Origin of the sequence: Ruthenibacterium intestinale (genome assembly GCF_040096265.1) — a bacterium.
In the GTDB taxonomy this organism is placed as follows: Bacteria; Bacillota; Clostridia; order Oscillospirales; family Ruminococcaceae; genus Ruthenibacterium; species Ruthenibacterium komagatae.
Genome location: NZ_JBBMFA010000104.1, coordinates 1 through 57671 on the forward strand (window position 1 = coordinate 1; position 57671 = coordinate 57671).

The following is a 57671-nucleotide window of genomic DNA, read 5'->3' on the forward strand; positions in this document are numbered from 1 at the left end:
GCGGCCTTTTTAAGGCCGCGCGCTTTTCTTTTTCTGGTCTCACGGACGATGCCAGCAGTCCGCGTTTTCCACGCCGATATCCTCGGCATAAAACACCGGGTCTTCCCCGCTTGCACGCTGCTTTTCATAATTCTGCAGCGCACGAAATGCGATGGGCCCCAGAAGAAGGATTGCCACAATGTTGATAATGGCCATGCAGCCCATCAGGATATCCGCCAGGTTCCAAACCGTGGAAAAATCCGCCTGAGCCCCCAGGAAGATGGCCACAAGGCAGGTGCACCGAAATACGTTCAGCAAGACTTTGGAGTCACGGATAAAGCGAATGTTCGATTCCGCATAATAATAATTTCCCACCAGGCTGGAAAAAGCGAAAAAGAAAATGGCCACTGTGATGAAATGAATGCCCCATTCTCCCATTCCCGTTTTGACAGCCGCCTGCACAAAGGGAATTCCGTCCATGACACCGGCCTGCCCCTCCACACCGGAAACAAGCAGTGTGATGGCCGTGGTGGAACAAATGACCAGCGTGTCGATAAAGACGCTCAAAACCTGCACCAGCCCCTGCTTGACCGGGTGCGACACATGCGCCGATGCAGATGCATTGGGCGCAGAACCCATGCCGGCTTCGTTGGAAAACAACCCGCGCTTGATACCCAGTACCACGGCGCTGCCCGCAAAGCCGCCCGCAATAGCCTGTACGTCAAATGCACGCTGAAAAATCAGCGCAAACACGGCGGGCAGCTGGCTGTAATTGCGCACTGCCATGTACAGTCCCATGCCAATGTATCCAAAAGCCATCACCGGCACGATGACGGAGGTGATGAAGCCAATGCGGTGAACGCCGCCGAAAATCACCAGCGCCGTTAAAACCGCCAGCACTGCGCCCACGACCACCGGCCAGATGGTTTGAGAATAATCCGGAATATAATAGGGTAGCGCAGATGAAATGTTGTAGGACTGCAGCCCGTTGAAGCCATAGGCAAAGCAGGCGATCAACGCCAGCGAAAACACAATGCCCCACTTGCGGCTGTGCAGGGCCTGTTCAATGTAGTAAGAGGGGCCGCCCCGGTAAGACGCACCGTCGCGCACCTTATAAATCTGCGCCAGAGTGGACTCCACAAACGCAGAAGCTCCGCCGATCACTGCCATCAGCCACATCCAAAATACGGCGCCCGGACCGCCCGCAGCGAGCGCCGTGGCAATGCCCGCAATGTTGCCCGTGCCCACGCGGGAAGCGGTGGAGATCATCAGGGCCTGAAAAGAAGAAACCCGTTTTTGCCCGTTTTCCCCCTGCGCCTTTTCTTTTAGAATGGCCGGCACATCGGCAATGCGGCGCAGCTGCACAAATCCGGTGCGCACCGTAAAATAAACGCCTGCCCCCACCAGCAGAAAAATCAGCACATAGGTGTACATAAAGTCATTGACTTTTCCCAGTATCTCGTTGAACATTCGCACTCTCCTTTGTTTTGTTCTTCTATCATACAGGATGTGCCGTGGTTGTGTAAATACACTTTTGATTTTTTGTATTCACGCAAGACCGGCCCTTTGCCTGCATACAATAACACAAAAGGAGCTGAATCACGCATGGATATCATTGTTGTAGGCGGTGGATGGGCCGGATGTGCGGCCGCGTATCAGGCGGCCAAAGCCGGCGCACACGTCAGTCTGTTCGAGCGCACCGATATGCTGCTGGGCACCGGACTGGCCGGCGGCATTTTCCGCAACAACGGCCGCTATACCGCCGCTGAAGAGATGCTTGCCATGGGCGGCGGCGAGCTGTTTCGCCTGATGGACGAAAACGCCCGGCACCGCAATGTCTGTTTTCCGGGACAAATGCACGCCAGCCTCTACGATATTGCCAAAGTGCCTGCGGCGGTTTATTCTCTGCTGAAAAACGCCGGTGTGGAACTGCATTTTCAGGCCAGAATCGTCAGTGCGATTTTGTCCGGAGCGCGGATCCTGGCTGTAAAAACCCCTGCCGGACAGCGCTACGCCGCAGATGCTTTCATCGATGCCACGGGCACGGCAGGGCCCACGGTCAATTGCACCAAATACGGAAACGGCTGTGCCATGTGCGTTCTGCGCTGCCCGGCCTTCGGCGGGCGCCTCAGTTTATCGGCTCTGGCCGGCGTAGCGGAATACCGCGCTCACCGCGGCGACAGCGCCGGGGCGTTCAGCGGGTCCTGCAAACTGATGAAAGGATCTCTTTCCGAGTCGCTGCAAAAGCAGTTGGAACAAGACGGCGTGGCCCTTGTTCCCATCCCGCCGGAGCTGCGCGAAGATCATTTGAACCAGAAAGCGTGCCAGCAGTATGCACATGCCGCATACATGGAAAACATTGTTTTGCTGGATACCGGCCACGCCAAGATGATGACACCGTTCTTTCCGCTGGAAAAACTTCACCAGATTCCCGGCTTTGCCTTTGCGCGATACGAAGATCCCTATGCGGGCGGCAAAGGGAATTCGGTGCGTTTTACCGCCATGGCCCCGCGCGACGATGCACTGCGCGTGCGCGGAACCGAAAATCTGCTTTGTGCCGGTGAAAAAGCCGGACCGCTGGTGGGACATACGGAAGCAGTGGTGACCGGTGTTCTTGCCGGGTTCAACGCCGTCCGCATGTGCAGAGGAGAAAATCTGCTCACGCTGCCCCGCTCGCTGGCCACCGGAGAAGCCATCACCTGGGTCAACCAGCAGACGTTCCGGCCGGGCGGAGCAGATAAGAAGTACACCTTCTCCGGTTCCGTCCTGCTGGAACATCTGGAACAGCGAAAACTGATTTCGCTGGACACCGATGTGATCACCACGCGCACCGAGCGGGCCGGAATGCGAAACATTTTTGCCTGAGCGGACTTGCCAAGGCATAGGCTTCATTGTATAATCCCGGATGGAACATTTGTTGAGCGCCCCGTGCACCTGTCACGGGGCGTTTTCCGGGAAGGAGCAGAAGTTATCTTGAAAATGGAAAACGATCTGGGGCGGGACGATATCGGCCGTCTTGTCTGGCGCATCGCAATTCCCAGTATGCTGGCTCAGTTTGTAAGCGTGCTGTACAGCATTGTAGACCGCATTTACATCGGCAATATTCCGAAGGTGGGAGACATTGCGCTGGCAGGCGTCGGGGTGTGCGGTCCTGTTGTAACGCTGGTGGGCAGCGTGGCCTTTCTGGTCGGCATCGGCGGCTCTCCCCTCATGAGCATCAGCATGGGGGAAAAGAACATGCGCTACGCGGAAAGAATTCTTGCCAACTGCTTTCTCATGCTTTGTGTACTGTCCGCTGTGCTTGTGGCGGTAATTTTTCCCTTTCGAGGGCAGATGCTGATGATGTTCGGCGCAAGTCAAACGACCTATCCCTATGCCATCGCCTATTTTACAACATATCTTCTGGGAACGCCGTTCGCGCTTCTCTCCACCGGCATGAACCAGTTCATTATCTGTCAGGGCTTTGCCAAAATCGGAATGATCAGCGTCATGCTGGGCGCTGTTCTGAACATTGCGCTGGACCCCCTGTTTATCTTTGGTTTGAACATGGGCGTGCAGGGCGGCGCCCTGGCCACCGTGCTGTCGCAGCTGGGCAGCTGCATTTTTGTGCTGGCCTTTCTTTTTTCCAAAAGAGTTCCCGTGCGCATCCGGTTCGGCGGATATCGCTTTTCCATTATGCGCCAGGTTTTAAAAGTTGGCTTTACGCCGTTTATCATCATCGCCATCGACAACGTAATGATCATTGCCATGAACGCGGTGCTGCAGCATTACGGCGGAGCGGAACAGGGCGACATGCTGGTGACCACCGCAACCATTGTGCAAAGCTTCATGCTGGTGGTAACCATGCCGCTGGGCGGAATCAGCGGCGGAACACAAACCATTCTTGGGTTCAACTACGGCGCCTGCAATACCCAGCGCGTTCGTCAGGCGGTGCGGCGCATCGCCTGGATGTGCGTGGGCTATACCGGCGTTCTGTTTGTGCTTGCGCGCCTTGCGGGTCCCTTGTTCGTACGTCTGTTCACCCAGGATCCGTCCCTGGCAGAGCTGTCTTACCGTTCCATCAAAATCTGCACGCTGGCCATTCTTCCTCTGGGTTTGCAGTACGAACTTGTTGACTCGTTGACCGCCATCGGTCAGGTGCGTCTTTCCCTTCCCCTCTCCTTTTTCCGAAAGCTGGTCTATTTTGCAGCTTTGTTCATTTTGCCGCTGTTTTTGGCACCGCAGTACATCTTCTTCGCAGAGCCGATTTCCGACCTGATCAGCCCCGCTGTTTCTCTATTTGTATTTCGCCGCAACATCGGCCTGATTTTGCGCCGACGGGAAGAAATGGTACGTTCCGGCCCCTGAATCAATAAACAGGACCCGCGTCTTTCAGGCGCGGGTCCTGTTGTATAATTCCACCGTGAGCATGCTGGCTGCGGCGCTGCAGACAGCCAAAATGGTCAGCGCCTGTTTGGCCAGAACATCCTTTCGGCAAGGAAAAACGGCAAACCACTCGTTCAGGCACGCAAGCAGCGTCTCCCCCAGCTGCGGCCAGAAAGAAAAATCACTCCACTGCGCCGGAATCATCCATCCCGGCAACTGTTCCAGCAGAAAAGGCAGGCACAACGCCAGACCTGTTCCAATCCCGAACAAAAGCACCTGCCTGTGTACAGGCGGCAAATTCCGCATCCGGCGCACGCATTCCGATATCAAAAGCACTCCGGCAAGCAGCAGCGGAAGAAAGCACAAACCGGTTGCTGCTGTTCCCATGCTTTGCCCGTACACCATACTGTCCGGCAAAGGGAGGCCGGCCTGTCGGATCAGCTCCTGTGCCTGTGCTTTCCGGTCGTCCTCAAAAGAACCGCTTAGCTCTACAGCGGAAAACGTATCCGCCAGCGAACAACCTCGCAAAAGCACCCGCTCATTTTCTTCAAAAACGCCCCGCACCGTCAGACTGATGCCCTCCCACTCCAGAGACTGTCCCACAACATCGTTGGAACCGAACAGCTGCCAGGCCAGCGCTGTGGAGATCGCACATCCCGACGTATCTTCGCTGCCGGGGTAACCACCGGATATAAAACGGGCCGGATAACACAGTGACCCTTCTCCGTTAAAGCGGATCGCTGTCACCTCATCCGCTTGGTGCAGTTCCGTGTGTGCCTGCCCCTGTTCTTCACGCCAGAAAGTGGGATACAACGGGGCATCCTCCTGCTCTCCGGCCGCAGTGCGCAAAGCCTCTGCCTGCGTCTGGCTCAAGGGCTCTTTCCATCGCAGGCCCAGAGCCGGATAGCAACTTTTTATTTGTTCCGCCGCAGAGAAGCTCACAGCCAGAAGCAGCGCGCAAAGCACAGCGGCGAAAAACTTTTTCTTTTTCATGAGGCATCCACCCGCACTCTTGCACCCTCGGACAATGGTTTTGTGCTGGATGCCACCACCTGATCAAACGCGGTCAGAATCGCGCTGGAAATCGCCGTCTGTGTACGACCGTTCTCCAGCACTTCCACCGGGACGCGCAGAAGTACGTTCTGCGTTCCAAGCACCGTTTCTCTCTCCTCCAGCACATAGACAAAGGTGCCCCGGTTGTCCGAATGGACCGCGCCTGCCGGGACGCACAAATCGTAATCCGTCCGCGAAAGCGTCATCGTTCCCGTGGCGGCCCCCTGTTTCCAATCGCCGCCTTCCAACCGGGCCGTCAAGGTCAGTGAGCCGTCTTCCCGAGGTGCACCCACGGCGGTGACGGCTGCGGTCTGCGTCTGATTTTTCTGCACAACTTGCACCTGTGCGCCAAGCTGCGCATGTTCGGCATCTGTTTCACTGAGGGTAAATTCCAGTTCATACCCCTGTGCTGCGTCCGCCAGCGTGCAGGCCTGTGTTCCCGACGTGGTTCCTTCTGTCAGTTTCCAGGCTGTCAGCGTGCCTGCAAGCGGTGCCGTGATTTGGCCGTTCGTTTCAGCCAGCTGTTTCAGCGCGTAAATCTCGGTTTGCTTTTCCTCGATATCCACTCTCAGCACCGCCGCGTCCGCCTGATTGGTGAGGGCGTTTTTTTCGTTTTGCTGTTTCTGTTTTTCATAGTCTTCCAGCGCGCTGTTTCGGGCATTTTCCGCGGTCTGTGAAGCACGCACGGCGCTTTCGTAGGCTTGCCGCGCCTGCTCGATGGCTTGTTCGTCCGGCTCTTGCGCCGCCTGCAGCGCTTCCAGTGTCTGCCTCGCCTTTTCCTGATCCTCATAGGCCCAGTTCAGCTGCTGCTGTGCATTGGCCACAGCAGAATCATCCAATTCTTCTCCTTGCTCCAACTGTGAAACCTGCGTCTGCAGTTTCTGCAATTCGGCTTTTGCACGATCCAGCGCCAAGGTAACCTCATCCAAATCAAGCTGCACCAAAGCCTGTCCTTCCTCTACTGCCTGCCCTTCCTTGCAAAGCAGGGTTTGAACGGTCAGTCCCTGCGGGCATTCCACAACGCAGGAACCTGCCGCTGAGATCATTCCCTGTACGGTGACTTCCTGTGTGATCGTCCCCTTTCCGGGTGCTGACGTCTGTACCTGCGGGACCGCGGCATTGGCCGTTCCGCGAGCCACCAGCGTCAGTACCAACATCAGTGCAAAAAAGCGAAGCAAATTTCCGAACGCCTTTTTTTGCCCCTGATCATAAATGCGAACCGGCCAGTATTTTTCACGCAGTTGCTTCCATCTTTTTTTCATCTTTTTCACTCCTTGAGGCCGCTCGCCTGAATTCCAAGTTCCAGGTATTTCTGGCCGAACAGAAAAATCAGCACCGCCGGCGTCAGCGCAATCAGACCGGAAACCATGGCCAGACTCAGCTCGCTTTCCGCCACTTGCGGAAGATACAGGGACAGCGGCCAGTTGGAAGGATTTTTCAAAAAAGTCATCGGCTGCTCCACAGCGTTCCAACCTTCCAGAAACCCCAAAACCAGCGCGGACAGGATACCAGGCATTCCAAGCGGAAGTCCTATGTAAAAAAATGTCCGCCCATACCCGGCGCCGTCCAGCGATGCAGCTTCCAGCATGCTGCGCGGAACTGCGTCAAATCCTTTGGCCATAATAAACACCGGGAAAGTAGAAAACACGCCTGGCCAGATAATCGACCATGGTGTATCGATCAGTCCCAGCCAATCCAGCACCAGATAGTGCGGCACCATCGTCACCTGAAACGGAAGCAGCATCAAAACGATATACACACCAAACAAAAAACGACGGCCAGGAAAGCGCAGCCTTGAAAATGCCCAGGCGGCCGGTGCGCCAACCAGCAGCTGGCCTGCCAGCTGCGCAAACACCTGGAAACAGGTGTTCCAAAACAGCACAAAAAACTCGGGTGAGTCCAGCAAGAGCCGCACCAGCGGTTCCAGGGTAGGCGCGTCCGGAAGAAGCGGCCACTGTGCAAACGACTGGGCGCCACTGTTGAAGGCCGGCCCAAGGCAATCGGCCACTTCTCTGTGTCCCATCAGGGCACCTGTCCCCATAAACCACAAAACGCCCCAAACTGCCAGCGCAGGCAGGCACAGCAGCACGGCAAGATAAACACGGTTTCGTTTCATGCGCCATCCTCTCCCCGCAAAACGGATTGCAACGGCAATACAATGACCAGCAGCGCCAGCGCCACCAAAATCGCCGCAGCGGACAAACGTCCCAGGTCCATGGCAAGGAACCAGTTATTGAACAAATGCTGCAAAAGATAAATGCTTTCATGCGGATAACTGCCTGCTACCAGGTACGCTTCCCGGAACACCTTGAACATGTTCAAAAGGCTCAAAACAGCCACCAACCCCAGTGTGGGAAGAAGCTGGGGCAATGTGATGCGGACAAACATCTGCCCCTTTCCCGCGCCATCCACCTGAGCGGCTTCATACAAGCTGTCCGGGATCCCGTCCAGTCCCGCCAGCCAAAGGATCATGTCATAACCACTGTTTTTCCAAAGATAAGTCAGAATCAGGACCCAAAACGCCGCATCGGTGCCCATAAAATCTACCGGCTCTGCGCCTGCTGCCGCTAAAAGGCCATTCAGAATTCCGTTTTGCGAAAACAGCGCTTTCCATAAAACCACAATGCTGGCCACGGGAAGCGCCATTGGCAGCAAAAACGTTGTTTTAAGATATTTTCCGCCCGGGCGCAGCGCGCGCACACACAGCGCCAAAAACAGGCTGACTGCCAAAAGGCAGGGCACACAGACAGCTAAAAATTTTGCAGTGTTGGAAGCCGCCAGCAAAAAAGCGCTGTTTTTCAGCACGGAACGGTAGTTGGACCATCCCACACTGTGTTGGCCCAGCGCATCGGTAAAGCTGCGGTAAACAGTCTGCGCGAAAGGCACAAACAGAAAAACCGTCAGACCCGCCAGGCTCGGTGCAAGAAAAAGGGCGGCGGCAGCGGCCTCGCCCTTTTTGCCTTTTTCTTTTTTCCAGCGCACCGTACCGCCCCCTCTCTGCAACGATCATTGTACCGGCTCTTTCTTAAAAAAGTCTTGAATCAGCTTCGCTCCTCCAGCATCAGCTGCAGGCCCTGTGTGACGCGCTGGACCGTTTGTTCCAAGCTCTGTTTTCCCTGTGCGTATTCCAATGCGGCATCGCGCACCAGCATCCGTTCGTTCTCCCCGGTCATCACCGGCGTTTTCAACTGCCCGATCAAATCGTCAATCGGATACATTTCTCCGGACAGGCCGTTCTGTTCATACTGAGTCCGCGCGGCACTCTGCTGTGCTGCAATTCCGGCCTTTGTTGTGGGCATTCCGCCGGGAACCTCCTGCCCCTGTACCTGTTCACTGAACAGCAGTGCAACAAATGCCTGCGCCAGTTCCGGCTCTTGGGCGCCCGCACTGATGCCGGTCAGGAGCTGCGGTGTCCAGGCGCCCTCGCAAAATCCGGGCAGCAGCTTGGACGCGCGGTCCGACGAGAGATCCCCTGTGCTGCTGTCGCGCGCCAGAAGTTCCAGAAGTGACAGATTTTCAAATTCATCTGCCGCCATCCTGGTCCGATCCACTTTATAGTTGGAGACCGAGCTGGGCAGAACAAACATCATCTGATTGTTTCCGAAACCGATCGCGTATTCTGATTTTTCCCAGCCGTCCGCGCTCTCCAGCCCGTAGTGATTGGCGATCGTTCGAATCTGTTCCAAAAAGTCTTTCAGTGCGCCCTGCTCCACGCCATCCTCTGTAATCAGCGCAGGAGCACACACATTCCAATAGACGTTGAACAAGTTGTCAAAGTCTGTATAATAGAGCACCGGCCGCTGCTCCGGCGGAATTGTTTCCTCTGCGTTGCTGTCGCTGAGCGTCATGCCGGGCCCCTGCGCCACCAGGTCGGACAGACTCTGAAGCGAATCAACCGCCGATACCTCTTCGGCACTGCCTGCCAGCAGTTCCACACGGAACTGTGCCGGCAGCAAAAAGATTCCTTTTTCCGTCTGGAACGGCTGAAGAAATGCAGGATAAAGCGCATCTGCATCCACAACCTCGGTCAAATCCGCCAACAGTCCGTTTTCCGCAAAGCTCTGAGCCGAAAGCTTGTCCAGAATCAGCACATCCGGGCCGCTTCCTGCCGCGATTTGTGTATTCAATGTACGCACAATGTCTTCCAGCGTTCCGGATGTCTGGTCTGCACGGGCGATTTCCAGCTGGACATCCACATCCGGATAAGCGATGCGCATCCGGTTTACGGCAACGCGCAGCAGGTCCGAATCGTCCAACGACCAAACGCGCAGCGTTTTTCCGCTCACAGTCGGCGCCTGCGCATCCCAGTCATACCGATACACACTCAAATGCTCGCTGTTTTCCTGCACAGCGAACACCAGGCAATTTTCATCCATCAGAATACCGCCGGCAAAATAGCTGGTGGGCATCCCGTAGGAGTACTTTTCACCGTTCATCACCAATTCCTGCAAACTTCCGCCCGGGTTCAGCCGCTTCACGCCCTGACCGGAACACAGATACAATGTGTCGTTCTCATCTGCCAGAAATGCGCCGATTTCTGTCTCCAGCAGGTTTTCATAGGTGCCGCCCAGCGAGGAGACAATGTTGCCATCCTCATCGTAAACCGTGCAAACACCGTTGTCGTCCATGCAGAACAAATGGGTTTTGTTGGATGTCATCATCGCGGACTGACAAGTGATTTCACGAATCAGAGTTCCTTTTGCGTCATATAGAAAAAGGCCGGTATTTCGGTCGGAACTGTAAACGCCGTTCTGCATGGTGAACCGGCTTCCAAAAACCGCGAAACGGTCTGTTCCGATGGGCTGTATGCTTGACGTTGAAACGCTTTTGCCATCCACCGTTTCCGCTTTCAGTGCTTCCAGTGCCAGCGGCGTAACCGTACCGTCTGTCTGGATGCGCCAGGCAAACGCATCATCCGATGCGGTGATCGTGCTTTTCACAGCCAGCAGGCTTCCATCCCACAGCGCAGCGATTTTCAATGTATCCATGCTTTGCGCGTCATACCAGGACAGTTCACTCTTGCGCCAGGTCTCTCCCAAGTCGCTGGAGTCCCAGCGCACGGGAGTCGGCTGCAGCCAATCGATGATCACGATGCCGTCCGGCGTTTTCAATAGTTCCGCGTACGCAGAAAGCGGTTCGTCCGGCGGCGTGATCTGTGTTTCCACAAAACGTCCTTGGGCCTGCGTTTGAGTCTCCTGCTGCGCGCCGCAGGCCGTAAACAGCATTGTAACCGCCAGCGTAAGCGCGGCCAGCCGTCTTTTCCATGTCATTTTTCATCGGCTCCTTTCGGGTATGATGAGAGTTTAGCACAACCAACCTCAAAACCACCTAAAAATTCTTTCTTCAAAAAAGAATTTGGTTTATACTGAAAAGGGCACCCTCAAACTTTTGCATGGGAGGAATCCGGTTTGAATCAACGAAACAGACAGCAGCGGACAGGCGCGTTTCTGCTGATTTCTCTTGTCTGCATCAGTCTTTGCCTCTCTCTGGTCGTCTTTTCATCCAACGGAAACAAAGTACAGCAGGAAGAGGCTTCCCGCTCTCTGGAAGTGACCGCGGAGTCTGCCTGCAATGCTCTGACCAGCGAGATTGACGGAAATTTGCAGACACTGATCGCACTTGCTTCTTCCATCGGCTATGAGTCCAACGGTCACATCGATTCGCAGGCGCTTCTGCACGATTCGTCTTTTCTCGCCCGTCTGGACGTCGTAAACTCGCAAAACGAATTTCTGCGCATGGGCGTTGTTGACCTGTCCTACTCCGGAAATTTTGTTCAGTTGGACGGCAATCGTGAGCTTGCGCAGGACCTGACGGGAGATGTCAACATTCAGGCGGCCATGAGCGGAACCGCGACGGTCTCGGCTTCTTTCTGGGATGAGGATTTTCAGTGCTATGTCAACCGGTATGCGGTGCCGATTTACGACACAGGCACCCAGGATGGAGTTGTCATCGGGGTCCTGACCGGCAGCAACCGAACCGAAGACCTTCTTTCACTGCTGGACACCCGCCTTATGAACGATTCCGCCGTCCATGTGTACGTCATGAACAGCGAAGGCCGCTTTGTGGTATATGACCAAACCGAATCTGACGCGCAGCGCGCGTGCAGCCTTTTGGAGCGGGAAGGCGTGACCAGCGAGTCCCGTCAGCTTCTGGCCGATGCGCTCAGCGCCGAACAAGCCGTTTCTTTTACTCTGGATTACAACGGGGTCTGTTACCAGATCTCCATTTTGCCGCTGAATATTCATGACTGGCATGTTCTCTGCGCAGTTCCACAGGCAGAGCTGGTCAGTGATATCAGCCACTGGTTCAGCTTTCAGCGCATCACTTTCCTGGCCATTTTCGCTGCGCTGCTTGTGCTCTCCTTCTATATTTATCGCATTGTGCGGCAGAACAACCGGACCATGTACCGGCTTGCCTATTTTGATTCTGTGACCGGCGCATACAACCGTGTGCGCTTTTTAGCAGAGCTTCCGCAGCGTCTGACAGACCGGCCGCAGGCTTTGGCCGTGCTGGAGGTCAACAACACCGCTTCCTTGAAAAACCTTTACGGACTGGAACGGTTCAACGATCTTCTGTGCCACATCAAAGGTGCGTTTGATGATCATCTTCGTCCGCACAGCATGTATTGTATGGGAAGAAGGGAACGGTTTCTTCTCCTGCTGGACGCAGATACCCCTGAAGGCGTGCAGGCTCTGCTGGAACCCGTTTTGAAGCAAATCCGCTTGTTCCGCGTTTCAGAGCGCCAGAACTTCCAGATTGCCTGCTCCGTTGGGGTCCGTTTTGTAACCAGAGAGCAGACCGATCTGGAACGCGCGATCACGGAAGCCGCCATGACGGCGGAAACCTCCCAGGGACAGCTTCAGGACGAGATTCTCTTTTTTGACCCGCACATTTACGAACCGGAAATCCTGCGGGCCGAGATTGAGGGAAATATGGAGCAGGCACTGGCCGAACAGCAATTTTCACTGTTCCTGCAGCCAAAGATCGATCCTCAGACCGGTCGTATCGACGGCGCAGAAGCGCTGGTCCGCTGGATGCAAAACGGTAAGGTCCGCTTTTTCCCGGACCAATTCATTCCGATTTTCGAGCGCAACGGTTTTTGCGTGGAACTGGATTTTTATATGGTGGAGCAGGTCTGCCGGGCGCTGCACCAATGGTTGGAAGCCGGTTATCCTGTCGTGCCCGTCTCCATCAATCAGTGCCGGCAGATGCTGTACGAAGATCATTATATGGACCGTCTGTGTGCAATTTTGGAAAAATGGCAGATTCCCCCTCGCCTGCTGGTTCTGGAAGTGACCGAGCGCTCTGCCATGACCGATCCCGATCGGATGCGCACTGTTCTGCTGGAGGTGCGTCGCCGCGGTCTCTCGGTCGCCATGGACGATTTCGGAAGCGGGTATTCCTCTTTGAATACGCTCAAAGATCTTCCCATCGACGAATTGAAGCTGGACCGTGTCTTTCTTTCCACCCTGGACCGTGCAGACGAAGAAAAGCGGGATCAGATTTTGAAACACGTAATTTGTCTGGCCCAGGACCTGCATATGACCACGGTAATGGAGGGAGTGGAAACTTCCCGTCAGCTGGAGTTCATCCGCGCTTTGCATTGCGATCTTGTCCAGGGGTACTATTACGACAAGCCGCTTCCCGCCGAAGAATTTGCGCAGAAATACTGCATGCCCCACCCGGAGCGTTGAGGTTTTCTTGAGGTATTCTGTGCTATGATAAAAAATCAGTTTCATGATAAAGGCGGACTCCCTATGCGTATCTTACTCGTGGAAGACAACAAGGCACTTTGTGAAGCCACTGCACTGGCCCTGCGCAACGAAGGCTGGTCAGTCGACACTGTTCATCGCGGCGATGAAGCCCGCTTCTATTTGGCGGAAGGCGGCTATGACGCGATTCTGCTGGACCGCATGCTGCCCGGCTGCGACGGAATACAGCTTGTGCGGGAAATGCGCCAGCAAAAAGATGATACACCGGTTCTTCTGGTGACGGCGCTGGACGACGTCCGGGCACGCGTCGACGGACTGGATGCCGGTGCGGACGACTATCTTTCCAAACCTTTCGACACACGCGAGCTCTGCGCCAGAGTCCGCGCATTGGGGCGCCGGCGCGGTGCGCTTGCGCAGGAACTCCGGTTTGCGGATCTGGTGTATTACCCCGCCGGGCTGATGCTGCACGGCGCACTTGGAAAGTGCACGCTTGCCCGCAAAGAGGGCGAACTTCTGGAAGCGCTGCTGCGCCAAAACGGACAGCCGATTTCCCGCCGTGCCCTGTTCGCACGCCTTTGGGGTGCCGATGCCGACGTGGAAGACGCCTGTCTGGACAGCTACGCCTACTACATCCGCCGGCGGCTGAAGGCCGTTACACAGCGCGTCCGGCTGGTGACGGTGCGCGGTGTGGGATACCGTCTGGAAGACGCAGGTGAACCGCAATGATCACGCAACTTCGGCGGCGCTTGACCGCCATTCTCACCGTCATGACCGGCATTGTGCTGACTGCCGGCCTGCTTGTCAGTTTCATTCTGGCCTGCCGCCAAATCGACAGCGCAGACCGCACCTATTTTTTCAGCCAATGCAACGCGCTGGTTCAACGTCTTACGACCGAATCCTCTCTTCCCGACCACTGGCTGGCACAGATGGAAGCGGATAACCAGCTTCTCATTTCCATCCGGGACAATGGCCGCCCAATCTTTTTCCCGGGAAGTTATTCCCCCGCCAGCAGCCGTGAGGAGCTGTTTGCTCTGGCACAGGACGCCTGCCACAACGTGGACGAAGACGGACTGTTCTCCCTGCAGGGATCGGCCGGCGATTCTTACCGGGGTTATTTTGTGCAGCTGTCCCTGCGCAACGGCCCCTGTGAAGTGATGCTTTTGCAATCCCTCGCGCCGAAAAATGCCCGCATCGCTCAAACCGCCCGAAACGATTTGCTTTTGCTGTCCCTTTGCCTGTTGGGGCTTTGGGGTTGCAGCCGTTTTGTTGCTTCCATCGCCGTTCGCCCTGTGCGCCAGGCCATGCAGCGGCAGGCCGAATTCGTCGCCGCCGCCGGACACGAACTGCGAAGCCCCGTCGCTGCAGTGGCAGCCAATCTTCAGGCTCTGGAGAGCTGTCCACCCGGCAGCGAACAGGCCCGCCGCTGTCAGCTGGCAGCCGGCGCCGAAAACGGAAGACTTGCCCGCCTTGTGGAAGACCTTCTGGTCCTGGCCAACGCGGATGCCATGCGCTACCGCTGGGACCCCAACGAACTGGATACCGATGCCCTGCTGATCGATACCTTCGAAGCATTTCGCACGCTTGCCCGGCAACGGGGCTTTCGTCTGAGTATGCAGCTTCCCGAACAGCCGCTGCCCCGTGTGCTGGGAGATCGTCAGCGGCTGTGTCAAATTCTCACCTGTCTGCTGGATAATGCCACATCCTACGCACCGCCTGGAACCGAACTTTTGCTCTCCGGAAAGGTGTGCAAAAGTGAAGTGCACCTTTCGGTCACAGACCACGGTCCCGGTGTTCCGGATACGGAAAAAGAAAAAATTTTTGAACGCTTTGCCCGGCTGGACCAGAGCCGCGCGCCCACCGGACACTTCGGGCTCGGTCTTTCTGTTGCGCACGAACTGGCCGTGCTTCACCATGGGCGCCTGCTCTGCAGCGACACACCGGGCGGCGGCGCTACTTTCACGCTGATTCTTCCTGCTTTGCCATAAAATCCACTCTTGTCCCCTGCCGGAGTTTATAGTACAATGTGAATGAGCGAAAAGTCCATATTGTGAAACGTTTGTCAATCCCTTGGCGGCGTTTTCAGGGAAAGGAGCGCCAGTCATGGCACAACATGTTTTGGACGAGGCCCAGCGCTGCCTCAATTGCAAGGTGCCCCAATGTCAAAAGGGATGCCCCATTCATACCGCCATTCCGGAAGTGATCCAGCTCTTATTGAGCGGACATCTGGACGAGGCCGGCTGGAAACTGTTTGAAAACAATCCCCTCACCACCGTGTGCAGTCTGGTATGCAACCACGAAAAGCAGTGCGAAGGGCATTGTGTTCTGGGCAAAAAGGGAGCCCCCGTTCATTTTTCAACCATCGAAAATTATATTTCCAGCACTTATTCCAGCAAAATGGTGAAAGGGCCTGCGCCGTCCAACGGTATTCGGGTAGCCATCATCGGCTCCGGCCCTGCCGGGTTGACCATTGCCGTGATTCTGGCTCGAAAGGGATATCAGGTCACCATCTTTGAAAGCAAGGACAAAATCGGCGGAGTCCTGCGCTATGGCATTCCCGAGTTTCGTCTGCCCAAAAGCGTTCTGGATGATTTTGAATACCGCCATCTCCGCTTGAAGGGCATCAAGGTGCGTCCCAATACCGTCATCGGCGGGGCCATCGGCATCGACGACTTGTTCCGCGACGGATACAAAGCCATTTTTATCGGCACCGGTGTCTGGCAGCCGAATACGCTCCATATCAAGGGGGAGACGCTCGGCCATGTCCATTTCGGAATCAACTATCTGAACAACCCGGACAGCTATCACCTGGGCGAGCGGGTCATTGTGATCGGCGCAGGAAACGCAGCCATGGATGTGGCACGCACCGCCATGCGCAAAGGTGTGCGCTTTTTGCAGTGCTTTTCCCGCGACGAAGGCGTAGCTGCTTCCAAGCACGAATTTGAATACGCCGTTTTGGAAGGCGTTGAATTCGTTTACAACAAAGCACCTGTGGAAATTCGGGACGAGGGTGTCATTTTTGCCGATGTGGTAAAAAAGGAAGATGGTACCCGGGAAATCGTGCCCGGTTCCGAGCAGCTTTATCCGGCTGACAGTGTGATTATCTCCATCAGCCAGGGTCCTTTGAACCGTATCGTGAACAGCACCAAAGGCATTGACACCAACGCCCGGGGCCTGATCGAAGCAGATGAAAGCGGTCATACCACCCGTCCCGGCATTTTTGCATCCGGCGATGTGGTCAACGGTGCGCGCACAGTGGTGGAGGCTGTGGCTCACTCCAAACAGGTAGCACAGGCAATGGATGAATATATGCAGTCACTGCCCAAAGACGACTGATTTTTATGCATTTAAAAAGAGCGGAGACCTTTCGGTCCCCGCTCTTTTTAAATGCAATTGCTTACTGGCGCTCTGCCAAATACAGCGATAATTCATTCGTCAGTTCCGCCACAGCGTCTTCCACAGACAGGGTTCCGGCGCAAAGATCTTTGGCGTATTCCAGAATGTACTGCTTTACCGTTGTATTGATCCGAACCGGTGTTTTCAAACCGGCCAGCAATTCTCCAAAATCGCCCTGATACCGTTCCCAGCCATTGGCCTGCTGTGCACGGAAAAGGCTGGCATCCAGCGCGGCCTGATTTACCGGCATTCCCTCATCTTCATAGAGAGTGGACTGAATTTTCTCGCTCAAAAGCGTGCGCACATATTCCAGTGCCGGTTGCTGCTGCGCGCTGCCCGCATTTACCGCCACCATGCAGCTGGGAATGAACGCCCCTTCGCACAGGCCGGGCTGCAGCACCACATTAAATTCACTCTGCTCAAAAGTGCCGCTGAGGATGCCGCCGATGTATCGTCCGCCGTTGGACGGGATGACAAGAGGCGTGCTCATCAGCGTTCGACCAAACCGTGCCCGGTCCGAATTGGTATATTCCTGCAGCTCGTCGGATGCGATGACCACATCTTCCCCGCTGCCGCCTGCCGTGCTGTTTTCCGTGGGATTTTCCGAATATTCGTCCATCCCGTAATACCCTCCTATGTCTGCGATCAGATCCAGCACCTGATACAAAGCATCCCCATCGATTCCCTCGTCGGTCAAAATCGCATTCATGCTGGTCTGGAGTGCAAAGTCCACTAACTTTTCCAAATCCAGGAACGAAAAAGCATACGCATGGGCATCGTCCAGCGGTGTGTAATAGCTTTCATCCTCAACGGTGACATCCGGACGCGGTGCCCACTGGTGGACCCCGCTTCGAAGTGCGTCCAGACTGGTCAGCTTCTCCACGGAACCCGCATCCCCAAAGAGGACCGGGACCTGGAACCGCGCCGGGAATACACAGACTTCTCCATCCTGCAGAAAAGCCTGACCGACCGATGGCACAAGCGCCGTTTCATCAATTGCGCCGGAAAGGTTGGCAAAGGCCCCCTTCTGGATATAGGATGCATAATCGTCCACCCCGTCCAGAATCAGGACGTCCGGGCCGTTCCCGGCCAGCAGTTCCGTGTTCAGCTGGCGAAGCACGTCCTCCACACCCGCTGTATCTCCGTCTTCCAGCGCATACGTATATTGAACATTCAGAGAAGGATTCTCTGTTCCGAACTGGACAGCAGCCGCCCGCGCCGTATCGCTGTTATACAAACTCCAGACATTCAGGGTATTGTCCTCGCTGGGCGCCGGCAGCGAGTCGTCTTCATAGTACCGGTAGATCCGGCTTTGATAATTGCTGCCTTCCATATCGCTCATTGTCACTGCAAAAGACCCGTCGTCCAGCACCAGCAGCGTGTGAATGGTTCTTCCCGGAAGGGCCAGTGTAAAGGCCCCCGCTTCCAAAATCGTTTCCAGTTTGCTTCCGCCCTGCGCCAGCCGGTGCACGCCGCGCACATCGGCGAAATAGCTGGTGCCGTCTGCACGGACCGCCAGTGCCGCATTTCCCGTGATATCGGACAGATTTTCATGCAGCATGGTCAGCGCACCGCTTTCATCCGCGGACTGAAGCTGGTAGGTCTGTCTTTCTCCGTCAAAATTCATGACATAAAGCGTTCCGCCAGCTTCGGCCGAAATCAAAAACTGCGGATATTCCGTCGACTCGCCGTTCACTTTTTGTCCGGTTGTCAAATCGAAGACTCCGCTTTCGCTGGGCGATATCATCCTCGCCGCAGTCGCCTGTCCATTGACATCGGTTGCCTGGACGCTGTATCCTTCTCCTTCCATGGGAACCTCCAGCGTCAAAAAGGCTCGTTCTGCGCTCATCAAATCCACTCTCTGAATCGTGGCTTCTTCGGGGATATCAAAACAGAGCTGCCGTGATGTTCCATCCGCTGAAATCAGCCATTCGGTCTGCGTTCCGCCTTCCACGCCATAACTGGTGACTAACAGCGTGCCGTCCGACGCACGTGAGACGCCTGTAATGGTACCGCTGATCTGTTCTTGCCAGGAAAGCTGTTCTTCCTGCCAGGTCTGCCCGTTGTCCTGAGACACAAAGCAGCGCACCTGCCATTCCTGCACAGCATTGGGGTCTGTTCCGTACCAATACAGTGTTCCGTCTGCATCAGCTGCAAACCCCAACTGGTACAGCCCCTGTTCAGGCGTGATCTCTTGCTCTTCCCAACGGCCTGCCGCCTGCTGCACCTGCGATGTACTTTCTTCTGCCGCGCACCCCGACAGCGAAAACAGCAGGGCCGTGCTTAAAAGCAGACTGATCGTGCGTTTTAGCCCATTCATATCCATGCCTCATTTCCTGTGTGATGCAATCAAGAATAGCAATTCTTTCTTGAAAAAACCTGAAAATATTTCTCGGCTGTTTGAGGTTTCTTTCAGACAAGCGCGTTATAATAAGTAGAATAACAGATTTTTTCCGAGGTGCAATATGCGGATTTTGATGATCGAGGATGACCGGGAGCTCTGCCGCGCTGTCGGGGGCCAGCCTTTCAGCGGAAGGCGTGGAAGCAGATTTTTGTCACGATGGTGACGAGGCGTATGAATATCTTCTGCAGGACATTTACGATGTATGCTGCCTGGATCGGATGCTTCCTCACACAGACGGTCTGACCCTGCTGCGGAAAGCGCGTGCGGCAGGCGTTCAGACGCCGGTGTTGATGCTGACGGCGCTTTCCCGCATTGGGGACCGTGTAGACGGACTGGATGCAGGCGCTGACGATTATCTTGCCAAGCCCTTCGACATGCGGGAACTTTTGGCCCGCCTGCGTGCTTTGGCACGGCGCCCGGCGCCCTTTTCTTCCCATACGACTGTGCGGACCGGAACGCTCACGCTGGATCTGACTCAGCTGACTCTTCAAGGCCCCACCGGCATCGTAGGGCTTTCCCGAAAAGAATGCGATTTGCTGGAAACCCTGATGCGCCATCCCGGACAATTGATGGGGCGTTCGGTATTGTTGGGGCGCGTCTGGGGAATGGACGCTCCGGTGGAAGAAGGGAGTCTGGACAGCTACATTCATTTCGTCCGGCGTCGTCTGAAAACCGTCGGCGCAAAAGAAACGGTTTCTACCGTTCGGGGTGCAGGCTATCGCTTGGAGGCATCCTCATGCTGAAATCACTTCGCCTGCGGCTGACTGTCATCTTTTCCTGTCTTTCCGGGCTGATTCTGCTTCTGTCGCTGGGAGCCACATACTGGATGTCCGCCCGGCAATACCTGGAAAGTCAGGAAACACTGTTTCTGCAAACCTTTTCCGCTGTACGGGAAGAACTGGGCAAATCGGACAGCATCTCCGACGCATGGCTCAAAAAGCAGGAGATCCCCGGTCACATCGCCATTTGGATCAGTGACAACAACGTCCCCTTCCACTTCAGTGGAATTTGGGACACACAGACCCCGCGGAACGAATTGGCTTCCCGTGCCCAGAGAGAAGCCGCTGCACGCGGTCTTTCCGGAATGATGGATGGCACCAAAACAGGCTTCACCATTCAAGGCCAGCAGGAAGAACGCTATCACTGCGCCGTGGCCTATTTGGGATGCCCTCAGCCGCTTTGTCTGGTCATGCTGCAGGCCGATGCGCCGCAGCGCATGCACCTGATGAAAACCGGTGCAGTTTATTGCCTGATTGCGCTGTTGGGAGTGGCCTGTCTGGCCGGCATCAGCTGGTTTCTCGCCGGAATGGCACTGAAGCCCACAGTGGAGGCACTTCGCCGCCAGACAGAATTTATTGCAGCTGCCAGCCATGAACTGCGCAGCCCGCTGACGGTCATCAAGGCCAGTCTTTCCGCTGCCCGCCGGGCGGACCGTACTGAAAGCGAATCCTTTTTGGATACGGCGCAGCAGGAAGCCGGCCGCATGGTCCGTCTCATTGACGACCTTCTGACGCTGGCGGGAAGCGATGCCGGTGCGTGGCATATTTGCCGTTCCGATGTGGAGCTGGACACTTTCTGTATCGATTTGTACGAGCGGTTCCATACGGTATGCCATGAGCAGGGCCATGTGCTGACACTGGAATTGCCCGACGAGCCTCTGCCGCATCTTTCGTTGGACCGGGAACGCCTGACCCAGCTGTTTGGTATTTTGCTTTCCAACGCCTGCTCTTATACACCGAAGGGAACCCCCATCGAGATTTGCGCTCGCAGTGAACCGCACTTTGTGGAGCTGTCGGTCATCGATCACGGTCCCGGCATTTCGGACCCGGAAAAAGAAGCTATTTTCCGTCGTTTTTACCGCGGTGATGCAAGCCGGACGGAAAAACAGCATTTCGGTTTAGGCCTTTCTGTAGCGGCCGAACTGGCCGCCCTTCATGCAGCCAGGCTCACGGTACGGGATACACCGGGCGGTGGCGCCAGTTTTGTACTGCGGCTTTCCCGCTGAATCCGGCCCTTTTCCTTTCCGTGCAAACGCGCTATAATGGAAGAAAATTGGCCGCAAGGCCTTCGAAAAAAGGAAGTGTCGAACATGGTTTCACGGGAGAGCGCTGTAGCGCTGGTCCAAAAATACAATCAGGAGCCTTTTCACCTGCAGCACGCCTATACGGTAGAGGCGGTTATGCGGTGGTTTGCAAACGATTTGGGATATGGCGCTGACGCAGATTTCTGGGCTCTGGCAGGTTTGCTGCACGATGTAGACTTTGAACAGTACCCCGATGAGCACTGCCAGAAAGCACCTGAACTTCTGGCGGAGATCAACGCGGACGAAGCGCTGATCCATGCGGTATGCAGCCACGGATATGGTCTTTGCAGCGATGTGGTGCCCACCCACGAGATGGAAAAAGTTTTGTTTGCCTGCGACGAACTGACCGGTCTCATCGGCGCGGCTGCAAAAATGCGTCCGTCCAAAAGCGTTCAGGACATGGAATTGTCCAGTTTGAAGAAGAAGTTCAAAGACAAAAAATTTGCGGCAGGTTGCTCGCGCGACGTCATCCGCCAGGGCGCGGAGATGCTCGGCTGGGAGCTGGACCAGCTGCTGGACAAAACCCTGTGCGCCATGCGCGCCAGTGAGGCAGATGTAGCTGCTGAAATGTCCGCCTCTTAAAAAGCCAAAAAGCCGTGTCGGCGCGTGTGCGCCGGCACGGCTTTTTTCAGTTCTGCTCCGGGAAAATCACTTGAATGGAAGTTCCTTTACCCGCTTCACTTTCCAGCTCAATTTTCGCATTGTGAAGAATCGCAATATGTTTCACAATGGCCAGGCCCAGTCCGGTTCCGCCTGTGGCCTTGCTTCGGCTTTTATCCACCCGATAAAACCGTTCGAACACGCGCTGCTGGTGCTCGGGCGCAATGCCGATTCCATTGTCCTTCACACACAGTTCGGCGGCACCGGCAACATTGCGCACCGTCACCTCCACCTTGCCGCCCGGACGGTTGTAGCGAATGGCATTGTCGCACAGGTTTTGGCAAAGCTCCATCAAGAGACCCCGGCTGCCTTCCACCATTACGGGCTCCGTCTGAGCAGAAAGGACCAGATACGCTTTGCGGGCAGCCGGCTGCAGATCCTGCACGCACTCATTGACCACCGCCGCCAGGTCCACCGGTTCCATGGTCAACTTGCCTGCGCCTTCCTCGCTGGCGTCATCCAGCTCCGACAGCTGAATGATATCTCCCACCAGCGCCATCAGGCGGCCGGCCTCTTTGCGGATGCGTGCGGCAAAACCCGCGATATCCTCCGGTTTGGCCATCCCCGTTTCGATCAGTTCCGCATATCCCGAAATACTGGTCAGGGGTGTTTTCAGTTCATGGCTGACGTTTGCCGTAAAATCGCGGCGGATCTTTTCACCGTTCTGCCGGTTTTTCTGGTCCAGTGCGATGGCTTTCGCAAAAGGTTCCAACTCTTTATAGGGAACATTTTTTTCCACGTCGTCCAAATTGTTTGCCATGGTCACAATAGGACGCACCAGCTGCCTGGTGAGGAAAAACGCCAGCAGAACAGAAAGCAGCAAAATCAGCACACAACTGACCAGTACAGCGGGGACCGCATCATCGTAGATGGAAAAGAAATTTTTCGCTTCCGTAGCCACCCGAAGAACATTTCCGTTGGACAGCCGAATTGCATAATAATAAGTGTCGTACCCCAGTGTCTCCGACATTCGCTGATCGGACCCTTCGCCGCTTTCCAGTGCCTGGCGAACTTCTGTGCGGTCCAGATGATTTTCCATCGGGGCGGAACTCTGATTTTCAAACAGCACGGTTCCGTCAGGCGCAATCAGAGTGATTCTCAGTTCCCCGCCGCCGAAAGAGCCCAGATCTTCGGAATCTTCCATCCTTTCGCAGGCCAGCGCAATATCCTTTGCCGTCAGTTGCAAATCGCGCACCACCTGCTTTTCAAATACGCTGTGGAACATCACCATGCATAAAAGGGTCGTCAGCGCCATCGCCACAAGACCTACCGCAACCAGACGGACGGCGATTTTTTCCGACATACTCTTTTTCATGACTCTCCGGCCTCTTCTCTCTCGCTCAGGCAATAGCCCACTTTACGCACGGTGCGCACCAGGCTTCCCGCGTCGCCCAATTTCTGGCGAAGTGTACGCACGTGCATATCCAGCGTACGGCTCTCGCCGAAAAACTCGGTGTCCCAAACTTCTTTCATAATGGTCTCACGGGGCAGGACCTTTTCTGCATGCCGCAGCAGCAGACGCAGCAAAGAATACTCTTTATATGTAAGCGAAATCCCCTTGCCGCTCACCTGCACCGTGTGCGTTCCTTCATCCAGGCTGATGGGGCCGTACTGCAGCCGCTCTTCCTGCTTTTTCTCCGCGCGGCGCAGTACCGCTTTGACGCGGCTGATGAATTCCATCACGCCGAACGGTTTGGAAATGTAGTCATCTGCACCGCAATCCAGTCCCGTCACCACATCAATTTCGCTGGCCTTGGCCGTCACCATAATGACCGGCACGCTTTTTGCCGGACCGCTTGCGCGAAGCCGGCGCAGAACGGAAAAGCCGTCCTCACCCGGCAGCATGACGTCCAAAACAATCAGCTGCGGCACTTGCTTGTGACATTCTTCCAGGCAGCTTTCGCCGTTCTCAAAGCCTTTTACGGTGTAACCGCTGTTCTGCAGTGCATATTCTTCCAGGCCACGAATGCTGGCATCGTCTTCCACAATGTAAATCATTTTATTTCCTCCGATTCCGTCATAGGCGGGAACACATAGCGATCACGATATTTTTGAATTCGCTTTTTGAAATCTTCACTTTCCTCTGCCTTCATTTTACCCAAATATTCATGCGTGTCAAAGCTGTCATGCGCCACTTCGATCAACGCCACGGCAATGTTGCTGCAGTGATCCGCCACACGCTCGTAGTTATTGAGCAAGTCCGAAAGGATGAAGCCAAGCTCCATGGTGCACTCGCCGTTCTGCAGTCTGGCGATGTGACGCGCCTTCATCTCGCGCACAAGCTCATCCACCACCTGCTCCAGGGGTTCAATCTTTTCCGCATCCTCCAGGTTTTCATGAATAAACGCTTCCACTGTGCGCTGCACGATCTCCTGAATGGCAGCTTCCAGCACATCCAGTTCGGCCACAGCGCTCTCGGAAAACTGAAGTCCTTTTTCATGGATCTCAATCGCCGTTTTCCGCAGGTTCATTGCATGGTCTCCGATCCGCTCAAAATCGCCGATGGTGTGCAGCAAAACCGAACTTGCATGGCTGTCCGCAATGGTCAGGCTCCGGCTGGACAATTTTACAAGATAGGTTCCCAGAACATCCTCATACCGGTCGATCTCTTCTTCCCCGGCACTGATGCGGTCCGACAGGTTCTTATCCCAGTAATGCGTCAGCGACATGGCCTGAAGAAGTCCGGTACGTGCTGCATCTGCCATCCGGTCGGTCAAAGCGCGGGCACGCTCCACCGCAACAGCGGGTGTGGCCAAAAGGCGCTCGTCCAGAAGCTGAACCGTCTCCGGTTTCTTCCCGTCCGGGATGGTGAGCACGGCCAGTTTTTCCAGCTGACGGTTAAAGGGAAGCAGCACCGCTGTGGCGGTGATGTTGAACACCGAATGCACCACCGCGATGCCGGCGGCCGTCACCGTTTGGTCCACAAAGGAAAAATGAATCAACCCGTTCAGGCCGTAAAAGGCCACCAGGAAAATCGTAACACCGATCACATTAAAATAAAGATGCACCATTGCTGCGCGCTTGGCGTTTTTGTTGGCGCCAATGGACGAGATCAGCGCTGTTACGCAGGTGCCGATGTTCTGGCCCATAATGATGGGAATCGCGCTGCCGAAAGTAATGCTTCCGGTAATAGCCAACGCCTGCAGAATGCCAACGCTGGCACTGGACGACTGGATGATCGCCGTGAGAAGCGCGCCCGCCAGCACACCCAAAAGCGGATTTTGAAACATCGTGAACAGCGCGGTAAACTGCGGCACATCTGCCAGCGGCTTCACCGCCGAGGACATGGTTTCCATCCCGCTCATCAGAATGGCAAATCCCAGTAAAATCGTGCCGATGCCCTTCTTTTTCTCGCTCTTTACAAACATGTAAAGGACAATGCCCACAAAGGCCAGGAATGGCGCGAAACTGCTGGGCTTCATCAGCTTCACCCAGAAGCTGTCACCCTGAAGCCCGGACAGGCTCAAGATCCAGCTGGTCACCGTAGTGCCCACGTTGGAACCCATGATGATCCCCACCGTCTGGTGCAGCTGCATCAGGCCGCTGTTGACAAAGCCGACCACCATGACCGTAGTGGCACTGGAGGACTGAATGATCGCCGTGACTACCAGGCCAAGAAAAAATCCCTTCAGCGGGTTATCCGTAAGTTTGCTCAAAATCGCCTGCAGGCGGTTGCCGGCCTGCTTTTCCAGCGCCTTGCCCATGACGTCCATGCCAAACAGAAACATGGCCAGGCCGCCCATCAGAGCCAAAACGTTGAAAAGATCCATAACAGCTTTCTCTCTCTTTCCGCAAATACAATAAATTCGTCTTTTATATTACCTTCATTATTGTAAAAGACCACATGTAAAATTCACGACCGTCTTTTTGTAAAATCCATGTAAAGTTTACAAGAATTTTTCATTTTACATTTCTCTTTACGCATTTTTTGCAAAATTCTGACTCAATCATGGTAGTTGCAAACTCAAAAGAACGGTATGCTAAATACGTTCCGAGAGGAAAATGAGGACCCGGCGGGTGCCGGGCAATAAAAGGAGAATGAAAGATGAAACGCACTTCCAAAGTATTAGCAGTTTTGACGATTGGCGCCATGTTGCTGGCCGGCTGTGGCCAGAGCACCAGCTCTTCTGCGGCGAATACCTCTTCCGCTGAGCAGAGCACGGCCGCTTCTTCCACCGCCGCAGAACTTTCCGGCAAAGTTGCCACGGGTGGTTCCACCAGTATGGAGGCTGTGATCGGCGCTTTCCAGGAAGCTTTTGCAGAGAAATATCCTGACGTAGACGTCACTTACGATCCCACCGGAAGCGGCGCCGGCATCACCGGTGCACAGGAAGGTTCTTTGGATATCGGTCTTTCCAGCCGCGCTTTGAAAGAGGATGAAACCGGCGTGACCGGAACCACCATTGCGCTGGATGGCATCGCCATCATCGTGAACAGCGAAAATCCGGTTGCCGACCTGACGCTTGAGCAGTTGGCCGGGATCGCCAAAGGCGAAATCACCAACTGGAGCGAAGTTGGCGGCGACGACGCCGAGATCGTCTTCGTCGGCCGTGAGGCTGGCAGCGGCACCCGCGATGGCTTTGAAAGCATTGTCGGCGTGGAAGACGAATGTGTCTACTCTGAAGAGCTGACCGCCACCGGCGCTGTGATTGCGAAAGTTCAGTCCAACGCCAACGCCATCGGTTACGCTTCCCTGTCCGCTCTGGATGACACTGTGAAGGCTGTCACCGTGGAAGGTGTTGCTCCCAGCGAGGAAACCGTTCAGGATGGTACTTATAAGATTCAGCGTCCCTTCGTGTTCGTTACCAACGATTCCGCCGAGTTGAGCGAGACTGCCCAGGCATTCTTCGACTTCGCGCAGAGCGACGAAGCTGACGAACTGATCCGCGCGGCCGGCGCTGTTCCCCTCGCCTAATCTTCAACGAAGAAACCCGAAACCCGGTCGGCAATGCTGGCCGGGTCTTTTTTAGGAGGACGCTTCATGCGAATCAAAAAATGGATTGAAGCTGTGATGAACGCGATCTTTTTCGTCTGCGGCATGGTCGCCATTTTATCGGTCGTACTCATCACAGTGTATATGTTTGTTTCGGGCATCCCCGCCATCGTGGAAATCGGCCCCATCAACTTCCTGTTCGGAACGGTTTGGAAAAGCACCGCCAAGGAGCCCAGCTTCGGCATCCTTCCGTTCATTCTCACCAGTGTGTGGGGCACGCTGGGCGCGGCGATCATCGGTGTTCCTGTGGGAATCCTGACCGCGGTATTCCTGTCCAAAATCGCACCGCGCAAACTGGCCGCTCCGGTCAGCGCAGCGGTGGAACTGCTGGCAGGCATTCCCAGCGTTGTATACGGCCTTGTGGGCATGCTGGTCCTGGTTCCGGCCGTGGCCAAAGCATTTGACCTGGCCAACGGCGCCAGCCTTCTGGCGGCCATTCTGGTTCTGAGCATCATGATTCTTCCCAGCATCATTTCCGTCAGCGTCACGGCGCTGAACGCTGTTCCCCAGGAATACGAAGAAGCCAGTCTTGCGCTGGGGGCAACTCCCACGGAGACTTACTTTAAAGTCAGCATGCCCGCCGCCAAAAGCGGTATTGCCGCCGGTGTGGTTCTGGGCATCGGGCGCGCCATCGGCGAGGCCATGGCCGTTATGATGGTAGCCGGCAATGTGGCCAATATGCCGGGTCTGTTCAAGAGCGTTACATTCCTGACCACTGCCGTGGCCAAAGAGATGAGTTATGCTTCCGGACTGCAGCGCCAGGCGCTGTTCAGCATTGCGCTGGTTTTGTTCCTGTTCATCATGCTCATCAACGGTGTTCTGAACAGTGTACTGAAGCGGGGTGGCGACGATGAGAAATAAATCGAGAATTGTATGGGATGCGGTTCGCAAAGTGCTGGTGTATGCCGCCGCCGGCCTGACGATGCTTCTGCTGATCGGCATCATCGGGTATGTGCTTTACAAGGGTCTTCCCCAGTTGAGCTGGCAGCTGATTACCAGCGTTCCCAGCGTTACCAAAAAGATCGACGGTATTCTTCCCTATATTTTAAATACGGTATACGTCATTGTTCTCTCTCTGCTGATTGTGCTTCCCTTGGGTGTGGGTGCTGCCGTTTATCTGACGGAATACGCACAGAATCGAAAACTGATCCGCACCATTGAATTCACCACAGAGACCCTGGCCGGTATTCCCTCTATTATTTACGGTCTGGTGGGCATGCTGGTTTTTTGCCAGAAGCTCGGGTTTCAAAGCAGTCTGCTGGCAGGAAGCTGCACTTTGGTCATCATGACACTCCCCACCATCATCCGCACCACACAGGAAAGCCTGAAGACCGTTCCGGAAAGCTACCGTGAGGGCGCGCTTGGGCTGGGCGCCACCAAATGGCACATGGTCCGCACCATCGTCCTGCCATCCAGCGTGGACGGCATCGTCACCGGCTGTATTCTTGCCGTCGGCCGCATCGTGGGCGAAAGCGCGGCGCTTCTGTTCACAGCCGGTTTTGGAAAAATCGTGGCAGACAACATCATTGCCGCCTACAGCCGCAGCGGCGCCACCCTTTCCGTGGCCCTGTACATGCTGGCTTTTGAGGAAGGCAACTTCGACGTAGCCTGGGCCATTGCTGCTTTGCTTCTGTGCCTTGTGCTCGTCATCAACCTGGCGGCTCGCGCTGTGCGGGCAAAAGCGGCCAAAAAACACTGAGGAGGACCGGTTTATGGAACAGACACCCATCATTCAAACCAAAAATCTGACACTGCACTACGGTGATTTTGAAGCCCTGAAGGGCATTGACATGGATATTATGGCCCGCCAGGTCACGGCGTTTATCGGGCCGTCCGGCTGCGGAAAAAGCACCTTTTTGAAAACGCTGAACCGCATGCAGGACCTGGTGCCCAGCGTTCGCATCAATGGCGAGGTCACCTTTCGCGGACAGGATATTTTTGCCAAAGACGTGGATGTAACCTGGCTGCGCAAAAAAATTGGTATGGTCTTTCAAAAGGCCAATCCCTTCCCTATGAGCATTTATGACAACATCGCCTACGGACCCCGCCTGCACGGTCATCCCAGCAGAGCACAGCTGGACGAGATCGTAGAAAAGGCGCTGCGCGGCGCGGCGTTGTGGGACGAAGTAAAAGACCGCCTGAAAAAGAGCGCGCTGGGGCTTTCCGGCGGACAGCAGCAGCGTCTTTGCATTGCCCGTGCGCTGGCTGTGGAACCGGAAGTGCTTTTGATGGATGAACCCACCAGTGCTCTGGACCCTGCCAGCACCATGAAGATTGAAGAGCTGATGACACAGCTGAAGCAGGAATACACCGTGGTCATCGTAACGCACAACATGCAGCAGGCGGCCCGCATCAGCGACAAATGCGCATTTTTCCTGGTGGGAGAACTGGTAGAAATGGATGACACCCAGCGCATCTTCGCACATCCCGCCGACAAGCGCACCGAAGATTACATCAGCGGCCGTTTTGGTTGATCAGGAGGATTGAACATCATGCAGACACGTACAGAATATCTTTCCCAGCTTTCGCAGCTGGATCACATGGTCAAAGACATGGGCGATCTGGTTTCGTCTTCCCTCTCCCAGGCGCTGCAGGCCCTCTGGAACAGTGATAAAACCCTTGCCGGCAACATTGCTTCCCAGGATGACGCCATCGACAACAAGGAACGCGATATCGAGCACCTTTGCATGACGCTGCTGCTCCGCCAGCAGCCGGTTGCTTCGGACCTTCGTCAGGTGAGTTCCGTGATGAAACTGGTGTCCGATTTGGAGCGTATCGGCGACCACAGCGCGGACATTGCAGAGATCGTGGAACACCTTGACGCCGGCAGCTATACACCTGCCGGTCTTCGGAAGATGGCTGAAACCGTGCAGAATATGGTTCAGGAGGCCGTTTCTGCTTTCGTAGCGCACGACACGGCGAAGGCGGCAGCTGTGATTGCACGGGATGACGAAGCCGACGCCGATTTTGTTGCCATCCGGCAGGACATTGCAGCCCATATCGTAAAGCATCCGGCAGATACGGATGCCGCACTGGACTCGTTTATGATTACAAAATATCTGGAACGCATTGGCGACCATGCGGTCAATGTGGCGGAATGGGTTTCTTTCTGCCACGACGGGGAATACAAAAACGGCCCTCTGCTGTAAAACGCAAACAAAAAAGCAGCGTGTATTGAAAAATACACGCTGCTTTTTTATGCGTACTCCCGAAGCAGATCCCGGACAAATCGGCCCAGCTCCGTCTGATCGATTTGATTTTCAAACCGCAGGCTCTGTGCAAACCCGTCTTCAAAATGGCTGCTCAGCTGCCCGAAAACAGAAATATGGCCCTTTCCGTCCCCGACAAACGCAAGGAACTCGTCCTCCTTGTACGCTTCGCAAAGCCGGACTTCCCCTTTTAGTGCCTGATACAGCCGCATCAGCTGCCCGACAAACTCCTTCAGCTGCCGAAAATCCAAATCCCAGCAGGCCGCACCACCGAAGCGGCCGCTGGCCACGGAAATCTGCAGTGTGGCATTCACGGGATACTGCTCATCCTCTTCGAAAAACTTCGCCTGCAGTTCCAATTTGAACCCGTCTGTTTCCAACGTATGCTTCATCTGCTCTGGCCTTTCTGCCGCTGTTTACGGATACATTTGATGCAGGTAATGTTCTACCTGCGCACGTGTCGGAAGAGACTCAATGGCGCCCTTTTTCTGAACGCAAAGCCATCCTGCAATATTGCCGGCGCGAAGCGCCTCCCACAAAAGCGTCTCCGTCAGCTGTGCAGTCGCGGTAACTTCCGCGCGGGACAGCGCCGCCAGGAATGCCCCCCAGAAGGCGTCACCCGCACCGGTTGCATCCACACATGCTGCCTGAAGGCCGGACAATTCCAGCTGCCTGCCGTTCCAATAGCAACGAACCCCCTGCGCTCCCAGTGTTTCCACTACCACGCTGATTTCATACTGTTCCATCACCGATGGAATTTGCGCCTCGCCGCCAAGCATTCCTGCTTCCTCTTCCGAAATTTTCAAAAAGTCCACAAAGGGAAGGATTTCCCGCACTGCCCTGGCCGCTACCTGCTCGTCATTATCCCACATCACGTTTCGGTAGTTCACGTCGAAACTGATCAGTTTTCCGTCGGCATGTCCCTGGCTCAGCGCGTACACGGTGGCGTCCCGTGCGCTGCCTTTGGACAGCGAACAGGAACCCGCATGAATCAACTGTGCCTGCTCAAATGCATCGCACTGGACCTGTTCCCGGGTCAACAGCATGTCAGCGCCGGGTTTGCGCGCAAACGTAAACGAGCGGTCTCCCTGTTCATCCAGCGTCACAAACGCCATAGTTGTAACGGCCTCATCCGTCAAGCGCACGACCGGCGTGACATTATTTTCCCGCAGTGTCTCCAGCAGGAAGCGACCAAAATCATCGTTTCCCAGCATCCCGCAGAAAGACGTATCGCAGCCTTGCCGTGCCAGTGCAATTGCTGCATTGGCAGGCGCGCCGCCCGCTTTGCGAACGTAAGTGCCCGCCTCGCTTCCGGGAAGAAAGTCGATCAACATTTCACCCACACTGAACACTTTCATATTTTGCGCTCCTCTCCCCTGTGGTCACAAACAGGCTTTGTAAATTTCCACTACATCCTGCCAGGTGAGTTTTACAAATCCGTCTTCCAGGGCTGTCTTGCGCACCTTTTTCGCCATTCGTTCAAAATTCTCATCGCCGATTCCCAGCTGCGTAAGGGTGGACGGCATCTTCATCTCCTCGAAGAAGAAAGCCTCTGTTCGTTCAATGGCCTGATTGGCAATGTCATACGGGGCCTGATCTGCTGAAATCCCCCACACATTCACGCCAAAATCCACAAATTTTGAAACAGTATCCTCATTGAGAACGTGCCGCATCCAACGCGGAGTCAAAATGGCCAGTCCCACGCCATGCGTGATGTCATAAAAAGCGCTGAGTTCGTGTTCGATGGGATGTACCGTCCATACATTTGCCTTCCCGTCTGACAAAAAGCCGTTAATGGCCCAGCTGGAAGCCCACATCAGATTGGCTCTGGCCTCATAATTCTCCGGTTCACGCAGAGCAATGGGGCCATAGTGAATGCAGGTTTTCAAAATGGACTCTGCAACACGGTCCTGAAAATACGTTCCAGGAGTGCGGTTAAAGTAAGTTTCCATGGTATGGCTCATAATGTCCGCTGTTCCTGCAGCGGTCTGCGATGCCGGGACCGTGAACGTATAGCTCGGGTCCAAGACCGACGCCTTGGGCCGCTGGTCCGCCACACCGCCGCCGATTTTTTCGTAGGTAGCCAGATTTGTGATGACGCCGCCGCAGTCCATCTCACTGCCTGTAGCAGACAGCGTCAGGACACTGAACACCGGCAATACCTGTTTGATTTTGGACTTGTCAATGCACAGATCCCAGGCATCCCCGTCATAATGCGCCGCAGCCGCTACATACTTGGCGCAGTCAATGCTGCTTCCGCCGCCCACTGCCAGCACCATTTGCAGCGAGTGCTCTTTACAGATGGCAGCGCCTGCACGCACGCTTTCCACTCTGGGATTGGGATCCACGCCAGGAAGCTCCTGCCAGGAGATCCCGTTCTGACGAAGCATTTCCACCACCTGATCGTACAAGCCGGTGCGCTTGATGCTTCCGCCGCCGTAGACCAGCAGAACGCTGTCGCCATACTTTTTCATCTCCGGCCCCAGCTTGGCCAGCTGCCCTTTTCCGAAAAAGATTTTTGTGGGAATGTGATAATCAAAATTCAGCACAGACAACTCCTTCTTTCTTTATTTATTCCACAGCAAACTGACTGTTGTACAAATTTGCATAAAAGCCGCCTTTTTCCAAAAGTGAAGCATGGGTTCCCTGCTCCACGATCCGCCCCGCGTTCATCACCAGAATCACATCGGCCGACTGAATGGTGGAAAGACGATGCGCCACCACAAAGCTTGTGCGTCCCTGTATCAGCTTTTCAAACGCCTGCTGAATCAGCATCTCTGTGCGGGTATCAATGCTGGATGTGGCCTCGTCCAGTATCAGCATCTCCGGCTGGCAGAGCATGATGCGTGCAATGCACAGCAGCTGCTTCTGACCGGCAGAAAGGTTGCCGCCGCCCGGTTCGATCATCGTGTCATATCCCTGTGGCAGGCGCTTGATAAATCCATGGGCATAAGCTGCTTTGGCTGCGGCGGTAATTTCTTCCAGCGTTGCATCCGGCTTTCCGTAGGCGATGTTTTCCCGGACCGTGGCGTTCTTCAGCCATGTCTCCTGAAGCACCATGCCATACATCCCCCGAAGTGCGTTCCGCTTCAGGGTGCGAATCTCGTTTCCGTCCACGTAAATCGCGCCCTCGCGCACATCGTAAAAGCGCATCAGCAGATTGATCAGCGTGGTTTTTCCGCAGCCGGTGGGGCCCACAATGGCAATTCTCTGGCCGGGCTTCACATCCAGATGGAAATTTTCGATCAGGGGAACTTTGGGCGTATAGGAAAACGCCACATTTTCCACACGCACAGCGCCTTCGCATTTCTTCGGCTCCAGCGCGTCCGGCGCGTCCGGCGTCTCCGGCTCGGCATCCAGCACCGCAAAAAGGCGCTCGGCACTGGCAAGCGCCGTCTGCATCTGCGTCAGAACACCCGTGACTTCATTGAAGGGCTTGGTGTACTGGTTTGCATACGTCAAGAAGCAGCTGAGCTGCCCTACGCTGATGGAACCGCTGATGGCCGAAAGGGCGCCGAACACCGCTACCGCCGCATAGACAATGGCATTGACAAAGCGCGTCCCCGGATTGGTGATTGAGGAATAGAACACACTTTTCAAACCGGTTTCATACAATTCATCGCTGATTTTGTCAAACTCTTCAAAACAGCGCTGTTCATAGCCAAACGACCGCACAATGCTCTGGCCAGCCACCATCTCATTGATATAGCCGGACAGTTTTCCCTGTGCCGCACTCTGCGCCCGGAAAAAGCCATCGGTGCGCCGGGCCACAAAACCCGCGAACCAGATGGAAACCGGCGTGACCAGCACCACCACCAGCGCGATAAACGGGTTCAGAACCGCCATGACGCACAGCGTGCCCAAAATGGTGGCAACGCCGGGCAAAAGCTGGGTCAGGCCCTGCAAAAGTCCTTCCGCGACCAATTCCGCGTCGTTGACCATACGGCTGATGATGTCGCCGTGTGAGTGCCCGTCAATGTATTTCAGCGGGACCCGGTTCAACACGGCAAACGCATCGCGCCGCAAATCGTTGGCGGCCCAGGCCGATACATTGCGGGTGCACACGTTCAGCACCCACTGGAATGCAGCAGCCAGCAAAACCGTGACGGCCAGCAGCGCCAGATAGAACACAACGCCCTGATAATTCACATTGCCCGGTCCAAACACCTGGTCGATGGCCCGCCCGATCAGAACCGGACCCAAAAGGGTGAACAACACATACAGAAGTGCGCAGACAAAACCCGCAATCAGGTTCAAACGATACGGTGCTGTGTAGCCCAGCACACGTTTGATGGTATCCGTCTTCATTGCGCATCCTCCTCTCTGATCAGCTTCTGAGAACGGCAGATTTCCCGGTATACTTCACACTGGTCCAGAAGCTGCGCATGGGTGCCGAAGCCGCACATGCGGCCATCATCCAGCACCAGGATGCAGTCTGCGTTTTTGATGGTGGATGCGCGCTGGCTGATCATGACCACTGTCATGCCGCGAGTATTCTGGCGAAGTGCTTTGCGCAGCGCCGCATCGGTGGCGTAATCCAGTGCGGAGGCCGAGTCGTCCAGCACCAGGATCTCCGGCTGTTTGGCCAGCGCACGCGCAATGGTCAGGCGCTGCTTCTGGCCGCCGGACAAGTTCTTGCCGCCTTCCTCAATCACGGTATCCAGCCCGTCCGGTTTGGAGCGCACAAAGTCCGCCCCCTGCGCAGTTTCCAGCGCCTGCCACAGCGCTTCATCCGTTGCGTTTTCATTGCCCATCTTCAAATTGAAACGCACCGTACCGCTGAACAGCATCGCCGCCTGCGGAACAAGCCCCACCTTTCGGTGAAGATCTTCCAGCGTATATTCTCGCACATCCGTGCCATCGATTTTTACACTGCCGGACGTGACATCGTACTCCCGCGCCAAAAGCCGCGCCAATGTTGTTTTGCCGCATCCTGTTCCGCCGATCACACCCAGCGTCCAGCCTTTTTCAATGGAAAAGGAGATTTTTTCCAGCGCTTCGTCGCCGCCGCTGTGATACCGGAAAGACACTTCGGAAAACTCGATGGAAGGCGCTTTTTCTTTTGCGGCTGCGCTTTGGGGCACATCCTCCATACTGGTCTTCTGCTCCAGCACCTGCGCCACACGCCGCGCACTGGCCACGGCCCGCGTCAGAATCACAATGATATTGGCCAGAACGATCAGCGCCAGAAGCGTCTGCGTCATATAGTTGACCAGCGCAATGATCTGTCCCTGTTCCAAAACGCCGCTGTCTGTGAAGCGTGCGCCAAACCAGACAATGGCCACGATCGCCAGATTGACGATCACGGACGTGATGGGATTCAGTGCTGCTGAAATCTTGCCCACATAAACCGTCAGGCGGGCCAGTTCATCACCGGCAGCGTCAAAGGTCCGCACTTCGCTTTCCTGCCGGGAAAACGCGCGGATAACGCGCACACCTTCCAGGTTTTCGCCCGCCAGGCGGGAGATGCGGTCCTGCCCTTTCTGAATTCTGGTGTAATAGGGTACGCTCCGGCTCATGATCACATACAGCACCGCCACGATCAGCGGCGTGGAGATCAGAAAAATCAGGCCGATTTTCCAGTCGATCAGCAGAGCCATCACAATGGAACCCACCGTCAGAAACGGTGCGCGCACCGCCAGACGGATGAACATATTCACCCCTGTCTGTACCTGATTTACATCGCTGGTCAGCCGTGTGATCAGAGAATCGGTTCCGATGGCGCCGTACTCCTTTTGGGAAAGGCTGAACACATGGCGGAACAGTTTCTGGCGCAAGCTCCGTCCGAATCCCTGGGCACATACTGCGGCAAAATACTGGCAGATCATGGCGCATCCAAGGCCAATGGCTCCCAGCAGCAGCATGAACAGGCCGTGCGTCACCACGTAGCTTCGATCCCCGTTTCGAATTCCCACATCGATGATATCCGCCATCAAAAGAGGTACCATCAGCTCCAAAATTGCCTCTGTCAATTTGAACAGAGGGCCGAGCACAAACTGTTTTCGATAACCGTTGAAACAACTGTACAATTCTTTCAAAATCTTCCCCCCATTTTTAACCAGTTTCTATTTTATCACACCCCTTTTTCAGTGACAATTCCTCTGAAGAAAAACCGTTGTTTCGCACGTTACATAGAAGAACGGAGGGAATGTTTCCATGTACAAAATTTTGATTGTAGAGGATGACGCGGCGATTCTGGGCGTTTTGCAGCGGACACTGGAAAGGTACGGCTATGAGCCCATTGCCGTGCAAAATTTTCAGGATGTGCTGGCTGAGTTCTCCAGCTGTTCGCCACATCTGGTTCTGATGGATATCGGACTTCCTTTTTACGACGGATACCACTGGTGCGCCGAGATTCGAAAAATCAGCCACACACCGGTTTTGTTTCTCTCATCCGCCAGCGATAACATGAATCTTGTGATGGCGCTGTCTCTGGGTGCGGACGATTTTCTCGCCAAACCGTTTGATCTGGGAGTATTGACCGCCAAGATCGAAGCGCTTTTGCGGCGCACCTACACCTTCAGCGGCTCCATGGATGTCATCCGGTGCCGGGATGCGGTTCTGGACCTGAAAGGCGCCTGCCTGCATTACAAAGATCAAAAGCTGGAACTTACCAAAAACGAATTTCGAATTCTTCATCTGCTTTTTGAAAATCGGGGACGTACTGTCTGCCGCGAGGATATGATGCAGGCACTTTGGCAAAGCGACTGTTTTATCGACGACAACACGCTGACGGTCAATATGACCCGGCTGCGCAAACGCCTGGACAGCATCGGACTTTCCGGCCTGATCCGCACGCAGAAAGGCCTTGGCTACATTGTGGAGGAGCAGCCATGAAGAATCTTTCTTTTCCGCGGCTGGTGCTCGCTTATTTTTGCAGCATCTGGCGCACCGTTCTCAGTGTGTTCCTGGCACTGGCCGGTCTGTTTGTGCTGACCGTTTTTTATCATGCGCCGATGGAACTCCCTGTTTATACCACGCTTTTAACCGGTGCGATCGGCGGACTTCTGTTTGCCTCGGGATTTTCGCGCTTTGCCCAGCGCCACGCGCAGCTTCGCCTGCTTGCGAACCAGTGCGACACCAAGTTGTCGGCCCTGCCTTCCCCATCGTCTTTGCTGGACGAAGACTGGGAGACGATTGTCAGTGCTCTGGAGCGCAACCGGCTGGCCGCTGAGCAGCGGGATTTTCTTCGGCGACAGGACGCTTCGGAATATTACACGCTCTGGGTACATCAAATCAAAACGCCTTTGGCCGCGCTGCGCCTTCTGGTGCAGGAAAACCCGGACGTGCAAAGCCGGAATGAAATGCTGCAGGAGCTTTTCAAAACCGGGCAGTATGTGGACATGGTACTGGGCTATCTGCGTCTGGAAAGCATGCACAGCGATCTTTCGCCCCAGACGCTACGCCTTCAGGACGTAGTCAACGAAAGCGTTCGGCGCGTTTCCACGCTGTTCATCCACAAAAAAGGCGTTCGGTTGCTGGTGGAAGAAAGCGATCTCCGTGTGACCACCGACTCCAAATGGCTCAGTTTTGTTCTGGAACAGATTCTGACCAACGCAGCCAAATACACGCCGCAGGGTTCTGTACGCATCTATACGCAAAACAACACTTTGATTGTGGAAGACACCGGCATCGGAATTCGCGCTGAAGAACTGCCCCGTATTTTCGAGCGCGGATTCACGGGCTTCAACGGACGCCGCAATTCTCATTCCACCGGACTCGGCCTTTATTTGTGCCGTCAAATCTGCCAAAATCTGGGGCATGAAATTTCCATTACCTCCGAGCTTGGACAGGGGACGAAAGTGTGCCTTTCTTTTGCACGTCCACGCCTTTTGATGGACTAACATTACAAAAATGTAAGATGCATCGCCCATTTTGTAAGCCAATGTTATGGCAGAGAGGGCCCTGTGTATTTTATCATAAATATACCGGAGAAAAATTTCCGGAAAACATCCCTCAAGGAGGCTTTTTCATGCCATTGCTGGAAGTAGAACATCTCCAGAAAATTTATACCACACGTTTTGGCGCGACACAGGTACAAGCGCTGAAAGACGTCAATTTCACCATTGAAAAAGGTGAGTACGTGGCCATTATGGGCGAAAGCGGTTCGGGGAAAACCACGCTTTTGAATATTCTGGCTGCACTGGACCGCCCCACCGGCGGCGTTGTGCGCCTGTCCGGAAAAGACATTACCCAGATCAAGGAAGGGCGCATGGCCCAATTTCGGCGCGAGCACATGGGGTTTGTTTTTCAGGATTTCAATCTGCTGGACACTTTTTCCCTGCGGGACAATATTTTTCTGCCGCTGGTTCTCTCCCGCCGCGGATACAATGAAATGGCGGCCCGCCTGGATATGCTTGCCCCAAAATTGGGCATTGCCGACATTCTGAACAAATTCCCCTACGAAGTATCCGGCGGTCAGAAGCAGCGGGCGGCCGTGGCCCGCGCGCTCATCACCGATCCGGACATTCTTCTGGCCGATGAACCCACCGGCGCGCTGGATTCCAAGGCGACAGCTCAGCTTCTGGACCTGTTCGGCCATGTCAACCGGGATGGCCAGACCATTCTGATGGTGACCCATTCCATCCGCGCCGCAAGTTGCGCGCAGCGCGTGCTTTTCATCAAGGACGGGCTGGTCTTTCATCAGCTGTATCGCGGAGAGCGCACAGACGATGAAATGTACGCCAAAATCGGCGATACGCTGACCATGCTGACCACGGGAGGCGCCGCCCATGCTTGACTTCTACCCCAAACTTGCACTGAACAATCTTCGCAAAAGCAAAGACACCTACTGGCCCTATATGCTCACCAGCATTGTCTGCATCGCCACTTATTACATCATGCAGTCCATCGCCATGAACCGGGGCCTTCTGCAGGTCAGCGGCGGCGCTGTTGCGGTCTCCATCTTTTTTCTCGGCACTGTTGTGATTGCAATTTTCTGTGTAGCGCTTTTGTTCTATACCAACAGCTTTCTGATCAAGCGCAGGAAAAAAGAACTGGGCCTGTACTGTGTGCTGGGACTTGAAAAGCGCCATGTGGCACTGGTTCTGTTTTTCGAAACCCTGTTCAGCGCCCTGTTCTGCCTGATTCTGGGACTGATCTTTGGCATTCTGTTTTCCAAAGCACTGTTTCTGGCACTGCTTTACGTGCTGGACTTCTCCACCCCCATTGCATTTACCATCTCGATTCCTTCTCTCATCACCACTCTGGTGCTGTTCCTGCTTCTTTATGCGGTTCTATTTTTGTACAACGCCACACATGTTCAGCGAGCCCGGCCCGTGGAACTGCTGCGCAGCACCCAAACCGGCGAGCGCGAACCCCGCGCTTCCTGGCTGCTGACACTTTTGGGGCTGATCTGCCTTGGCATCGGTTACTTCATTGCCGTCACCGTCAAAGAACCTTTGAACGCACTGCTGGTGTTTTTCGGCGCGGTTCTTCTGGTGATCGCGGGGACTTTCTGCCTGTTTACCTCCGGCAGCATTGCCCTGCTCAAACTGCTGCGTCGCAACAAAACCTACTATTATCAGCCCCGCCATTTCATCTCCGTATCGGGCCTGATGTACCGGATGAAGCAAAACGCTGCAGGCCTTGCATCCATCTGCATCCTCTCCACCATGGTTCTTGTGACCATCTCCACCACGGTTTGTCTTTATATCGGCCGCGACAGCATGATTTCTTCCCTGAACCCCACCAGCATCAGCGGTCGGGTGACCCTTCTGGACGACCGCACGCCGGAGCAGCTGAACACGGAGATTGATGCCGCTTTGGAGCAGGACGGCATCCGCCCGGATGTTCTGGAACAGCGTTTTCTCTGGCGCTACGCAGATTTTTATGCACTGCGCGACAAAAATGTTTTCACCAACGCACCCGATGACACAAAACAGCAGCCGGTTCTGGTGAGCCTGATTCCTTTAGAAGATTACAACGCCATGACCGGGCAACAGCTGGCATTGGATGCCAGCGAGGCACTGCTGTTTACCAACGACGCGTCCTTCTCCGGCAACACCGCGCAAATCGGCAGCGAGACGCTGCATATCCTGCAGCAGCTGGATGTACTGGGTCCCTATCAAAGCAATCAAGTGAGCACGGTACAGCTCTCTTACGAGTTTGTCGTTTCAGATTTTACGCAACTTCAGCAGATTTACTGTTCCGCTACAGGCCAGAACGCCGAGCTTGAAATGTGCGTTTATCTGGACACGCAGGATGACAGCGCTCTTCAAAAGGCCATTGCTTCTGCTCTGTTTGAACACACACCACCTGAAACGATTTACAGCATCAATGCTCGCGCCACGGTCACCGAAAGCTGGAACAGCATGTATGGAAGTTTTTTGTTTCTGGGCCTGTTTCTGGGCAGCCTGTTTTTGATGGCTACGGTGCTGATCATTTATTACAAACAGATCAGTGAGGGATTTGACGACCACGACCGCTTTTCCATTCTGCAGAAAGTGGGCATGAGCAAAAAAGAAGTTCGAGCTACCATCAACAAACAAATTTTGCTGGTCTTCTTTCTTCCGCTGGCCATGGCCTTTGTGCATATGGCCTTCGCCTACAACGTAATTTGCAACATTCTGGTCATCTTCGGCATGACAGACCGATTGCTGTTCCTTGTCTGCTGCCTAGTCACATTTTTTATCTTTTCGCTTTTATACCTGTTTGTCTACCGCATGACTGCTCACACCTATTACCGGCTTGTGGAAGCCTGATGGAAAGGAGATTTTCATGAAAAAAGTGTTTCTGTCCGTATTCTTCCTGTGTTTTGCCCTGTTGGGTTCCCTTTTTCTGATTGGAAAGCACACGGAAAGAGACTGAGCCGCACAAACAACGAGGGGACCGGCCTGTGCCAGTCCCCTCGTTTTGTTCTTTCTCACTGGAATAAATTTTTGACCCGATCCCAAAAGGTAGTATCCTGCACACTTTGCCCGGAACTCTGTTCCTGCTGCGTTCCGGTCTGCTCCGGTCCTTCGACCTTCATCACAAACTTCACACTGGCGCGCACATTCTCAGCCGCACCTGTGTAGCTGGTATAGGCATTTGCCTGCTCCTCCAGTGCCTGTGCAATCTGGCTGATCTGGTCCAGCTGCGCCGCATCCAGCTGACCCGCAGCGCTGTCCGTTTTACTGCGGAATTCGCTCATTCCGCTTTGAAGCGTCGACGCCCCGCCTGCCAGCTGAGAAGAGCCGGACTGGAACTGTGCAATCGCGTCTTTGACCACTTTGCTGGAAGAGGATAACTGTTCCAGGCCGCTTTGCAGGCTGGCCGCACCACCGTCCAGTTTGGCAGCACCCGCGGCCAAAGCATCTGCACCGGCTCCGATCTGCTCCATTCCGCCAAGAAGCTGGTCCGCGCCTTCTTTCAGCTGCACCGCGCCGCCGTACAACGTGGCGGAATTATCCTGTTCGTTGTACAGTTTGCCTGTCATTTCATTCATCATGGTCAACAGGGTGGCCGCATCTGTGCTCACGGTTCCGAAACTCCCCTTTAAAGCCGTGGTATCCAGGCCTGCCAGCGGCGCCAGTACCTGCTGAACGGTCTGCGCCTGTGCACCTACCGCCTGCTGGACCGCACCGTTGGCAGCGGCTGCATCCTGAGAAGCATCGTAGCCAACACTGTCCAACGCGGCCAGAATGGCCGTCTGCTGTTCCGGCGTCAATGTGCCGTCTGCATCCATCGCCGCCTGAACGGCCGCTTTGCACTGCTCCTTTACAGAACCTGCCGCATTGGAAGCCGCCCCCGTCACCGCGTTCTGGGCGGCCGCGCCCGCATCTGCCGCCGCACCGTTCAAGGCCTGCGTTACTGCACCGACCGCAGCCTGCAAATCGCTGGTCTCCGGTACGCCGTTCAACGCCTGCTGCGCATTCTGCATTTCTTCGTTCAGCTTCTGCTGAAGTGCGCCTGCCGCCGTCAGTCCCGGCAGCAACGACTGATCCAGCTGGCTTTTCAGCGCATTTGTTCCGGCATCCAGTTGAGCCGCCCCGTTTTTCAGTGCAGCCAGACCCGTCGTGAGGTTCTGCGCCCCTTCGGAAAGCTGCTGTGCTCCGCCTTTGACTTCTTTGGAGCCGGCATATGCTGCATCCACACCGGCGTCAAAGGTGTTGTACTGCGCCGCAAATTCGTTCATTTTTCCACGCAGCGTTTCAGTGGCCTCTGCCAGCTGGCGCGCACCGTCATCCAACTGCGCGGTGCCGCTTTTCAGCTCACGCAGCGTTCCGTCCAAATCCGGGAAATCCACCTGTTTTTCCAGTTCTTCCATGCTGGTTGCCGCAGCCAGAAGAATGGACGGCATGACAAAGGAATCCGTGTCGGCTTCCACAACAATCTCATCCAGGAAATAGTCTTTCAGGCTGCTCATCTTTCCTGTGAGGAGGCCATCAAACGTCTCCTGCATTCCCGGAAGTGCCACCGCACACGCCATCTGGTTCTGAGAATCCGTCTGTACGCTTCCATGCGGAATGTTCACATTCCAAAAATGTTCCCGCGGCAAGTCCGCTGCTACCATCGTGATAAATGGCGTGAACACATTACGAACGGTACCGCCAATCTCCTGCGGGTGTTTTTCATGATTGACCAGCGAAAGGGTAATTTTCACGTGCCCCGCCTGCCCCAGCATTTCCTCTGCAGGCATCTCTTTTCCATCCAGTTCATACCGGATGGATACTGTCACCGGCGGCGTCTGCTCTGTTTTCCCCTGATAATAGACGTCTGTGTCCTCTGTATTCCACATGAGCGCCCCATTCTCCACTGCGGGAGCCTCATCACTTTTCAGGTTGACCACGTCGGACAGCGTTGTGGGATCCGTCACACCGGCCAACCCGCTGTCGCAGTGGAGCCAGTCGCTGACGGTTTGACTTTTTACGGAACCGTCCGAATGCAGCAGGATATACACGTTCTCGTCCTTGGTCACTTCCGAAGAGTCCGCAAAGGCAGGCACAGACGCGCTTGCCAGAACAGCGGCACTCAACAGCAGACACATTGCTTTTTTCAAATACGATTTCATCGTTCAAACTCCTTTCGTTTGTTTCGGCCAGTGCCAGGTTGTGCGCTGGATCAGCGGTGCAAATACAATCAAAAGTGCCGGTAAAACCAGAAGGATCACCGCCATGCTGATCAGCGCGCCGCGGCTGATCAACAGGCACAGACTTTTGATCAGCTCCATTTTTGAGATGACCGCTACGCTTGCAGTTGCCACAAAAAAGGTCAGGCCACTGGTCAAAATACTTTGGCTGCACTGCTCCACTGCAATCCGGGCCGCTTCGCGCGTGTGGTGCCCGTTCTCCAATTCCTCACGGAATCGTGTTGTCGTCAGAATGGCATAGTCCACGGTTGCCCCCAACTGAATGGTGCCAATGACGATGCTGGCGACGAACGGAAGCACGGAGCCCGTAAAATAAGGAATACCCAAATTGATGAAAATGGCGCTTTCGATGGCTGCTACCAGAAGGACCGGAATCGACGCGGAACGGAAAACCACCGCGATGATGGCAAAGACCGCCAGAATGGATGTGATATTCACATTGCGGAAATCTGTATCCGCCACCTGAATCAAATCTTTTGTCATGGCACCTTCTCCGCTGATTACTCCATCGGGATCATACCGCTTGACAATGGCATTCAGTTCGTCCAGCTGCCGGTTCTGCGCATCGGAGCCGCTTTCATAGCTGGAATTGGCCAGCAGCATCCGGTGGCCACCCGCATGAAAAATTCCACGGATCTCATCAGGAATCATGCTGTCCGGAATTCCGCCGCCCAAAAACTTCTCGTAACTCATGACCTGATGGACCCCGTCCACCTGTTCCAGCTCTTTGGTAAGTTGTGTCATTTCATGATTGGAAAGTCCTTCGTCCACCAGAATGAAATGCGTGGTGGTCATGTCAAAGTCTTCTTTCAAACGGTTTGTGCCCACGATTCCGTCCATATCCTGCGGCAGGCTGTCAAACAACGTGTAATACACGCTGGTCTTGCTCTGCGCCACTGAAAACGGAATAAACAGCACCACAAATACCAAAAGCACCGCAACATTGTGCCGCGTGACAAACCGGGCTGTGCGGGAAAGTTTGGGAATAAATGTCCGGTGCGTATGGCGTTCAATGGTCTTGCGGAACGTCATGATCAACGCGGGAAGAACCGTGACCGTGCAGATGACTCCCAGCGCCACACCCTTGGCCATGACAATACCGATGTCTTTTCCAAGCGCCAGGCTCATCGTGCACATTGCCAAAAAACCGGCAATCGTTGTCAGGGAAGAACCCGCAATGGAAGACGCTGTATTACAGATGGCTTTTACCATGGCCTGCTCTTCCTGCTCGCAGGATGCACGCTGGTTCTCCCCTACGCCCAGACGGCGTTTTTCCTCTTCATAGCGGTGCAGCAGAAAAATGGAAAAGTCCATGGTTACACCCAGCTGAAGGACCGTGGCCAGCGCCTGCGTAATGTAAGAGATCTGCCCCAGAAAATAGTTGGTTCCGAAATTGTACACAATGGGAAACGCGATGCCCAGCATGAACACGAACGGCACCACCGTTCCCTTTAAGCTGAGGAACAGCACCAGAATGGAACATGCCACCGCACACAAAACATACAGCGGCATTTCGCGGTCAATCAAAGCTTTTGTATCTGCCAAAATTGCAGACATCCCGCCGATAAAACAATCCTTGCGCAAAACCGTTTTGATCTGCCCGATTGCATTCATGGTTTCAGCACTTGCGCTGGTTCCTGAAAAGCGCACGATCAACATAGTGGCGCCGGAACCGTTGTAGAAAAAGCGCTGGATGTCCTGCGGAAGCATTTCGCGCGGAACGGTGACGTCCACCATATCACTGGTCCACATTACATCCTCCACGCCGGGGATTGCTGCAATTTCCTCTTTCATTTTCAGCACATCCGCCGTCTGCATGTGTTCCACCGTGATCATCGCGGTACTTGCTATTTCAAAATCATTTTCCAGATACTGCTCTCCCACCATGGAATCCAGTTCCGGCGGAAGATAGGTCAGGATATCGTAATTGATGTAGGTTCCCACCGCGCCAAAAGCCGACGGTATCAGCAGCAACACCGCGATCAGCAGCACCAATTTCCGGTGATGAACCACAAATTTTGCAAATCGCTCCATTGCGGTCACTCCTTATTGACTAACAGTCATTTTTAGCGATGCCACAAGTATAAACGAATATACGAAATAACGCAAGATTAAAAATGACCAATAGTCATTATCTTTCAAAAATGACTTTTGGTCATTTTGCTGTAAAGCAAAAAAAGCCTTGAAAAAGCCCACTTGCACCGATATACTTTTAAATAAAGGAAGGAGGGATGTCCCTGTGCCCAGGCAAACCCCATTGCAGCGGGAAGGAAAGGAACAGCATCTTCTGGATGCGGCTTACAAGCTTTTCCTCGGAAAAGGCGTTTTAAAAACGTCCATTGATGAAATTGTGCGGGAAGCAGATGTTGCAAAAGGGACTTTCTACCTCTACTTCCGAAACAAAGAAGATTTGCTCCAAAAGCTGGTGGAAAAAATCTCCACCCGCATTCTCAGTGAGGCATATCATGCGATGCGCCAGCACAGCTCGACGGATTTCGCGGAAAATGTAGTCACCATGGTCGACTACATTGTGGAGTATTTTAAATACAACAAACTTCAGCTTCAGCTTTTGGAGCGCAATTTCTCGTGGCCCATGGTCCGGCAGGCATTCTCGGACCAGAGCGATCCTTTGTGGAAAAATCTTGCACAGGATCTTGCGCAGAGCCCTCTGGCGCAGCGATACTCCGAAGATGAGCTGTTCAAGCTGATGTTTGTACTGGTGGAGATGTGCGGCTCTGTGTGCTATTCCTCCATTATTGAAGGGAAGCCGGACACCATTGACCACATGAAGCCGACGCTGTATCGCATTATCCGGCAAAGTCTTTCCTGAAAAAAAGCGCGCAGGCAAGTGCCTGCGCGCTTTTTGTTATATGACTTTTCTTGAATTCTGAAACAGAATATGTTCCCCCATAACGGCCTCGAAACCGCCGCCTGTTCCGAAATATTTTCCTCTTTGCAAACCATGCACACAGTGGCACCACGCCGTGGAATGTGTTAAAATAAAAAACGATTTTACAACAGGGATGGAGACGTATGAAAAAAATTGCGGTTGGGATTCTGGCCCATGTGGACGCCGGCAAAACCACATTGTCTGAGGCGCTGCTCTATTGCGGCGGCAGCCTGCGAAAACTTGGACGCGTGGATCATCAGGACGCATTTCTGGATACAGACCAAATGGAGCGGGAACGCGGCATCACGATTTTTTCCAAGCAAGCCGTGCTTTCTCTGCCTGCATTCACATTGACACTGCTGGACACGCCCGGCCACGTAGATTTTTCCGGTGAGATGGAACGAACGCTGCAGGTACTGGATTACGCCATTCTGGTGATCAGCGGAACGGACGGCGTACAAAGCCACACTCAAACCGTATGGAATCTGCTGGAACGCTATCACATTCCCACCTTTCTCTTCATCAACAAAATGGATTTGGCCGGAGCGGACAAAACGCGTGTGCTGGAGCAGCTTCAAACACGCTTGAGCCCCGCCTGCGTGGACTTCTCGCAGCCGCAGAGCGCCGAGTTTGGCGAGGCTGTTTCCCTGCTGGACGAAACACTGCTGGAACGTTATCTGGAAAACGGAACATTGGACCAGCAGGACGTGGCATGTCTGATCGCCTGGCGGGGCTTGTTCCCCTGCTTTTTCGGTTCCGCGCTTCGGCTGGACGGTATCCGGGAGTTTCTGGAACAATTCCAGCATTTTGTCCTGTGCCCGGAACGTCCGGATGAATTCGGTGCCCGGGTCTACAAAATTGTCCGTGACCCGCAGGGTGCACGGCTGACCTATTTAAAGGTGACCGGTGGCCAGCTTCGGGTAAAGGCGCTTGTCTCCGGCAGCGGACCTGACGAAGGTCCTGCCTGGCAGGAAAAAATCGATCAGATTCGCATTTATTCCGGCGCCCGGTTTCAAACCGCAGATGTCGCGGAAGCAGGCACTGTTTGTGCGGTAACCGGACTGAACCACACCTGGGCGGGCCAGGGCCTTGGTACAGAAGGCGACGGCCAGCGCCCGGTTCTGCAGCCTGTCACAAGCTGTGAAGTACGCCTCCCCGAAGGGTGTGATGTTCACCGGGCCCTCGCACAGCTCAGGCAACTGGAAGAAGAAGATCCGCAGCTGCACATTGTCTGGAAAGAGCAGGTACAACAGATTCAGCTTCAGATGATGGGCGAGGTGCAGCTGGACATTTTAAAACGACTGATTTTGGAGCGGTTTGGATTTTCGGTGGGTTTTGGGCCCGGAAAAATCGTATACAAAGAAACCATTGCCGCCCCGGTGGAGGGCGTCGGACATTTTGAGCCGCTGCGTCACTACGCTGAGGTCCATCTGCTTTTGGAGCCCCTGGCGCGCGGCAGCGGACTTCAATTTGATACCATCTGCAGCGAAGATGTGCTGGACCGAAACTGGCAGCGACTGATTCTCACACACCTGGCAGAAAGAGAGCACCCCGGCGTTCTCACCGGAAGCCCCATCACAGATTTAAAAATCACACTGACCACAGGGCGCGCCCATCTGAAACACACCGAGGGTGGCGACTTCCGGCAAGCCACCTATCGGGCTGTTCGTCAGGGGCTGATGCAGGCGGAAAGCATTCTTCTGGAACCGTGGTATGCCTTCCGCTTGGAAATCCCCTCAGAACAGATGGGCCGTGCACTGGCCGATGTGCAGCGGATGGGCGGGACCTTTGACCCGCCCCAGACTCTGGACACCTGCACCGTGCTCACAGGGCGTGCTCCCGTGGCGGAGATGCAGGGATATGCTTTGGAGATGGCCGGCTACACCAAAGGGCAGGGCCGCCTGTCCTGCACACTGAGCGGATACGAACCCTGCCACAACCCGGAACAGGTACTGGAAGAAATCGGGTACGATCCGGCACGGGATACTGAAAATCCCGCCGACTCGGTTTTCTGCTCGCACGGGGCAGGCTATGTGGTTCCCTGGGATCAGGTCCCCGCTCATGCCCATGTGGAGAGCGGTCTGATGAAGCGACCCTCTCCTCCGCAGGAAAACCGCAGCGGGCCGGTCTCACGCACCGCAGGCGGATCGCTTGCCGAGGACGCGGAACTTGCCTCGATTTTTGAACGGACCTATGGTCCTTCCAGACGCAGGGAACTGTTCCGCAAGCCGGTGGAACCGCCACAGGAATACCAGTTTGAGCCGTCAGGCCCCGAATATCTTCTGGTGGATGGCTACAACATCATTTTCGCATGGGACGAGCTAAAAGAACTGGCACGCACCAGCCTGGACGCCGCCCGGCAGGCTCTGGCGGATATTCTGTGCAACTATCAGGGCTTTCGAAAATGCGCTGTCATTCTTGTATTTGACGCCTATAAGGTAAAGCGGAACGCAGGCGAGGTCGTCAAGTATCAGAACATCCACATTGTATACACCAAAGAAGCCGAGACCGCCGACATGTACATTGAAAAAGCCACTTACCAGCTGGCCCGGCACCGCCGGGTTCGGGTGGCCACGTCGGACGGCGCGGAACAGCTGATCATTCTCGGGCACGGCGCACTTCGTGTTTCCGCCTCCATCTTTCATGAGGAAGTGGAACTTGCCAATACCGAAATTCGTCAGATCATCGCGGAAAGCAATCGCCGGAACGACCGCATGATGCGGACATAACCGAAAAGGACCCGTACGAACCGTACGGGTCCTTTTTTTACAGACCGCCCAGCGGCCCAAAGCGATGCTCCAACCAGTTTTTGCACAGCGGGACCCACATACCGACCGTGGCGGACGGCGTATATACCTCCCCGGTGCAAACAGACATTCCATGGCATCCCGACGGGAAAAGATGACACTCGCACTCCACGCCCGCTTTGTGCAGCGCCTGTGCCAGAAGGAAGCTGTTTTCCACCGGCACCCCGGCGTCGTCCATGGTGTGCCACAAAAAAGCAGGCGGCGTTTGATCGTTCACCTGCGTTTCCAGGCTCCAGTATTCCTGCGGCCGGCCGCTGTCCGCACTGACCAGTTCGATGCTTTTCCGGTGCGCAAACGTGCCGGCTGTAATGACCGGATAGGCCAGAATCATGGCGTCCGGGCGAAGCCGGCGCACCTCTTTCACTTCGCAGCGGCGCGCCAGCTCCTCATCGTCCCAATGGACCCCCAGGCTGCACGCCAGATGCGCCCCGGCAGAAAACCCCATGACCGCCACGCGGTCAGGGTCAATTTCCCACTCGCTGCACCGCTCACGCACCAGAAGGATGCTGCGCGCCAAATCTTCCATCGGCTGCAGTTTGCCGGCCTGCTCCCCCACGCGATAATGCAAAATAAAAACCTGCAGCCCCATATTCAAAAACAGAAATGCGGGTGGATCGGCCTCCCGGGGCGAAGTAAACGCATAGCCGCCGCCCGGGCAGAGAATCACCGCCGGCCGCGGCCCCCAGAGCTGTCCGTCTGATCCGCATATCTCTTCGTGCAGATACGCCTGAAGCGTCGCCCCGCCGGGCAATGTGTGAACAAAGCTTTTCATATTCTCTCTCCCTTTCGCACCAATGTTTCCTTCAGTTTATCACAAATTCTGTTCTTCCTTCAACAGTCCTTCTTCACACAAAAGCGACCGCAGCGCCTCTGCCGCGGGGCTGAGCGCCTTGGCGCTGTTCTGCACCAGGCAGACGTGCCGACTGGGAACCGGTGTTTCCAAGGGGATTTCAAAAATTTCTCCCCGGCGAATGGCCTCACGCGCCATCGGCTCCGGCAAAAAGCCCAGCCCCAAATTGTGTCGCACCAAAAGCAGGATCTGATCGACTGTTTCCGCCTGTGTATCTGTTTGCGGTGCAACCCCGTGCATGGAAAAGACCCGCTGGTAAAAGGACCAGGTCATGGTGCTTCTTCCCAGAACCACCATGGGCTGGCGCGCCAGTTCCTTCCAGCTCATGCGCCGATGCGAAAACGCTTCAAACTGTGTTCCTCCCACCAGAATTTCCTGAAAAGCCAGCAAAGGGGTTTCTCTGAGCGGCGCGGGCGCATCGGCCGGGGTTGTCACAACTGCCAGATCGATCTGCCCTGCTTGCAGCGCCTGCATTGCCTGCGGTGTTGAGTGATTGGAAATGTGCAGCCGCACCCCCGGAAAAGCCTGCCGAAACCATTGCAGCCGGTCCAATAGAAACAGGTGCAGCGCAGTTTCGCTGGCACCGATGGCAAGGGTTTGATCCTTCAGCTCCGCATCCTTTTTCAGCTCCATCTCTGCCGCGCGAAGATGACGATACGCGACCCGGACATGCTCCATCAGGCGTTCTCCCTCCCGCGTGAGTTCCACACCGCGCACCGACCGCAAAAACAGCCGACACCCCAGCTGTGCCTCCAACCGATTGATGCTGCGCGTGATATTGGGCTGGTTTGCCCCCAACCGCTGTGCCGCACGGCTGAAACTGCCACACTGGGCCACATGATAAAAGATGCGGTAATAATCGTAGTGTACGTTCATACAATACTCCTATTATATCAATTTGACATATCATCCATACAAAAGATACATTTTACACAGAGGAACACCCTTATTATAATAAGTAGTCGAAAAAATCGCAACGAAAACACGGGGTGATTTCTTTGAAACAACCAAAATGCAGCCGCCAGATGTCAGAATCCTGGCCCACAGTAGCGCTTCTTACTTTTTCCGGCGGACTACAGGATGCCTATTCTTACTGCGTGCGCGGGAAGGTCTTTGCCAATGCCCAAACGGGGAACATTGTTTTGATGAGCCAATGCTTTTTTGCCGGAGAGTGGCTGGGCGGAGTTCACTATCTGGTGCCGCTGTTCGCGTTTGCATTCGGTGTATTCATCGCTGAACAGATTCGTGCACGCTATGCGGCTCTTCGCGCTGTGCATTGGCGCCAGCTGATCGTTTTGGGCGAAATTCTGCTTTTGTTCGCCGTCGGCTTTTTTCCCTCTTCAATGGATCTTGCCGGAAATGCCCTTGTATCGTTTGCCTGTGCCATGCAGGTGCAGGCATTCCGCAAAATTAACGGATATCCGTACGCAAGCACGATGTGCATCGGCAATCTGCGCAGCGGTGTAGAGGCGTTCAGCGCTTATCTGCGCACCAAAGATTCCGCGCTGGTGAAAAAAGCCGGTCACTATTTTGGCGTGATCGGCCTGTTTGCCCTGGGCGCGGGAACCGGCGGAATGCTTTGCGGCCAGTTGGGGCTTCGAACCATCTGGGTATGCTGTGCACTGCTGTCAATCGGCTTTTCTCTGATGTTCCTGAAAGAAGACATTCAGGAAAACGCGGAAATTCAAACCGCATGGACCCATATACGCACCGACGCAGCGCAGGCAGAAGCCGAGGCACGCAATATCGGACATGCCTTGAGCCAGGAGATTCAGCAGCAAGCCAAAGAACTGCACAATCCAGATGAACGGTGATTGCAGCAACTGTCCGGACATGTTACAATTCCTCTGAGGTGAGTTTTGTGACATACGTTCAACAGCAGCTTTATGCACTGGCGGAGCCGGAATACGCCGCGTTTTCCAGCCGGTTGCTCCCGCCGCTGGACATTCCTCTGCTGGGAGTTCGCCTTCCCAGTCTGCGCAAAATGGCACGCGTACTGTCCCGGCAGGGGCTTGCGCCTGCTTTGGAGCAGCTGACAGACGAGACCTTTGAAGAGATCATGCTGCAGGGAATGGTCATCGGCAGCGCCGAAGCTCCTCTCGGGCAGACACTGCAGGCTGTTGCGCAATTCCTTCCCAAAATCACCAACTGGTCGGTTTGTGACAGTTTCTGCTGCGGCCTTCGCATCGCACAGCGCTTTCCCCGGGAGGTGTGGGATTTTCTCCTGCCGCTGCTTCACTCGCCCCTCCCTTATTCGGTACGGTTCGCCGTGGTCATGCTTTTGGACCACTACCGCACCCAGGAGTATCTGGATGCAGCGCTGCAGCAGCTGATTTGTGTGAACCATCCGCATCCTTCGGTACAAATGGCGGTTGCGTGGGCGCTCTCCATGTATTATGTGCGTTTTCCCAAAGCCACCTTTGCTGCCATGCAGCATTTGACTGACCCGGAGATCCGCCGCCTGACCGTGCGAAAAATCTGCGAATCCCGTCAGGCCAGCCCACAGCAAAAAGCAGTGCTTCGCCAGTGGAGAAAGGAGCTGGAAAGCTGTGCGCAGTGAGTTTACCGAGCGGGTTTACGCCGCAGCCCGTCAAATTCCGCCTGGTCGGGTGGCCAGCTATGGCTGTCTGGCAGCTTTGGCGGGAAACCCGCGTGCGGCGCGCATTGTGGGATATGTGATGCACACCTGCCCCGCACAAGCACATGTTCCCTGCCACCGGGTGGTCAACCGGGACGGTCGCTTGTGCCCAAGCTATACGGAACAGCGGGAGCTTCTGGCCGCGGAGGGCGTCTGTTTTCTTCCGGACGGCCGTGTGGATATGACCCGTTTTTCCTGGCCCTGAACCAAAAATCCGGCAGCCATCAGGCTGCCGGATTTTTCTTATACAGGATAACTTCTGGAACCGAACAGTGCCGTGCCCACACGCACGATGTTCGCCCCCTCTAAAATCGCGCTCTCAAAATCGCCGCTCATACCCATGGAGAGGTAATCCATTTGCACATTGGGAATCTGTTGTGCGTCCAGACGTTCAAAAAGCATGCGCATTTGCTCGAAATAGCACCGGGTCTGCGCCTCAGTGCAGTCTGCTGGCGGAATGGCCATCAGGCCGCGCACGCGCACATGCTCCAGCTGGCCGGCTGCCTGCGCCAACGCGTCCAACTGCGCGGGAGAAACACCGCTTTTACTCGCTTCCGCACCGATGTTTATCTCCAGAAGAATCTCCTGGCAAAGTTCTTTCTTCTCCGCCTGCCTGTTGACCGCATTCAGCAAATGCTCGGAATCCACCGACTGAATCAGAGAGGCAACTCCCACCACCTGGCGTACTTTGTTGGTTTGCAGATGCCCAATGAAATGCAGAGGTTTACTGCCATAGGCATTGGCGGCATGCTTTTCCGTCAGCTCCTGTACCCGGTTTTCCCCGAACAGATCAATGTCCATCTCTGCCGCCAGGCGCACGGTGGCTGCGTCCTGCGTTTTGCTGGCCGCGCACAAAAGGATTTCTTTCGGGTCTCTGCCCGCCCGGGCGGCCGCATCCGCCATACGGCGGCGAACCTGCGCCACATTTTCCCGAAGCTGTTGTTCTGTCATCTCAATTCCTTCTCCGGAGCGTACACCGCACGGCTTCCGCCAATAAACTTGGGGCGTGTGCGGGCACAGACCAAATTCGCCTGACCAATGCGGCGAATGCTCAAACGGACGGGCACTGCCACCCGCTTCAGATGCATTCCGATCAGTGTATCGCCAATGTCCATCCCCGCGTCGGCGCGAATCTCTTCCACCGCCACCGGGTCCTTCATGCGCTGCCAGGCCGTGGTGGCGAAGCTGCCGCCCGCATGAGGCTGCGGCAGCACATTGACCACTTCCGCTCCCAAAGGCAGTGCCGCCCGCTCCAGCACAATCGCACGGTTCAAATGTTCACAGCATTGCGCCGCCAGAAAAACACCGTGCTCTTCCAAAACGGATGCGATTCCGTCATACACTGCACCGGCCGCCTCCATGCTGGAGCCACGGCCAATGCGCTGGCCCAAAATTTCGCTGCTGGAACACCCCACCACCAGCAGATCTCCCGGCTTCAGCTTCGCCGCATCCAACAACTCCTGCGCCGCCTGACGCGCCTGAGCCTCCAGTTCTTTTTCCATAGCGCCACTTCCCTTGTTGTTCTTGCCTTTATTGTAGCGCTGTGTCCGTACATCGTCAAGAAAGCGGCGTTTCTTCCCACAGGAACAGCTGTGCGCTGAAAGGCGGCAAATCCAACGTCAATTCATTCTTTTTTCCTGTTTTCAGCCGGACGCTCCGCTCCTCTTCATCGCCCCCGAACCGCTGCCAGTCCGAGTGCAGCAGAAGCCGCAGCCGCCCTGCACCAGGCATGAGAAGGCGGTAGCCGGGCTGTCTTTCATCCGAAAAATGGAACACTGCCACCAGCTTTTCCCGTGCACCGGCACGCAGCATGGTGTAGGTACAGTCCGCCTCGCTTGCACAGTCCAGCCAGGAAAAATGGGCCGGGTTGTATTCGCCCTGCCAGAACGCATCGTGCGTCTGATACAGATGATTCAACTCCCGGATATAGTGAAGAAAGGCATCGTGAATCGGGTAACGACACACAGGCCAGTCCTGTTCCCGCGCTTCGTCCCATTCTCTCAGCTGCCCGAACTCAGCTCCCATAAAATTCAGCTTTTTGCCGGGATGCATCATCATGTACAGGTAAAATGCGCGTGCCTGCGGAAACTTCTGCTCGTAAGCACCAAACATTTTTTGCAGCACCGTAGCTTTTCCATGCACGTTCTCGTCATGAGACAGCGGCAGAAGATAGTGTTCCTGATAAAAGTACATCATGGAAAAGGTCAGCTGATGATAGACACTTCGCCTCTGCTCCGGCGTTTTTTTGAAATAGTCCAGCGTATCGTTCATCCAGCCCAGATCCCATTTGTAGTCAAACCCCAACCCGCCGTATTCCACCGGTGCCGTGACCTTCGGATAGTCGGTGGAATCCTCTGCAATCAGGATCGCACGCGGATGCAGCAGCCGCAGACCGGCATTCATTCTTTGCAAAAAACGCACTGCATTGTGATTCACCCCGCGTGCGGGGTCCCCCTGCCAGTACAGCAGCCTGCTGACTGCGTCCATCCGCAGGCCATCAAAGTGAAATTCCTCCAGCCAATAGTGCGCGCACGACTGCAGAAAACTGCACACCTCACCCCGGGAATGCATGAAGTTGCAGCTTCCCCACTCGCTTTCCCCCACATCGGCATGAGGATATTCATACAAAGCTGTACCGTCGTACTGCTTCAGGCCGTAATCGTCCAAAGCAAAATGCACAGGTACAAAATCCAGCAGAACCCCCACCCCCATCTCGTGGCAGGTATCCACCAGTTTTCGCAGACCGTCGGGCGTTCCATACCGGCTGGTGGGCGCAAAAAAACCTGTGTTCTGATATCCCCAGGAACAATCCGCCGGGTGCTCGGACAGCGGCATCAATTCAATATAATTGTAGCCGTTTTCCTTCGCATATTCCGCCAGCACCGGTGCCAGCTCCTCATAACTGTACCAGGAGCCATCTTCTTTTCGTTTCCAGGACCCAAGATGTACCTCATAAATATTCATCGGTCCGTCAAAGCCCTTATTCTGTTGCTGCATCCATTTCTCATCTGAAAAGTGATAGCGTGAAGCCGCTGTAACAATGGATGCGGTGCCGGGACGAAGTTCCATCTGGAATCCGTAGGGGTCGCAGTGGTCGCGCTCGGAACCATCCGCGCCGAAAATTTTGTATTTGTACATCATGCCGGGCTGCGCATCAGCGGTGCACAATTCATACACACCGCTGCGGCCCTTTTGTTCCATTTTTTGTCCCTCCCATTGGTTCCATTCCCCAATCAGAAGCACTCGCTCCGCACCGGGTGCATAGGTGCGAAATAAAAAGCCCTGCTTTGTCTCATGGGCGCCAAAGTAATGATAGGCCTCAAAAGCGCGCCCGGTATAAAAATCATACAGCTCCATGTTTTTTGCCTCCCTCATACAGTTCCAGTGCGCTTTGGGCATTTTTCGCCGCGCGAACAAGATACGAATCGACCTGCCTCTTTTCCTGCTCATCCATGTCGTGATACAAAAAACGCATCAGTTTTTTCTGGGCAAGGCGCCCCTCTTCCACTGCGCTCTGCGCTGCCTTTGTGAGACGCAGACACTGGCGCCGGCGGTCCTGATCATCCCGGATCGCCTGAACCCAACCTCTGCGCACCAGCTGTTCCACCGCTTTCGAGACATGGCTCTTGGTGAATCCCATCTGCGCGACCATCTCCCCGGCTGCCTCGATCCCGTTTTCTTCCGCAAGAATCATCAGCACATCCAGTTCCATCCTTGTGAGACCATAATTTTGCAAAACCGGCTCGCAGCATACTTCATACAATTTTTTTAAAAGCTGCTGTGCCGCAAGAAACTGTGACTGCGTAAACATAAGCGCCTCCAAAAAGTTCATTTTTGAACTATTTTCAGTATAAGAACCTTTCCCCTGTTCTGTCAAGTGCTTGCGCCCTTGTACAGGATTCCTTATAATAAAAAAGATTAAAAAGAGGAGACTGTTTCTATGAAATTGATTGCCAGTGATCTGGACGGCACCCTGCTTTTGAACGGCAGCACTCAGGTGTCTGATGAGCTGTTCCGCCTGATTGACGCCTATCAAAAACAGGGCGTCCTGTTCTGCGCGGCCAGCGGGCGGCAGTACAACAGTCTGCGGGGGCTGTTCGCGCCCGTGGCGGACGATATTCTCTATTTGTGTGAAAACGGTGCGGTCGTTTTTTACAAAGGGAAGGTTCTCGGAAAAACCTGCATTCCCCGCGAAGATGCCCTGAGCATCTGCCGCAGTATTTTAGCGCGCCCGCACTGTGAGGTTTTGATCTCCGGTGAGCAGACATCCTATCTGCTTCCCAAACAGGACGATTACGTGGATCATATCCGGTACTTCGTGGGAAACCATGTCACACTGGTGCCCTCCTTGGACGCCATCGAAGAAGACATTTTGAAAGTATCCGCTTTCTGCCGTAACGGCGCGGCCGAAAACGAAGAAGCTCTTGGCAATGCGTGGAAAGACCGCCTGAACGTGGCGGTCTCCGGCCGGCAATGGCTGGATTTCACCGTAGCCGGAAAGGAAGATGGACTGGAGATCATTCGAAAAGCGCTTTCCCTTCAGCCTGAGGATATGGTCAGCTTCGGCGATAACTTCAACGATTTGGGCATGTTGCGCTACACTGGCCGTTCCTATGCCATGCGCACAGCCCCAAAAGCAGTGCGCGAAGCAGCTGACGCTTTGTGCGACCGGGTGGAAGAAACTCTGAAAGAGCTTTACCGGGAACAGTTTGAATGAGCGGCAGCGCAAATGCGATTGCGGATTTTTTGTTGACTTTTTCTCTGCTCCGCGGTACGCTTTGATAGAAGAAACCCAGTTGAAGGAGGAATCTGTATGCCGATGCAGCTTACGCAACAGCAGCAGGCAGTTCTGGACGGAAGCCAGGGCGAAGTGATGGCCAAAGTGATGAAGACGCTGGTAATGTACGGCGAAACCTTCGGCGCATCCCGCATGGTGCCCGTCACGTCTCAGCAGGGACATCTGGTGACCAGCTTCGGTCTTTCCATGATGAAACCTGTCTACGAACTGATGGACCAATTGATCGAAGGCGGCGCACTGTCGCAGCAAAAGTTTACCATGGACCCCCGGCCGTTGGACCCGGCCGTTCCCAGCAATTTTCTGCAGAATCTTGTTTTCCGCGTCATGTATTCCAAGCAGGCAGACTATGAGGCGCAGCTGCAGAAGCTGGGCCTTGTATCCAAAGACGCCTTCACCTGCACCTGCTATATGCCCGAAGTGGGCAACGAACCGCAGAAAGGCGAAATTCTCAGCTGGGCAGAATCCAGCGCCGTTGTGTACGCCAACAGCGTGCTGGGCGCCCGCTGCAACCGCAATTCAGGAATTATTGAATTGTTTGGTTCCATCGCCGGCTGCGTGCCGGAATTCGGCCTTTTGACCGACGAGGGACGCAAGGCCACCTGGGTGGTGGAAGTGCGCACTTCTCAGAAACCGGAAGCGCAGGTTCTCGGCAGTGCCATCGGCATGAAAGTGCTGGAAGACGTGCCTTACATCCGCGGGCTGGACCAGTGGCTCGGCACCGAACTGAACGACGAAGCCAAAGCCTACCTGAAAGATATGGGCGCC

48 protein-coding genes (1 of these 48 running past the window's edge) are annotated in these 57671 nt (G+C 55.0%); 25 read left to right on the top strand and 23 right to left on the bottom strand.

The annotated features are described in order from the left end of the window. Nucleotides 1-39: 39 nt before the first annotated feature. Nucleotides 40-1455 carry an alanine/glycine:cation symporter family protein gene (locus WMO24_RS12400; RefSeq protein WP_435414004.1) on the bottom strand — a complete coding sequence of 472 codons (1416 nt, stop codon included), beginning with the start codon at nt 1453-1455 and terminating at the stop codon, nt 40-42. A gap of 129 nt (nt 1456-1584) precedes the next feature. Here WMO24_RS12400 and WMO24_RS12405 point away from each other — a divergent pair, with 129 nt between their 5' ends. Beyond that, on the top strand, nt 1585-2844 hold the full coding sequence (locus WMO24_RS12405) for an FAD-dependent oxidoreductase (protein ID WP_349216731.1): 1260 nt from the start codon (nt 1585-1587) through the stop codon (nt 2842-2844). A gap of 114 nt (nt 2845-2958) precedes the next feature. Then, on the top strand, nt 2959-4326 hold the full coding sequence (locus WMO24_RS12410) for an MATE family efflux transporter (protein ID WP_349216782.1): 1368 nt from the start codon (nt 2959-2961) through the stop codon (nt 4324-4326). 24 nt (nt 4327-4350) lie between these two features. On the opposite strand, the gene WMO24_RS12415 is transcribed toward WMO24_RS12410, so the two are convergent. From WMO24_RS12415 to WMO24_RS12435, 5 genes are read right to left on the bottom strand one after another with little or no spacing between them, the layout of a single operon-like run. After that, entirely contained in the window at nt 4351-5337 is a 987-nt protein-coding gene (locus tag WMO24_RS12415) for an ABC transporter permease (RefSeq protein WP_349216732.1), read from the bottom strand. After that, nucleotides 5334-6659, bottom strand: a complete 1326-nt coding sequence (locus WMO24_RS12420; protein WP_349216733.1) for an efflux RND transporter periplasmic adaptor subunit — start codon at nt 6657-6659, stop codon at nt 5334-5336. Before WMO24_RS12420 ends, WMO24_RS12415 begins: the two co-directional genes overlap by 4 nt. A 5-nt stretch (nt 6660-6664) precedes the next feature. Beyond that, nucleotides 6665-7513 carry a carbohydrate ABC transporter permease gene (locus WMO24_RS12425; protein WP_349216734.1) on the bottom strand — a complete coding sequence of 283 codons (849 nt, stop codon included), beginning with the start codon at nt 7511-7513 and terminating at the stop codon, nt 6665-6667. Then, the gene (locus tag WMO24_RS12430) at nt 7510-8379 is read right to left on the bottom strand and encodes a carbohydrate ABC transporter permease (RefSeq protein ID WP_349216735.1); all 870 of its coding nucleotides are present in this window, start codon (nt 8377-8379) and stop codon (nt 7510-7512) included. Before WMO24_RS12430 ends, WMO24_RS12425 begins: the two co-directional genes overlap by 4 nt. A gap of 59 nt (nt 8380-8438) precedes the next feature. Beyond that, complete coding sequence (locus WMO24_RS12435; RefSeq protein WP_349216736.1) at nt 8439-10667, bottom strand: extracellular solute-binding protein; 2229 nt, start codon at nt 10665-10667, stop codon at nt 8439-8441. Between the two features lie 138 nt (nt 10668-10805). Between WMO24_RS12435 and WMO24_RS12440 the strand changes: the two genes are divergently transcribed. The 4 genes from WMO24_RS12440 (at nt 10806) to WMO24_RS12455 (ending at nt 16442) form a co-directional block, all read left to right on the top strand. Beyond that, a complete protein-coding gene (locus WMO24_RS12440; protein ID WP_349216737.1) occupies nt 10806-13091 on the top strand; it encodes a putative bifunctional diguanylate cyclase/phosphodiesterase in 2286 nt (761 codons plus the stop codon). A gap of 63 nt (nt 13092-13154) precedes the next feature. Continuing rightward, nucleotides 13155-13835 (top strand): response regulator transcription factor, encoded by a 681-nt coding sequence (locus WMO24_RS12445; protein ID WP_349216738.1) that lies wholly within the window; start codon nt 13155-13157, stop codon nt 13833-13835. Beyond that, nucleotides 13832-15094: a sensor histidine kinase gene (locus tag WMO24_RS12450; RefSeq protein WP_349216739.1), complete on the top strand. Its 1263-nt coding sequence runs from the start codon at nt 13832-13834 to the stop codon at nt 15092-15094. Before WMO24_RS12445 ends, WMO24_RS12450 begins: the two co-directional genes overlap by 4 nt. A 115-nt stretch (nt 15095-15209) precedes the next feature. After that, the gene (locus WMO24_RS12455; protein WP_349216740.1) at nt 15210-16442 is read left to right on the top strand and encodes an NAD(P)-dependent oxidoreductase; all 1233 of its coding nucleotides are present in this window, start codon (nt 15210-15212) and stop codon (nt 16440-16442) included. A gap of 61 nt (nt 16443-16503) precedes the next feature. Here the strand turns inward: WMO24_RS12455 and WMO24_RS12460 are convergent, their stop codons facing one another. Further along, nucleotides 16504-18822, bottom strand: coding sequence for a hypothetical protein (locus WMO24_RS12460; protein ID WP_349216741.1), 2319 nt, complete (start codon nt 18820-18822; stop codon nt 16504-16506). A 167-nt stretch (nt 18823-18989) separates the two neighbouring features. Between WMO24_RS12460 and WMO24_RS12465 the strand changes: the two genes are divergently transcribed. The 3 genes from WMO24_RS12465 to WMO24_RS12475 all read left to right on the top strand — a co-directional run bounded on the left by WMO24_RS12465 (nt 18990) and on the right by WMO24_RS12475 (nt 21571). Beyond that, complete coding sequence (locus WMO24_RS12465) at nt 18990-19649, top strand: response regulator transcription factor (protein WP_349216742.1); 660 nt, start codon at nt 18990-18992, stop codon at nt 19647-19649. After that, a complete protein-coding gene (locus tag WMO24_RS12470; RefSeq protein ID WP_349216743.1) occupies nt 19643-20911 on the top strand; it encodes a sensor histidine kinase in 1269 nt (422 codons plus the stop codon). The genes WMO24_RS12465 and WMO24_RS12470 overlap by 7 nt, the downstream gene beginning before the upstream one ends. Nucleotides 20912-20995: 84 nt before the next feature. After that, nucleotides 20996-21571, top strand: a complete 576-nt coding sequence (locus WMO24_RS12475; RefSeq protein WP_353963953.1) for an HD domain-containing protein — start codon at nt 20996-20998, stop codon at nt 21569-21571. 46 nt (nt 21572-21617) lie between these two features. On the opposite strand, the gene WMO24_RS12480 is transcribed toward WMO24_RS12475, so the two are convergent. From WMO24_RS12480 to WMO24_RS12490, 3 genes are read right to left on the bottom strand one after another with little or no spacing between them, the layout of a single operon-like run. Continuing rightward, entirely contained in the window at nt 21618-22964 is a 1347-nt protein-coding gene (locus tag WMO24_RS12480) for a sensor histidine kinase (protein ID WP_349216745.1), read from the bottom strand. Then, on the bottom strand, nt 22961-23647 hold the full coding sequence (locus WMO24_RS12485; protein WP_349216746.1) for a response regulator transcription factor: 687 nt from the start codon (nt 23645-23647) through the stop codon (nt 22961-22963). The genes WMO24_RS12480 and WMO24_RS12485 overlap by 4 nt, the downstream gene beginning before the upstream one ends. After that, on the bottom strand, nt 23644-25419 hold the full coding sequence (locus WMO24_RS12490; protein WP_349216747.1) for a Na/Pi cotransporter family protein: 1776 nt from the start codon (nt 25417-25419) through the stop codon (nt 23644-23646). Before WMO24_RS12490 ends, WMO24_RS12485 begins: the two co-directional genes overlap by 4 nt. 275 nt (nt 25420-25694) lie before the next feature. On the opposite strand from WMO24_RS12490, the gene WMO24_RS12495 reads away from it, so the two are divergent. From WMO24_RS12495 to phoU, 5 genes are all read left to right on the top strand, one after another. Beyond that, nucleotides 25695-26564 (top strand): phosphate ABC transporter substrate-binding protein, encoded by an 870-nt coding sequence (locus WMO24_RS12495; protein WP_349216748.1) that lies wholly within the window; start codon nt 25695-25697, stop codon nt 26562-26564. 66 nt (nt 26565-26630) lie between these two features. After that, entirely contained in the window at nt 26631-27503 is an 873-nt protein-coding gene (pstC, locus tag WMO24_RS12500; protein ID WP_349216749.1) for a phosphate ABC transporter permease subunit PstC, read from the top strand. Then, nucleotides 27493-28341 carry a phosphate ABC transporter permease PstA gene (gene pstA / locus WMO24_RS12505; RefSeq protein ID WP_349216750.1) on the top strand — a complete coding sequence of 283 codons (849 nt, stop codon included), beginning with the start codon at nt 27493-27495 and terminating at the stop codon, nt 28339-28341. Before pstC ends, pstA begins: the two co-directional genes overlap by 11 nt. Before the next feature lie 13 nt (nt 28342-28354). Continuing rightward, nucleotides 28355-29116, top strand: a complete 762-nt coding sequence (pstB, locus tag WMO24_RS12510; RefSeq protein WP_349216751.1) for a phosphate ABC transporter ATP-binding protein PstB — start codon at nt 28355-28357, stop codon at nt 29114-29116. Between the two features lie 18 nt (nt 29117-29134). Then, nucleotides 29135-29791 carry a phosphate signaling complex protein PhoU gene (gene phoU, locus WMO24_RS12515; protein ID WP_349216752.1) on the top strand — a complete coding sequence of 219 codons (657 nt, stop codon included), beginning with the start codon at nt 29135-29137 and terminating at the stop codon, nt 29789-29791. 47 nt (nt 29792-29838) lie between these two features. On the opposite strand, the gene WMO24_RS12520 is transcribed toward phoU, so the two are convergent. From WMO24_RS12520 to WMO24_RS12540, 5 genes are read right to left on the bottom strand one after another with little or no spacing between them, the layout of a single operon-like run. Further along, the gene (locus tag WMO24_RS12520) at nt 29839-30243 is read right to left on the bottom strand and encodes a WapI family immunity protein (protein WP_349216753.1); all 405 of its coding nucleotides are present in this window, start codon (nt 30241-30243) and stop codon (nt 29839-29841) included. 24 nt (nt 30244-30267) lie between these two features. Then, complete coding sequence (locus WMO24_RS12525; protein ID WP_349216754.1) at nt 30268-31209, bottom strand: carbohydrate kinase family protein; 942 nt, start codon at nt 31207-31209, stop codon at nt 30268-30270. Nucleotides 31210-31233: 24 nt separating this feature from the next. Next, nucleotides 31234-32400, bottom strand: coding sequence for an iron-containing alcohol dehydrogenase (locus WMO24_RS12530; protein ID WP_349216755.1), 1167 nt, complete (start codon nt 32398-32400; stop codon nt 31234-31236). Nucleotides 32401-32422: 22 nt separating this feature from the next. Further along, nucleotides 32423-34159 (bottom strand): ABC transporter ATP-binding protein, encoded by a 1737-nt coding sequence (locus tag WMO24_RS12535; protein ID WP_349216756.1) that lies wholly within the window; start codon nt 34157-34159, stop codon nt 32423-32425. Continuing rightward, entirely contained in the window at nt 34156-35889 is a 1734-nt protein-coding gene (locus WMO24_RS12540) for an ABC transporter ATP-binding protein (RefSeq protein ID WP_349216757.1), read from the bottom strand. The genes WMO24_RS12535 and WMO24_RS12540 overlap by 4 nt, the downstream gene beginning before the upstream one ends. Before the next feature lie 118 nt (nt 35890-36007). Here WMO24_RS12540 and WMO24_RS12545 point away from each other — a divergent pair, with 118 nt between their 5' ends. The 4 genes from WMO24_RS12545 (at nt 36008) to WMO24_RS12560 (ending at nt 40554) form a co-directional block, all read left to right on the top strand. Continuing rightward, nucleotides 36008-36688 (top strand): response regulator transcription factor, encoded by a 681-nt coding sequence (locus WMO24_RS12545; protein ID WP_349216758.1) that lies wholly within the window; start codon nt 36008-36010, stop codon nt 36686-36688. Then, complete coding sequence (locus WMO24_RS12550; protein WP_349216759.1) at nt 36685-37695, top strand: sensor histidine kinase; 1011 nt, start codon at nt 36685-36687, stop codon at nt 37693-37695. The genes WMO24_RS12545 and WMO24_RS12550 overlap by 4 nt, the downstream gene beginning before the upstream one ends. Nucleotides 37696-37823: 128 nt before the next feature. Further along, nucleotides 37824-38591: an ABC transporter ATP-binding protein gene (locus WMO24_RS12555; protein ID WP_349216761.1), complete on the top strand. Its 768-nt coding sequence runs from the start codon at nt 37824-37826 to the stop codon at nt 38589-38591. Continuing rightward, nucleotides 38584-40554 (top strand): ABC transporter permease, encoded by a 1971-nt coding sequence (locus WMO24_RS12560; protein ID WP_349216762.1) that lies wholly within the window; start codon nt 38584-38586, stop codon nt 40552-40554. The genes WMO24_RS12555 and WMO24_RS12560 overlap by 8 nt, the downstream gene beginning before the upstream one ends. A 161-nt stretch (nt 40555-40715) precedes the next feature. On the opposite strand, the gene WMO24_RS12565 is transcribed toward WMO24_RS12560, so the two are convergent. Both WMO24_RS12565 and WMO24_RS12570 read right to left on the bottom strand, forming a co-directional pair. Continuing rightward, nucleotides 40716-42845: a hypothetical protein gene (locus tag WMO24_RS12565; RefSeq protein WP_349216763.1), complete on the bottom strand. Its 2130-nt coding sequence runs from the start codon at nt 42843-42845 to the stop codon at nt 40716-40718. A 3-nt stretch (nt 42846-42848) separates the two neighbouring features. Continuing rightward, entirely contained in the window at nt 42849-44957 is a 2109-nt protein-coding gene (locus WMO24_RS12570; protein WP_349216764.1) for an efflux RND transporter permease subunit, read from the bottom strand. A 205-nt stretch (nt 44958-45162) separates the two neighbouring features. Here WMO24_RS12570 and WMO24_RS12575 point away from each other — a divergent pair, with 205 nt between their 5' ends. Together WMO24_RS12575 and WMO24_RS12580 are read left to right on the top strand one after the other, a co-directional pair. Beyond that, nucleotides 45163-45753 carry a TetR/AcrR family transcriptional regulator gene (locus WMO24_RS12575; protein WP_349216765.1) on the top strand — a complete coding sequence of 197 codons (591 nt, stop codon included), beginning with the start codon at nt 45163-45165 and terminating at the stop codon, nt 45751-45753. A gap of 203 nt (nt 45754-45956) precedes the next feature. After that, nucleotides 45957-48542: an NYN domain-containing protein gene (locus WMO24_RS12580; protein ID WP_349216766.1), complete on the top strand. Its 2586-nt coding sequence runs from the start codon at nt 45957-45959 to the stop codon at nt 48540-48542. 37 nt (nt 48543-48579) lie between these two features. Here the strand turns inward: WMO24_RS12580 and WMO24_RS12585 are convergent, their stop codons facing one another. Beyond that, the gene (locus WMO24_RS12585) at nt 48580-49392 is read right to left on the bottom strand and encodes an alpha/beta hydrolase (protein WP_349216767.1); all 813 of its coding nucleotides are present in this window, start codon (nt 49390-49392) and stop codon (nt 48580-48582) included. A 39-nt stretch (nt 49393-49431) separates the two neighbouring features. After that, on the bottom strand, nt 49432-50346 hold the full coding sequence (locus WMO24_RS12590; protein ID WP_349216768.1) for a LysR family transcriptional regulator: 915 nt from the start codon (nt 50344-50346) through the stop codon (nt 49432-49434). A 149-nt stretch (nt 50347-50495) separates the two neighbouring features. On the opposite strand from WMO24_RS12590, the gene WMO24_RS12595 reads away from it, so the two are divergent. From WMO24_RS12595 to WMO24_RS12605, 3 genes are read left to right on the top strand one after another with little or no spacing between them, the layout of a single operon-like run. Then, entirely contained in the window at nt 50496-51284 is a 789-nt protein-coding gene (locus WMO24_RS12595) for a YoaK family protein (RefSeq protein ID WP_349216769.1), read from the top strand. Nucleotides 51285-51331: 47 nt separating this feature from the next. Further along, nucleotides 51332-52030: a DNA alkylation repair protein gene (locus tag WMO24_RS12600; RefSeq protein WP_349216770.1), complete on the top strand. Its 699-nt coding sequence runs from the start codon at nt 51332-51334 to the stop codon at nt 52028-52030. Beyond that, nucleotides 52020-52313: an MGMT family protein gene (locus WMO24_RS12605; RefSeq protein WP_349216771.1), complete on the top strand. Its 294-nt coding sequence runs from the start codon at nt 52020-52022 to the stop codon at nt 52311-52313. Before WMO24_RS12600 ends, WMO24_RS12605 begins: the two co-directional genes overlap by 11 nt. 38 nt (nt 52314-52351) lie before the next feature. Here the strand turns inward: WMO24_RS12605 and WMO24_RS12610 are convergent, their stop codons facing one another. From WMO24_RS12610 to WMO24_RS12625, 4 genes are read right to left on the bottom strand one after another with little or no spacing between them, the layout of a single operon-like run. Next, nucleotides 52352-53059 (bottom strand): YggS family pyridoxal phosphate-dependent enzyme, encoded by a 708-nt coding sequence (locus tag WMO24_RS12610; protein WP_349216772.1) that lies wholly within the window; start codon nt 53057-53059, stop codon nt 52352-52354. Beyond that, nucleotides 53056-53610, bottom strand: a complete 555-nt coding sequence (locus tag WMO24_RS12615; protein ID WP_349216773.1) for a TIGR01440 family protein — start codon at nt 53608-53610, stop codon at nt 53056-53058. Before WMO24_RS12615 ends, WMO24_RS12610 begins: the two co-directional genes overlap by 4 nt. Nucleotides 53611-53665: 55 nt before the next feature. Next, entirely contained in the window at nt 53666-55465 is a 1800-nt protein-coding gene (gene glgB, locus WMO24_RS12620; protein ID WP_349216774.1) for a 1,4-alpha-glucan branching protein GlgB, read from the bottom strand. Next, nucleotides 55452-55919, bottom strand: a complete 468-nt coding sequence (locus WMO24_RS12625) for a MarR family winged helix-turn-helix transcriptional regulator (protein ID WP_349216775.1) — start codon at nt 55917-55919, stop codon at nt 55452-55454. Before WMO24_RS12625 ends, glgB begins: the two co-directional genes overlap by 14 nt. Before the next feature lie 129 nt (nt 55920-56048). Between WMO24_RS12625 and WMO24_RS12630 the strand changes: the two genes are divergently transcribed. Then, the gene (locus WMO24_RS12630) at nt 56049-56825 is read left to right on the top strand and encodes an HAD-IIB family hydrolase (protein WP_349216776.1); all 777 of its coding nucleotides are present in this window, start codon (nt 56049-56051) and stop codon (nt 56823-56825) included. Between the two features lie 96 nt (nt 56826-56921). Next, nucleotides 56922-57671, top strand: the 5' portion of a protein-coding gene (locus WMO24_RS12635; protein ID WP_349216777.1) for an aconitase X. It continues 534 nt past the right edge of the window; only the first 750 of its 1284 coding nucleotides appear in the window; it begins with the start codon at nt 56922-56924; the stop codon falls past the right edge of the window.

Excerpts from the sequence above, each read along its gene's own strand:
- WMO24_RS12450 (WP_349216739.1), top strand. The coding sequence starts at position 13,832 with ATGATCACGCAACTTCGGCGGCGCTTGACCGCCATTCTCACCGTCATG.
- phoU (WP_349216752.1), top strand. The coding sequence starts at position 29,135 with ATGCAGACACGTACAGAATATCTTTCCCAGCTTTCGCAGCTGGATCAC.
- WMO24_RS12455 (WP_349216740.1), top strand. The coding sequence starts at position 15,210 with ATGGCACAACATGTTTTGGACGAGGCCCAGCGCTGCCTCAATTGCAAG.
- WMO24_RS12535 (WP_349216756.1), bottom strand. The coding sequence starts at position 34,159 with ATGAAGACGGATACCATCAAACGTGTGCTGGGCTACACAGCACCGTAT.
- WMO24_RS12470 (WP_349216743.1), top strand. The coding sequence starts at position 19,643 with ATGCTGAAATCACTTCGCCTGCGGCTGACTGTCATCTTTTCCTGTCTT.
- WMO24_RS12545 (WP_349216758.1), top strand. The coding sequence starts at position 36,008 with ATGTACAAAATTTTGATTGTAGAGGATGACGCGGCGATTCTGGGCGTT.
- WMO24_RS12425 (WP_349216734.1), bottom strand. The coding sequence starts at position 7,513 with ATGAAACGAAACCGTGTTTATCTTGCCGTGCTGCTGTGCCTGCCTGCG.
- WMO24_RS12570 (WP_349216764.1), bottom strand. The coding sequence starts at position 44,957 with ATGGAGCGATTTGCAAAATTTGTGGTTCATCACCGGAAATTGGTGCTG.
- WMO24_RS12405 (WP_349216731.1), top strand. The coding sequence starts at position 1,585 with ATGGATATCATTGTTGTAGGCGGTGGATGGGCCGGATGTGCGGCCGCG.
- WMO24_RS12550 (WP_349216759.1), top strand. The coding sequence starts at position 36,685 with ATGAAGAATCTTTCTTTTCCGCGGCTGGTGCTCGCTTATTTTTGCAGC.
- WMO24_RS12475 (WP_353963953.1), top strand. The coding sequence starts at position 20,996 with ATGGTTTCACGGGAGAGCGCTGTAGCGCTGGTCCAAAAATACAATCAG.
- WMO24_RS12630 (WP_349216776.1), top strand. The coding sequence starts at position 56,049 with ATGAAATTGATTGCCAGTGATCTGGACGGCACCCTGCTTTTGAACGGC.
- WMO24_RS12495 (WP_349216748.1), top strand. The coding sequence starts at position 25,695 with ATGAAACGCACTTCCAAAGTATTAGCAGTTTTGACGATTGGCGCCATG.
- WMO24_RS12480 (WP_349216745.1), bottom strand. The coding sequence starts at position 22,964 with ATGAAAAAGAGTATGTCGGAAAAAATCGCCGTCCGTCTGGTTGCGGTA.
- pstB (WP_349216751.1), top strand. The coding sequence starts at position 28,355 with ATGGAACAGACACCCATCATTCAAACCAAAAATCTGACACTGCACTAC.
- WMO24_RS12490 (WP_349216747.1), bottom strand. The coding sequence starts at position 25,419 with ATGGATCTTTTCAACGTTTTGGCTCTGATGGGCGGCCTGGCCATGTTT.
- WMO24_RS12560 (WP_349216762.1), top strand. The coding sequence starts at position 38,584 with ATGCTTGACTTCTACCCCAAACTTGCACTGAACAATCTTCGCAAAAGC.
- WMO24_RS12625 (WP_349216775.1), bottom strand. The coding sequence starts at position 55,919 with ATGTTTACGCAGTCACAGTTTCTTGCGGCACAGCAGCTTTTAAAAAAA.
- pstC (WP_349216749.1), top strand. The coding sequence starts at position 26,631 with ATGCGAATCAAAAAATGGATTGAAGCTGTGATGAACGCGATCTTTTTC.
- WMO24_RS12615 (WP_349216773.1), bottom strand. The coding sequence starts at position 53,610 with ATGGAAAAAGAACTGGAGGCTCAGGCGCGTCAGGCGGCGCAGGAGTTG.
- WMO24_RS12555 (WP_349216761.1), top strand. The coding sequence starts at position 37,824 with ATGCCATTGCTGGAAGTAGAACATCTCCAGAAAATTTATACCACACGT.
- WMO24_RS12465 (WP_349216742.1), top strand. The coding sequence starts at position 18,990 with ATGACCGGGAGCTCTGCCGCGCTGTCGGGGGCCAGCCTTTCAGCGGAA.
- WMO24_RS12415 (WP_349216732.1), bottom strand. The coding sequence starts at position 5,337 with ATGAAAAAGAAAAAGTTTTTCGCCGCTGTGCTTTGCGCGCTGCTTCTG.
- WMO24_RS12610 (WP_349216772.1), bottom strand. The coding sequence starts at position 53,059 with ATGACAGAACAACAGCTTCGGGAAAATGTGGCGCAGGTTCGCCGCCGT.
- pstA (WP_349216750.1), top strand. The coding sequence starts at position 27,493 with ATGAGAAATAAATCGAGAATTGTATGGGATGCGGTTCGCAAAGTGCTG.
- WMO24_RS12420 (WP_349216733.1), bottom strand. The coding sequence starts at position 6,659 with ATGAAAAAAAGATGGAAGCAACTGCGTGAAAAATACTGGCCGGTTCGC.
- WMO24_RS12410 (WP_349216782.1), top strand. The coding sequence starts at position 2,959 with ATGGAAAACGATCTGGGGCGGGACGATATCGGCCGTCTTGTCTGGCGC.
- WMO24_RS12525 (WP_349216754.1), bottom strand. The coding sequence starts at position 31,209 with ATGAAAGTGTTCAGTGTGGGTGAAATGTTGATCGACTTTCTTCCCGGA.
- WMO24_RS12585 (WP_349216767.1), bottom strand. The coding sequence starts at position 49,392 with ATGAAAAGCTTTGTTCACACATTGCCCGGCGGGGCGACGCTTCAGGCG.
- WMO24_RS12590 (WP_349216768.1), bottom strand. The coding sequence starts at position 50,346 with ATGAACGTACACTACGATTATTACCGCATCTTTTATCATGTGGCCCAG.
- WMO24_RS12580 (WP_349216766.1), top strand. The coding sequence starts at position 45,957 with ATGAAAAAAATTGCGGTTGGGATTCTGGCCCATGTGGACGCCGGCAAA.
- WMO24_RS12435 (WP_349216736.1), bottom strand. The coding sequence starts at position 10,667 with ATGACATGGAAAAGACGGCTGGCCGCGCTTACGCTGGCGGTTACAATG.
- WMO24_RS12445 (WP_349216738.1), top strand. The coding sequence starts at position 13,155 with ATGCGTATCTTACTCGTGGAAGACAACAAGGCACTTTGTGAAGCCACT.
- WMO24_RS12485 (WP_349216746.1), bottom strand. The coding sequence starts at position 23,647 with ATGATTTACATTGTGGAAGACGATGCCAGCATTCGTGGCCTGGAAGAA.
- glgB (WP_349216774.1), bottom strand. The coding sequence starts at position 55,465 with ATGGAGCTGTATGATTTTTATACCGGGCGCGCTTTTGAGGCCTATCAT.
- WMO24_RS12595 (WP_349216769.1), top strand. The coding sequence starts at position 50,496 with ATGTCAGAATCCTGGCCCACAGTAGCGCTTCTTACTTTTTCCGGCGGA.
- WMO24_RS12565 (WP_349216763.1), bottom strand. The coding sequence starts at position 42,845 with ATGAAATCGTATTTGAAAAAAGCAATGTGTCTGCTGTTGAGTGCCGCT.
- WMO24_RS12520 (WP_349216753.1), bottom strand. The coding sequence starts at position 30,243 with ATGAAGCATACGTTGGAAACAGACGGGTTCAAATTGGAACTGCAGGCG.
- WMO24_RS12460 (WP_349216741.1), bottom strand. The coding sequence starts at position 18,822 with ATGAATGGGCTAAAACGCACGATCAGTCTGCTTTTAAGCACGGCCCTG.